The organism is Stenotrophomonas sp. 10N36 (genome assembly GCF_056395005.1).
The window spans coordinates 1-57187 of sequence record NZ_JBFTIS010000012.1 but is presented as its reverse complement, the minus strand read 5'-3'; the positions used below and the strand labels follow the sequence as shown (position 1 = coordinate 57187).

Annotated in this window: 46 protein-coding genes and 1 riboswitch; of the genes, 21 read left to right on the top strand and 25 right to left on the bottom strand. The window is 67.8% G+C overall.

Translation table 11 applies throughout. The features are described from left to right. Window positions 1-100: 100 nt before the first annotated feature. From AC1DCJ_RS13200 to AC1DCJ_RS13190, 3 genes are all read right to left on the bottom strand, one after another. Entirely contained in the window at window positions 101-697 is a 597-nt protein-coding gene (locus AC1DCJ_RS13200; RefSeq protein WP_137190255.1) for an LON peptidase substrate-binding domain-containing protein, read from the bottom strand. A 19-nt stretch (window positions 698-716) separates the two neighbouring features. Then, entirely contained in the window at window positions 717-2081 is a 1365-nt protein-coding gene (gene mpl / locus AC1DCJ_RS13195) for a UDP-N-acetylmuramate:L-alanyl-gamma-D-glutamyl-meso-diaminopimelate ligase (RefSeq protein WP_478071155.1), read from the bottom strand. 313 nt (window positions 2082-2394) lie between these two features. Beyond that, complete coding sequence (locus AC1DCJ_RS13190; RefSeq protein ID WP_038686440.1) at window positions 2395-2958, bottom strand: adenylate kinase; 564 nt, start codon at window positions 2956-2958, stop codon at window positions 2395-2397. 141 nt (window positions 2959-3099) lie between these two features. Here AC1DCJ_RS13190 and AC1DCJ_RS13185 point away from each other — a divergent pair, with 141 nt between their 5' ends. The 3 genes from AC1DCJ_RS13185 to AC1DCJ_RS13175 all read left to right on the top strand — a co-directional run bounded on the left by AC1DCJ_RS13185 (window position 3100) and on the right by AC1DCJ_RS13175 (window position 6517). Then, window positions 3100-4359, top strand: coding sequence for a 6-phosphofructokinase (locus AC1DCJ_RS13185; RefSeq protein ID WP_478071154.1), 1260 nt, complete (start codon window positions 3100-3102; stop codon window positions 4357-4359). A 159-nt stretch (window positions 4360-4518) separates the two neighbouring features. Next, window positions 4519-5316, top strand: coding sequence for a hypothetical protein (locus tag AC1DCJ_RS13180; protein ID WP_137190258.1), 798 nt, complete (start codon window positions 4519-4521; stop codon window positions 5314-5316). Between the two features lie 208 nt (window positions 5317-5524). Next, the gene (locus tag AC1DCJ_RS13175; RefSeq protein WP_478071153.1) at window positions 5525-6517 is read left to right on the top strand and encodes a hypothetical protein; all 993 of its coding nucleotides are present in this window, start codon (window positions 5525-5527) and stop codon (window positions 6515-6517) included. A 54-nt stretch (window positions 6518-6571) separates the two neighbouring features. On the opposite strand, the gene AC1DCJ_RS13170 is transcribed toward AC1DCJ_RS13175, so the two are convergent. Then, entirely contained in the window at window positions 6572-7075 is a 504-nt protein-coding gene (locus AC1DCJ_RS13170; protein WP_137190260.1) for a hypothetical protein, read from the bottom strand. 344 nt (window positions 7076-7419) lie between these two features. Between AC1DCJ_RS13170 and AC1DCJ_RS13165 the strand changes: the two genes are divergently transcribed. After that, the gene (locus tag AC1DCJ_RS13165) at window positions 7420-9447 is read left to right on the top strand and encodes a sodium-translocating pyrophosphatase (protein ID WP_038686434.1); all 2028 of its coding nucleotides are present in this window, start codon (window positions 7420-7422) and stop codon (window positions 9445-9447) included. A gap of 39 nt (window positions 9448-9486) precedes the next feature. Here the strand turns inward: AC1DCJ_RS13165 and AC1DCJ_RS13160 are convergent, their stop codons facing one another. From AC1DCJ_RS13160 to AC1DCJ_RS13140, 5 genes are read right to left on the bottom strand one after another with little or no spacing between them, the layout of a single operon-like run. Then, window positions 9487-10224 carry an energy transducer TonB gene (locus tag AC1DCJ_RS13160; protein ID WP_478071152.1) on the bottom strand — a complete coding sequence of 246 codons (738 nt, stop codon included), beginning with the start codon at window positions 10222-10224 and terminating at the stop codon, window positions 9487-9489. Then, complete coding sequence (exbD, locus tag AC1DCJ_RS13155; RefSeq protein WP_478071151.1) at window positions 10221-10646, bottom strand: TonB system transport protein ExbD; 426 nt, start codon at window positions 10644-10646, stop codon at window positions 10221-10223. Before exbD ends, AC1DCJ_RS13160 begins: the two co-directional genes overlap by 4 nt. Before the next feature lie 9 nt (window positions 10647-10655). Next, window positions 10656-11402: a tonB-system energizer ExbB gene (gene exbB / locus AC1DCJ_RS13150; RefSeq protein WP_478071150.1), complete on the bottom strand. Its 747-nt coding sequence runs from the start codon at window positions 11400-11402 to the stop codon at window positions 10656-10658. A 52-nt stretch (window positions 11403-11454) separates the two neighbouring features. Continuing rightward, window positions 11455-11832 carry a YbaN family protein gene (locus tag AC1DCJ_RS13145; RefSeq protein ID WP_478071149.1) on the bottom strand — a complete coding sequence of 126 codons (378 nt, stop codon included), beginning with the start codon at window positions 11830-11832 and terminating at the stop codon, window positions 11455-11457. Next, window positions 11832-12425: a biliverdin-producing heme oxygenase gene (locus tag AC1DCJ_RS13140; protein WP_137190265.1), complete on the bottom strand. Its 594-nt coding sequence runs from the start codon at window positions 12423-12425 to the stop codon at window positions 11832-11834. The genes AC1DCJ_RS13145 and AC1DCJ_RS13140 overlap by 1 nt, the downstream gene beginning before the upstream one ends. Window positions 12426-12627: 202 nt before the next feature. On the opposite strand from AC1DCJ_RS13140, the gene AC1DCJ_RS13135 reads away from it, so the two are divergent. Further along, the gene (locus AC1DCJ_RS13135; protein ID WP_478071174.1) at window positions 12628-12885 is read left to right on the top strand and encodes a DUF2789 domain-containing protein; all 258 of its coding nucleotides are present in this window, start codon (window positions 12628-12630) and stop codon (window positions 12883-12885) included. A 54-nt stretch (window positions 12886-12939) separates the two neighbouring features. Here AC1DCJ_RS13135 and AC1DCJ_RS13130 read toward each other — a convergent pair whose 3' ends face one another. From AC1DCJ_RS13130 to AC1DCJ_RS13105, 6 genes are all read right to left on the bottom strand, one after another. Beyond that, complete coding sequence (locus AC1DCJ_RS13130; RefSeq protein ID WP_478071148.1) at window positions 12940-15864, bottom strand: TonB-dependent receptor; 2925 nt, start codon at window positions 15862-15864, stop codon at window positions 12940-12942. A 157-nt stretch (window positions 15865-16021) separates the two neighbouring features. Beyond that, window positions 16022-16984, bottom strand: coding sequence for a FecR family protein (locus tag AC1DCJ_RS13125; RefSeq protein WP_478071147.1), 963 nt, complete (start codon window positions 16982-16984; stop codon window positions 16022-16024). 132 nt (window positions 16985-17116) lie between these two features. Beyond that, window positions 17117-17617, bottom strand: a complete 501-nt coding sequence (locus tag AC1DCJ_RS13120; RefSeq protein WP_038686421.1) for an RNA polymerase sigma factor — start codon at window positions 17615-17617, stop codon at window positions 17117-17119. 60 nt (window positions 17618-17677) lie between these two features. Then, window positions 17678-18352 (bottom strand): Vgb family protein, encoded by a 675-nt coding sequence (locus AC1DCJ_RS13115; protein ID WP_428711088.1) that lies wholly within the window; start codon window positions 18350-18352, stop codon window positions 17678-17680. A gap of 45 nt (window positions 18353-18397) precedes the next feature. Next, window positions 18398-19618, bottom strand: a complete 1221-nt coding sequence (locus tag AC1DCJ_RS13110) for a helix-turn-helix domain-containing protein (protein WP_478071146.1) — start codon at window positions 19616-19618, stop codon at window positions 18398-18400. Between the two features lie 50 nt (window positions 19619-19668). Then, complete coding sequence (locus AC1DCJ_RS13105; protein WP_478071145.1) at window positions 19669-20586, bottom strand: hypothetical protein; 918 nt, start codon at window positions 20584-20586, stop codon at window positions 19669-19671. A 184-nt stretch (window positions 20587-20770) separates the two neighbouring features. Here AC1DCJ_RS13105 and ppa point away from each other — a divergent pair, with 184 nt between their 5' ends. Continuing rightward, entirely contained in the window at window positions 20771-21307 is a 537-nt protein-coding gene (gene ppa / locus AC1DCJ_RS13100) for an inorganic diphosphatase (protein WP_137190271.1), read from the top strand. 150 nt (window positions 21308-21457) lie between these two features. Beyond that, window positions 21458-22579 carry an HDOD domain-containing protein gene (locus AC1DCJ_RS13095; protein WP_137190272.1) on the top strand — a complete coding sequence of 374 codons (1122 nt, stop codon included), beginning with the start codon at window positions 21458-21460 and terminating at the stop codon, window positions 22577-22579. Between the two features lie 124 nt (window positions 22580-22703). On the opposite strand, the gene AC1DCJ_RS13090 is transcribed toward AC1DCJ_RS13095, so the two are convergent. From AC1DCJ_RS13090 to thiC, 6 genes are all read right to left on the bottom strand, one after another. Then, window positions 22704-23177, bottom strand: a complete 474-nt coding sequence (locus tag AC1DCJ_RS13090) for a RidA family protein (RefSeq protein ID WP_478071144.1) — start codon at window positions 23175-23177, stop codon at window positions 22704-22706. Window positions 23178-23451: 274 nt separating this feature from the next. Further along, on the bottom strand, window positions 23452-26313 hold the full coding sequence (locus AC1DCJ_RS13085) for a TonB-dependent receptor (protein WP_478071143.1): 2862 nt from the start codon (window positions 26311-26313) through the stop codon (window positions 23452-23454). Window positions 26314-26381: 68 nt separating this feature from the next. Further along, complete coding sequence (locus AC1DCJ_RS13080; protein ID WP_128098012.1) at window positions 26382-27263, bottom strand: helix-turn-helix transcriptional regulator; 882 nt, start codon at window positions 27261-27263, stop codon at window positions 26382-26384. Window positions 27264-27386: 123 nt separating this feature from the next. After that, a complete protein-coding gene (locus AC1DCJ_RS13075) occupies window positions 27387-29708 on the bottom strand; it encodes a winged helix-turn-helix domain-containing protein (RefSeq protein WP_478071142.1) in 2322 nt (773 codons plus the stop codon). Window positions 29709-29958: 250 nt separating this feature from the next. Then, entirely contained in the window at window positions 29959-30636 is a 678-nt protein-coding gene (locus AC1DCJ_RS13070; protein ID WP_137190276.1) for an ion channel, read from the bottom strand. Window positions 30637-30738: 102 nt separating this feature from the next. After that, window positions 30739-32616: a phosphomethylpyrimidine synthase ThiC gene (gene thiC / locus AC1DCJ_RS13065; RefSeq protein WP_478071141.1), complete on the bottom strand. Its 1878-nt coding sequence runs from the start codon at window positions 32614-32616 to the stop codon at window positions 30739-30741. Window positions 32617-32728: 112 nt separating this feature from the next. After that, window positions 32729-32830: riboswitch (TPP riboswitch) on the bottom strand. A 245-nt stretch (window positions 32831-33075) separates the two neighbouring features. Between thiC and AC1DCJ_RS13060 the strand changes: the two genes are divergently transcribed. Further along, on the top strand, window positions 33076-34644 hold the full coding sequence (locus AC1DCJ_RS13060) for a BCCT family transporter (protein WP_478071140.1): 1569 nt from the start codon (window positions 33076-33078) through the stop codon (window positions 34642-34644). 368 nt (window positions 34645-35012) lie between these two features. On the opposite strand, the gene ggt is transcribed toward AC1DCJ_RS13060, so the two are convergent. Further along, window positions 35013-36707: a gamma-glutamyltransferase gene (gene ggt / locus AC1DCJ_RS13055; protein WP_392732978.1), complete on the bottom strand. Its 1695-nt coding sequence runs from the start codon at window positions 36705-36707 to the stop codon at window positions 35013-35015. 676 nt (window positions 36708-37383) lie between these two features. On the opposite strand from ggt, the gene ilvC reads away from it, so the two are divergent. The 10 genes from ilvC to gdhA all read left to right on the top strand — a co-directional run bounded on the left by ilvC (window position 37384) and on the right by gdhA (window position 48465). Then, entirely contained in the window at window positions 37384-38358 is a 975-nt protein-coding gene (gene ilvC / locus AC1DCJ_RS13050) for a ketol-acid reductoisomerase (RefSeq protein ID WP_038686400.1), read from the top strand. A gap of 39 nt (window positions 38359-38397) precedes the next feature. Then, window positions 38398-40131: an acetolactate synthase 2 catalytic subunit gene (ilvG, locus tag AC1DCJ_RS13045; RefSeq protein WP_137190280.1), complete on the top strand. Its 1734-nt coding sequence runs from the start codon at window positions 38398-38400 to the stop codon at window positions 40129-40131. After that, window positions 40115-40369 (top strand): ACT domain-containing protein, encoded by a 255-nt coding sequence (locus AC1DCJ_RS13040; protein WP_038686396.1) that lies wholly within the window; start codon window positions 40115-40117, stop codon window positions 40367-40369. The genes ilvG and AC1DCJ_RS13040 overlap by 17 nt, the downstream gene beginning before the upstream one ends. Before the next feature lie 114 nt (window positions 40370-40483). Next, window positions 40484-41581, top strand: coding sequence for a threonine dehydratase (locus AC1DCJ_RS13035; protein WP_038691847.1), 1098 nt, complete (start codon window positions 40484-40486; stop codon window positions 41579-41581). Then, window positions 41578-43131, top strand: a complete 1554-nt coding sequence (locus tag AC1DCJ_RS13030) for a 2-isopropylmalate synthase (RefSeq protein ID WP_394343867.1) — start codon at window positions 41578-41580, stop codon at window positions 43129-43131. Before AC1DCJ_RS13035 ends, AC1DCJ_RS13030 begins: the two co-directional genes overlap by 4 nt. A gap of 9 nt (window positions 43132-43140) precedes the next feature. Next, window positions 43141-43926 (top strand): class I SAM-dependent methyltransferase, encoded by a 786-nt coding sequence (locus tag AC1DCJ_RS13025; RefSeq protein ID WP_478071139.1) that lies wholly within the window; start codon window positions 43141-43143, stop codon window positions 43924-43926. 34 nt (window positions 43927-43960) lie between these two features. Continuing rightward, complete coding sequence (leuC, locus tag AC1DCJ_RS13020) at window positions 43961-45382, top strand: 3-isopropylmalate dehydratase large subunit (RefSeq protein WP_478071138.1); 1422 nt, start codon at window positions 43961-43963, stop codon at window positions 45380-45382. Then, window positions 45382-45960, top strand: a complete 579-nt coding sequence (gene leuD / locus AC1DCJ_RS13015) for a 3-isopropylmalate dehydratase small subunit (protein ID WP_038686391.1) — start codon at window positions 45382-45384, stop codon at window positions 45958-45960. Before leuC ends, leuD begins: the two co-directional genes overlap by 1 nt. Then, window positions 45950-47011, top strand: a complete 1062-nt coding sequence (leuB, locus tag AC1DCJ_RS13010; RefSeq protein WP_313209155.1) for a 3-isopropylmalate dehydrogenase — start codon at window positions 45950-45952, stop codon at window positions 47009-47011. Before leuD ends, leuB begins: the two co-directional genes overlap by 11 nt. A 110-nt stretch (window positions 47012-47121) precedes the next feature. Then, entirely contained in the window at window positions 47122-48465 is a 1344-nt protein-coding gene (gdhA, locus tag AC1DCJ_RS13005) for an NADP-specific glutamate dehydrogenase (RefSeq protein ID WP_478071137.1), read from the top strand. A 68-nt stretch (window positions 48466-48533) separates the two neighbouring features. Here the strand turns inward: gdhA and AC1DCJ_RS13000 are convergent, their stop codons facing one another. The 3 genes from AC1DCJ_RS13000 to AC1DCJ_RS12990 are packed head-to-tail and all read right to left on the bottom strand — an operon-like array spanning window position 48534 to window position 53996. After that, entirely contained in the window at window positions 48534-49685 is a 1152-nt protein-coding gene (locus AC1DCJ_RS13000; RefSeq protein ID WP_478071136.1) for a hypothetical protein, read from the bottom strand. A 6-nt stretch (window positions 49686-49691) separates the two neighbouring features. Beyond that, window positions 49692-52862 carry an efflux RND transporter permease subunit gene (locus AC1DCJ_RS12995; RefSeq protein ID WP_448136453.1) on the bottom strand — a complete coding sequence of 1057 codons (3171 nt, stop codon included), beginning with the start codon at window positions 52860-52862 and terminating at the stop codon, window positions 49692-49694. A 3-nt stretch (window positions 52863-52865) separates the two neighbouring features. Next, the gene (locus AC1DCJ_RS12990; protein ID WP_478071135.1) at window positions 52866-53996 is read right to left on the bottom strand and encodes an efflux RND transporter periplasmic adaptor subunit; all 1131 of its coding nucleotides are present in this window, start codon (window positions 53994-53996) and stop codon (window positions 52866-52868) included. A gap of 124 nt (window positions 53997-54120) precedes the next feature. Here AC1DCJ_RS12990 and AC1DCJ_RS12985 point away from each other — a divergent pair, with 124 nt between their 5' ends. From AC1DCJ_RS12985 to AC1DCJ_RS12975, 3 genes are all read left to right on the top strand, one after another. Further along, entirely contained in the window at window positions 54121-54792 is a 672-nt protein-coding gene (locus AC1DCJ_RS12985) for a TetR/AcrR family transcriptional regulator (protein ID WP_137190289.1), read from the top strand. A gap of 138 nt (window positions 54793-54930) precedes the next feature. Further along, entirely contained in the window at window positions 54931-55578 is a 648-nt protein-coding gene (locus AC1DCJ_RS12980; protein WP_137190290.1) for a protein-L-isoaspartate O-methyltransferase family protein, read from the top strand. Window positions 55579-55594: 16 nt separating this feature from the next. Continuing rightward, entirely contained in the window at window positions 55595-56956 is a 1362-nt protein-coding gene (locus AC1DCJ_RS12975; protein WP_128097808.1) for a TolC family outer membrane protein, read from the top strand. The last annotated feature ends 231 nt before the right edge of the window (window positions 56957-57187 follow it).

The window sequence follows — 57187 nt, the reverse complement described above, 5'->3', positions numbered from 1 at the left end:
CGGACGCCGGCCCACGCATGACGTGGTGCCGGGTTCTACCCGGCAGGTGCGGGTACGTGCGATGGCGTTATTGCGTCGAGCAGCGGGGCAGAGCCCCGCTCTACGCGGGGGGTGTCAGGTCGGGGATCCAGGCCAGCAGGTGCTGCAGGCGCTGGTGGGGGTCGTCCTGCTGTAGCAGCTGCAGGCGCTGCGGCTCGTCCAGCGGCAGCAGTTCGGCCAGGCGCCAGCCTACCCAGGCAGCCTGCTCCAGCTGGGCCGGATGGGTCGGGGCGAAGGCCGCGCCGGCCTGTTCGATGATGTGCTCCAGCACGGTGGCCAGCAGCGCGTGTTCCGGGCGCAGTTCGTCGTCGTGGTCGGGGGTGGCCCATTCCACGTCGGCCAGCACCAGCCCGTTGTCGCGGATGCGCGTGCGCAGCACATGGAAGCGACGCTGGCCGCGCAGGCGCAATACCAGCACGCCGTCGGCGCCCACGTCGAAATCCTCGACGCGCGCTTCCACGCCGTAGGCGGCCGGCACCGCCGGCGACCCCACTTCATCGCCGTCCAGAATCAGGCAGACGCCGAACGGGGTGTTCTGGCGGCTGCACTCGCGCAGCATGTCCAGGTAGCGACGTTCGAACACGCGCAGGCCCAGCGCGGCGCCAGGCAGCAGCACCACATGCAGCGGGAACAACGGCAGCGACGCGGTATCGGTCATGGCCTGTGGCGCGCCCGCCTCATCCCTGCTGCAGCTGCGCCAGGAAGCGCCGCGGCGCGCCGTCGAAACCGCCGTTGGACATGAACACGACATGGTCGCCGGGGGCTGCGATCTCGTCCAACCGCGCGAGCAACGCATCGGTGTCGGGCACGGCATGGGCCTGCCCACGCACGGCGGCGATCACACCGGCCGCATCCCAGGCCAGCTCCGGGCGGTGCAGGAACACCACCGCATCGGCCAGGTCCAGCGACGGCGCCAGCGCTTCGGCATGCGCGCCCAGCCGCATCGAATTGCTGCGCGGTTCCATCGCCACCACGATGCGCGCGGCACCGACCTTGGCGCGCAGCCCTTCCAGCGTGGTGTGGATGGCGGTGGGGTGATGGGCGAAATCGTCGTAGACAGTGATGTCCTGCGCCTGCCCGATCACTTCCAGGCGGCGCTTGACGCTGCGGAAACGGGCCAGCGCCGGGATCACCGCGCGCAGCTCCACCCCGACCGCATGCGCGGCGGCCAGCGCCGCCAGGCCGTTGAGCACGTTATGGCGGCCCAGCAGGGGCCAGCGCACTTCGCCTACGCGCGTGCCACGGTGATGGACCACGAACGCGCTGCCGTCGGCGTTGACCAGTTCGGCATGCCATTCCAGCGACGGATCAAACCCGAAGCGCTCCACCGGGGTCCAGCAACCCATCGCCAGCACCTGCGCCAGGTAGGCGTCCTCGCCATTGACGATCAGGCGGCCGCGCGCGGGCACGGTGCGTACCAGGTGGTGGAACTGGCGCTGGATCGCGGCCACGTCCGGGAAGATGTCGGCGTGGTCGTATTCCAGGTTGTTGAGGATGGCCACCAGCGGCCGGTAGTGCACGAACTTGCTGCGCTTGTCGAAGAAGGCCGTGTCGTACTCGTCGGCCTCCACCACGAACTCACGCCCGCCGCCCAGACGCGCCGACACGCCGAAGTCTTCGGCGACGCCGCCGATCAGGAAACCCGGCTCGCGCCCGGCCGCCTGCAGCAGCCAGGTCAGGATGGTGGTGGTGGTGGTCTTGCCATGGGTACCGGCCACGGCCAGCGTGTCACGCCCCGGCAGGACCTGCTCGGACAGCCACTGCGCACCGGAAATGTAGCGCTGGCCGGCGTCGAGCACCGCTTCCACCGCCGGATTGCCGCGCGACAGCGCATTGCCGACGATCACCTCATCGCAGTCGGCGGCAACGCTGGTGGCGCGATAGCCCGGATCCAGTGCGATGCCCAGTTGTTCCAGCTGGGTCGACATCGGCGGATAGATCGCCTGGTCGCTGCCATGCACCTCATGGCCCAGTTCCCGCGCCAGCGCGGCCACGCCGCCCATGAAGGTGCCGGCGATACCAAGGATATGAATCTTGCTCATGCGGTGGATTGTGACCGATCACCTGCGACTGTGGATATTGTCGTCAGACAATTTCCCAGATGCGTGTAGGAAAAATACTCTTGGTGTCGGGGAATCCCCGATAGCGATGCAGTGTGAAGACGGACACAATTCAGGTGGCCAGCCGCAGCACCCCATTGGTCCTACTCCCCAAGAGGCCATCCCCAGGGGAGCTCATGCTGCGGGGCTCTGAGCAAGCCCGTCCGCTGGCACCTTAAACCGCACGCCTGGCCCCCTGGGGCCAGGCGTGTGTGTTTACAGGCCAAGCAGGCGCTGCCGGCGCAGCGCCACCGGCTCAGCCGTGGATCGCCGCGCGGATGCGCGCTTCCACGTCGTCCAGCTCACCCACGCCATCAACGCGCGCCAGGGTGCCGCGGCCGGCGTAGAAATCGACCACCGGGGCGGTCTGGTCGTTGTAGACCTGCAGGCGCTGGCGCACCGATTCGGGATTGTCGTCGGCGCGGCCCTGTTCGGCGGCGCGGCCGGCAATGCGCTCGACCAGCAGTTCGGTCGGCACGTCCAGCTGCACCACCGCATCCAGCGGCTGGCCGATCTTCACCAGCAGGGTGTCCAGCGCGTTGGCCTGGGCCACGTTGCGCGGGTAACCATCGAGGATGAAGCCGTTGGCCACGTCGGCCTGGCCCAGGCGCGATTCGAGCATGCCCAGCAGGATGTCGTCGGACACCAGGTTGCCGGCGTCCATGACAGCCTTGGCCTGCTTGCCCAGCTCGGTGCCTGCGGCCACTTCGGCACGCAGCAGGTCGCCGGTGGAAATGTGCGCAATCGACAGGTGTTCCTTCAGGCGCGTCGCCTGTGTCCCCTTGCCCGAACCGGGCGGTCCCAACAGAACCAATCGCATCAACCTGACTCCAACTTGGTAAAAAAATGGAAGGGCGCGCGCCCCGGGATTGTCCACAATCACGCTGCACCGCAATACGCGCACTTTACCCCATACCGGTAATGTCTCTGCAATGTCCTTCCCCCACCCCCAGGTGAAATGATGTCCAAAGGTACCCTGCTCTACGCCCAGTCAGGCGGCGTCACCGCCGTGATCAACGCCACCGCCTCGGCGGTGATCAGCACCGCTCGAGCCAAGGGAATCAAGGTCTTGGCCGCGCGCAACGGCATTCTTGGCGCGCTCCGCGAAGACCTGATCGACACCACGAAGGAGTCGGCGGCGGCCATCGCCGCGCTGGCCCACACCCCGGGCGGGGCCTTCGGCTCGTGCCGCTACAAGCTCAAGTCGCTCGAGGCCGACCGGGGCAAGTACGAACGCCTGCTGGAGGTCCTGCGCGCCCACGACGTGCGCTGGTTCCTCTACAACGGCGGCAACGACTCGGCCGACACCGCCTGGAAGGTCTCCCAGCTGGCCAAGGCCTTCGATTACGACCTCACCTGCATCGGCGTGCCCAAGACCATCGACAACGACCTGGCGGTCACCGACACCTGCCCGGGCTTCGGCTCGGCCGCCAAGTACACCGCGGTATCGGTGCGCGAGGCGGCGCTGGACGTGGCGGCCATGGCGGAAACCTCGACCAAGGTGTTCGTCTACGAGGCCATGGGCCGGCATGCCGGCTGGCTGGCGGCGGCGGCCGGCCTGGCCGGGCAAGGCCCCGACGATGCCCCGCACATCATCCTGCTGCCCGAGCGCGCCTACGACGAGGCCGCCTTCCTGGCCAAGGTCAAGCAGGTGGTCGAGCGCGTGGGCCATTGCGTGGTGGTGGCCTCCGAAGGCATCCAGACCGCGGACGGCACCTTCGTGGCCGATGCCGGCGGCGGCAAGGACTCGTTCGGGCATACCCAGCTGGGGGGCGTGGCTTCGCAGCTGGCCGCCCGGGTCAAGGACACGCTGGGCTACAAGGTGCACTGGACCCTGCCCGATTACCTGCAGCGCTCGGCGCGCCATATCGCGTCCAAGACCGACTGGGAGCAGGCGCAGGCGGTGGGCAAGGCGGCGGTGCAGTTCGCGCTGAAGGGCCACAACGCGGTGATGCCGGTGATCGTGCGCAGCAGCGACGCGCCCTACCGCTGGAAGATCGAGGCTGCGCCCCTGCACAAGGTGGCCAACCACGAGAAGAAGATGCCGGCCGGCTTCATCCGCAAGGACGGCTTCGGCATCACCGCCAAGGCCCGCGCCTACCTGTCACCGCTGATCAAGGGCGAGGCGCCCCTGCCCTACGGTGCCGATGGGCTGCCGAAGTACGTGACGCTCAAGAACGTGGGCGTGAAGAAGAAGCTGCCGGCCTGGCAGGAAGGCTGAGCCCCTCCGGCGGGCGGCGCGTCCCTTGGGCGTGCCACCCGCCGGCAATTGCGGCGCGCCGGGACGCCCCATACAATCGCGCCGAGCCGGCAGGACATGCGGGCTTTCGCACCCGCGACCCACCCTCCGCACTTGCGTGCGATGACAAGGACTGTACCGATGAAGCGCCACACCCTGGTTCCCCTGCTGCTGCTCGCCGTAGCGGCGCCCGCCTTTGCCGATACCTGCGAAAGCAGCTTCCAGAAGAAGGGCAACCCCCTGTCCGGCACCACCTATACCGCCTCGGTGACCGTGCCTGAGCTGACCGTCAAGAGCGCGATCGGCCAGATGAACGTGATCGCCAAGGGCAACAACATGGACGTGTTGAGCTCGGACGTGGAAAACGGCGCGATGCTGATCGAAGATCCGCAGACGGCGATGCACAAGACCATTCCGATCATCATCAGCGCCACCAGCGAGGGCCGCACCGGCACCGTGGCGATGACGGTCAAGCTCAATGCCGGCGCCTTTGCCAAGGCCGATTCGATCCGCGCCGAGATGTGCAAGATGCTCACCCAGGTGAAGCCGGGCAAGGCCGGCGAGCAGCTCGCCGCGTCCACGCCGAAGGCCTCCACGGTGAACATTTCGGCCAGCGATTTCGGCTTCCAGCTGCGCACGCAGAACAAGGACAACCCCGCTGCGATCGAACCGCGCTACAAGGGCAAGATCTATTCGATCACCGGCCGGGTCAACGGCGTGCTCAAGAGCGGCGGCACCTACAACACCGGCTTCGAGCTGCCCAACGGCTCCGGTGGCATCGACTTCGAAAGCGTGGCCATCACCTGCGCCTTCGCGCCGAGCCAGGCCGCCTTCGCGCTGGCGTTGCGCCCGAAGGAAAAGGTCACCCTGGTCGGCGTGGTCGACCATTACGACCAGATCGGCCGCGTGCTGTGGCTGAAGGACTGCAAGGGCAACTGAGCCCGGCCAGCCTCGCGTCGTACCCAAGCCCGGACCGGCCCTGCCGTCCGGGCTTTTTCGTGGGCGCGCAGGACACTGGACGGCCTGCGGGGGCTGGCCTCATGCTCCGCACACGATCCGGGTGGGGGCGGTGCCATCGGCACTGCACCGGGTCGCCAACCGGCGGGCGCCCGGGTGCGTCCGCTTCATGCAACCAGGGGAAGGAACCATGCACAGATTGGTGTGGGTAGGCGCACTGCTGCTCGTTGTCGGGCAGGCGGCGGGCAAGGAAAAGATGATCCCGTTGTCGGCACAGGATGCCGAAGCGCTGCGTGGAAAGACCGTGGCGCTGACACGCCACGAGCCGCCGTCGTTCATGGCGATGACGGCCGGCAAGGCGTCGTTTGCGCTGTTCGGCGCGGCGGCGATGGCCAGCGCGGGCAACGAGCTGGTGCGGCAGAACGCGGTACCTGATCCGGCCGGACTGGTCCGCGACCAGTTGGGGGGTGCGCTGGGGCAGGCATTTGGCGCGCAGTTGCTGCCGCTGGATGCCACCGCGACCAAGGCGGTGAAGCCGGCCGAGCTGGCCAGGCTGCATGCCGACGCCGACTACGTGTTGGACGTGCGCTCAGGCGGCTGGAACTACGCCTACTTCGCCACGCAGTGGGGCCGTTACTGGGTGGGCTACAGCGTGCAGGTGACGCTGGTGGAGACCGCCAGCAACCGGGTGGTGTCCAATCTGGCCTGCGCGGCCAACACCATCAACGACGGTGAACCGCCTACCCGTGAAGCGTTGCATGCCGACCAGGCGCGCCTGCTCAAACACGTGACCGCCGCACTGGGCGCACGCTGCGTGCAGCTGCTGGGGCGCGAACAGTTCCGGCTGACCGCCGCCCACATGCCGGTGCTGCCGCCTGCACTGGCCAATACCCTGCGCCCCGGCACCGCGCCGGCAACGCTGACCGCCGCAACCGACACCCCTGCTCCCGCTGCCGAACCGCTCACCGACAGCGGCCACGCTGAGGTGGCGACGCCCGCCGTGGCCGCCGATGGCGACACTTCCCAAGCGGTGCAGACCGTCGCGGTGGTGGAACAGGCCCCCGTGCCGGCCGTGGCACAACCCGTTGCCCCGGCACCGGCCGCGCCTGCAGAACCTGCGCCTGCGGCGACGGGGTCGGGCGGCACCAACTGGCGGCAATGGTCGACGCGCGGCGGCCTGTAATCGCACCCGCCTACCGGTTCCGGGCGCGCAATCGCCCGGAACCGGCACCTCCCATTACCGGCAGGCAGTGCCTTCCACGTTCAGCTGTGCGGCGAACATCGGAATCTGCGCGATCTTGCCGGCGGCCGCCTGCTTCTTGGCGTCTTCCAGATAGATGCGCGACTGGCCCTGGCCGTCCAGTTCGGCCTTCTGTGCCACCGGCATGCGCCACACGCGCACCACCGCCTGCTGCGCCGGGCACGCGGCGTTCGGCACGCGGATCACGTCGTTGAGCTTCCAGCCTTTGGCCTCGGTGGGCTGGGCCTTGTCGAAGTCGACGAAGCGGGCGCGCGGCTGGCACTGCTCGCTGGTGCGCACCACGGCGAATTTGTAGGGCTGTGCGGCATCGGCGGTGAACATGCCCTCCAACCGTGCACAGGCTTCGGGGATCTGGCGCAGCGTATGGGCCGCGCCCACCGCCTGCGGCGCACCGACGGCGCGTTTCAGCTCGGGGGTTTCAGCGGCGCTGGCAGCCACGGCAGGCAACAGGGCCAGCCAGAGCAGGTGACGGATGGACATGGCGGAACTCCGGATGCTGGGGATGGGCCGAGGCTGCCAGCGGGTGGCTGAACGGCGTGGCAAGGCGTCCCATCAACGCCTAGGAGCGGTGTGCGTGGTTGCCGGCCAGCGGCCGGCGGTGTGTCGCTTCGGATGGGTGTGCGTGGTTGCCGGCCAGCGGCCGGCACTACCCGTATGCGAGTTGTGCCCGCATACTCGGGTCACCAGGGATTGCTGAACACCGCCACACGCTTGAAGACCGGGCACGGTCTGAACGGGTTGGTCCAAGGTTGCAGCCCGTTGTGCCCCCGCGTGGAGAGGTTCATCCGTTCGTCTGGATGCCATTCCATCACCCGGGAGGGGACATGCTGGAACGTTATGGGCTTTCTCTGGCGCTGTTCTGCGCCATTCTCGCGATTCTCTACGGCATCGTGTCGGCACGCTGGATCCTCCGGCAACCGGCTGGCAATGCCCGCATGCAGGAAATCGCCGCTGCCATCCAGGAAGGCGCGCGCGCCTATCTCAACCGTCAATACCTCACCATCGGCATCGCCGGCGTCGTGCTGTTCGTGCTGGTCGGATTCTTCCTCAGCTGGTACACCGCGATCGGCTTTGCAATCGGCGCCGTGCTGTCCGGCGCGGCCGGCTACATCGGCATGAACGTGTCGGTGCGCGCCAACGTGCGCACCGCCGAAGCGGCCCGCAACGGCCTCAGTGCCGCCATGGACGTGGCGTTCCGCGGCGGTGCGATCACCGGCATGCTGGTGGTCGGGCTGGGCCTGCTCGGCGTGGCCGGGTACTACGCGCTGCTGCTGCGGCTGGGGCTGGATACCGCGCAGGCACTGCATGCGCTGGTCGGGCTCGCGTTTGGCTCTTCGCTGATTTCGATCTTCGCGCGGCTGGGCGGCGGCATCTTCACCAAGGGCGCCGACGTGGGCGCGGATCTGGTCGGCAAGGTGGAAGCCGGTATCCCTGAGGATGACCCGCGCAACCCGGCGGTGATCGCCGACAACGTGGGCGACAACGTCGGCGACTGCGCCGGCATGGCCGCCGACCTGTTCGAGACCTACGCGGTGACGGTGATCGCCACCATGCTGCTGGGCAGCCTGATGATCGCCGAAGCCGGACGCAACGCGATCCTGTATCCGCTGGTGCTGGGCGGTGTGTCGATCATCGCCTCGATCATCGGCGCGTTGTTCGTCAAGGTGAAGCCCGGTGGCTCGATCATGGGCGCGCTGTACAAGGGCGTGATCGTGTCGGCGGTTCTGGCGGCGATCGCGTTCTATCCCATCACCCTGCAACTGATGCCCGACAACAGCCACGGGGCGCTGAACCTGTACTTCTGCGCGTTGATCGGACTGGTGCTGACCGGGCTGATCGTGTGGATCACCGAGTACTACACCGGCACCCAGTACAAGCCGGTGCAACACGTGGCGCAGGCGTCCACCACCGGGCATGGCACCAACATCATCGCCGGGCTTGGGGTGTCGATGAAGTCGACCGCGTTGCCGGTGATCGCGGTGTGCGTGGCGATCTGGCTGGCGCACTATTTCGGCGGCCTGTACGGCATCGCCATCGCCGCCACCGCCATGCTGTCGATGGCCGGCATGATCGTGGCGCTGGATGCCTACGGCCCGATCACCGACAACGCCGGCGGCATTGCCGAGATGGCGGAACTGCCCTCCAGCATCCGCGACATCACCGACCCACTGGATGCGGTGGGCAACACCACCAAGGCGGTCACCAAGGGCTATGCGATCGGCTCGGCGGCGCTGGCCGCGCTGGTGCTGTTCGCCGATTACACGCACAACCTGCAGGCGGCCAATCCGGGCGAAACGTTCGCCTTCGACCTGTCCGACCACACGGTGATCATCGGCCTGCTGATCGGCGGGCTGATTCCCTACCTGTTCGGTGCGATGGCGATGGAAGCGGTGGGCCGCGCGGCCGGTGCGGTGGTGGAGGAAGTGCGCCGCCAGTTCCGCGAGATCCCCGGCATCATGGAAGGCACCGGCAAGCCGCAGTACGACCGCGCGGTGGACATGCTGACCCGCTCGGCGATCCGCGAAATGATCGTGCCCTCGCTGTTGCCGGTGGCCGTGCCGGTGGTGGTGGGCCTGCTGCTGGGGCCGCGCGCGCTGGGCGGGTTGCTGATCGGCACCATCGTCACCGGCCTGTTCGTGGCGATCTCGATGACCACCGGCGGTGGTGCGTGGGACAACGCCAAGAAGTACATCGAGGATGGCCACTTCGGCGGCAAGGGCAGCGAGGCGCACAAGGCGGCCGTCACCGGCGACACCGTGGGTGATCCGTACAAGGACACGGCGGGCCCGGCGATCAACCCGTTGATCAAGATCATCAACATCGTCGCGCTGTTGCTGGTGCCGCTGCTGTAGGCACACCGTCGCCCGGCCCATGGCCGGGCGTTACCGGGGTCAGCGGCGGCGGATGAAGAACGCCACCGGCACCATCACCTCCACCGGGTCGCCGCCGATCTCCGGCGGCGGCGCCGGCACCGGGCTGCCACGGCGCACGGTGTCCAGCGTTTCGGCATCCAGCAACGGATGCCCACTGCTCTGGCCGATGCGGATGTTGCGCGCATTGCCCTGCCGGTCCACCGCAAAGCGCACATAGGCCACGCCTTGTTGGCGCAGGCGCTCGGCCCCGCGTGGATAGCGCCGGTGCTGCTCCAGGTGGCCCAGCAGCAGCCCCTGCCAGGTGACCTGCGCGTCACTGCGCTGGCCGGCCATCGTCTGCGGCGCCGCGTAGCGTTGCGCGGTGGTGGCCTGTACGTCCGGCGGAGCCAGGGTCTGGTCCACGTTGTGGGCGTCCGAAGGCGTCTGCTCGGTGGGCGGTGGCGTGCGCTGCGCCACCGGCTCGCCGTCCGGGTGCGGCTGCGGGGGCAGCGCCAGCGTGCGCACCGGCTGCGGTTCCGGCGCGGGGCGGTGCTGTTCCTGCTGCGAGGGCCCCTGCGCGATGTCGGTGGGCGGCACCGGCGGCGCTTCGGCGACCGGAGCCAGCTCCACCATCAGCGCTGCCGGCGGCGCGCTGGCCGGTGCGGGCGGCGCGCGCCCGATCCACCACAGCGTGGCCGCGATGCTCATCGCGTAGATGGCCAGCACGATGCCGAGACTACCGGCCCAGCGTGCATGCCCTGCACGGCCTGCGCTCATGGCGCGGGCTGTTCCAGCCCGACCAGCGCCACCTTGAGGTAGCCGGCCGCGCGCAGCGCGTTCATGGTCTGCATCAGGTCGCCATAGGCCACCTGGCGGTCGGCGCGCAGGTAGATGCGCTGCTCACGGTCGCCGCCGGTCAGCCGCTGCAATGCGGCCGGCAGTGCGTCGGTGGTAACGGCGGCATCGTTCACCCGCAGCGACAGGTCGGCCTGCACGGTCAGGAGCACCGGCTCGTTCTCGCGTGGTTGCGGGCGCGCGCTGCTGGCCGGCAGGTCCACGGCGGTGTCCACGGTGGCCAGCGGTGCGGCGACCATGAAGATGATCAGCAGCACCAGCATCACGTCGATGAAAGGGGTGACGTTGATCGCGTGGGTTTCTTCCAGCGCGTCGTCGTCGTGGCGTGCGGTACGGAGTGCCATGCGGGAGCCTCAGTGCGCAGCGCGCGCCAGCACCGGGCCGGCGTGCACCGCCGCGCGGTCCAGGTCACGTGACACCAGTTGCTGCACGGCCGCCGACAGGTCGCCCAGCAGCGCGCGCAGGCCGGCCAGCACCCGGGTGAAGTGGTTGTAGATCACCACCGCGGGAATGGCCGCCACCAGCCCCAGCGCGGTGGCCAGCAACGCTTCGGCGATGCCGGGCGCCACCACGGCCAGGTTGGTGGTGTTGGACTGGGCGATACCGACGAAGCTGTTCATGATCCCCCACACGGTGCCGAACAGACCCACGAACGGCGCGATCGCGCCGATGCTGGCGAGTACGCCGATGCCGCGCCGCGCCTGCCGCGCACAGGCCAGTTCAATGCGCTCCAGGCGCGAGCCGACGCGTTCCTTCACCCCCGCCGGATCGCCGCCGTGCGGCGACAACCGCAGCTCGGTACGTGCGGCCTCCAGCAACAGGCGCACGGGTTCTTCCTGCAGGCGCGGGTCGAGCTGTGGGTCCGGCAGCTGCACGCTGTCCAGCAGCAGCGCGCGCGCCTGCAGCAGGCGGCGGCGTTCGCGCGCCAGTTCCCAGCCCTTGGCCAGCAGCACCGTCCAGGTGGCCACCGACGCGACGGCCAGGCCGATCATCACCGCTTTGACCACCACGTCAGCGGCCAGGTACATGCCCCACGGTGTGAGTGCGGGTGCTGGGGCGGCAATGGCGAAGGGAAGCAACACGGTCATGGTCAGGCTCATCAGGAAAGGAGACGCGGCGTTGCGGCAACGCGCGCCGGAACAAGGGACGGGCTCACTCGGGTTGCGGCGGCAGGCGCGGCGACGGCCGCGTCAGCACGTAGCCCGCGCTGGCAATGAAGAACGCACCCACGCCCAGCAGCAGCCGCCACGACGGATGCGCGCCCCAGCAGAACAGCACAAAGCCGAACGCCATGCCGCCGGCCGCAAAGGCCTTGCCCTTGCGGCTCACCGCGCCCTGCTCGCGCCACAGGCGCAAGGCCGGGCCGTAACGAGGGTGCTCGAGCAGCTTGCGTTCGAAGCGTGGCGAGCTGCGTGCGAAGCAGCCCACCGCCAGGATCAGGAAGATGGTGGTGGGCATCACCGGCAGCAGCGCGCCGATCACGCCCAGCGCCACCATCACCCAGCCCAGGCAGAACCACAGCCAGCGCATCAGCGCGCGTCGAACTCGAGTTCAACGTGGCCGTGCACGCTGCGGAACGCCGCATCGGCGGCATCGATGACCTGCCGTTCCTGCGCGTCGTCCAGCACCACTCCATCGAGCGCGGCGGTGAACGCGCGCCAATGGCGCGCGGCACCGTCGGGGTGCGCAGCCAGGTGGCGTGCACCGAAACCGGCGTCCAGCCCCAGCTTGGCGGCCATCTTGTACAGGATGGTGCCGCCCAGGTTGGAGCCTTCGGCCACGTACAGCCAGCCCAGCGCGACTGGCAGCGCCAGGTCCGGGTCCAGCCGCATCGGCACCGGGGCCGGCAGGATCTGTTCGAGGTCGGCCAGGTCGCGGGCGATCAGCGGCAGCCGACGGCGTGCTTCCAGATCGGGCAGCAGGGCGTCGAGCGCGGCATGGGCGTAGAGCGCGTCGATATCGCGATGGAAGCGGTACTGCACGCGCAGGAAACGCGCGAACTGGCCGCGGCTGGCGAAGATGTCGCCGGCCATGATGCGCTTGTCCAGCGCGCCGTGGCTGTCGCGGGTGGCGGCCTTCAGGCGCTGGCTGCGGGTGGCTTCAAGGGTATCGATGACGGTCATGGTGCTCGTGCTGGGCAATGGGGAATGCAGCCCGCGCAGGCCCCGGGAACAGGCCGTGTGCAGGTTTCCCGATTGAGACGTCTGCCGCGGCGGCAACCCCAAGCCTGGTTGTACGACCGGTCGCCCCTACCCGATCCGGCGATGCCGGCCTCACGCGTCTGCACCGATAATGGCGGCACATTCTTGAGGAGGACCCGCCATGATGATCACCACCGAACCGCGCATGACCAACCTGTTCCTGCAACTGGGCCTGGACGCGAGCGATGCGGCGATCGCGCGCTTCATCGTTGACCATCAGCTGCCCGCCGAGGTGGCCCTGGTGGAGGCGCCTTACTGGAATGATGGCCAGCGCCAGTTCCTGGCCGAGCAGCTCAAGTCCGATGCGGACTGGGCGATCATCGTCGATGAACTGGGCGAGGCCCTGCACGCCGACGCGGTCGCGCAGCAGACCGGCGGCTGAAACGAACACGGGGGCCGGCAGTTGCCGGCCCCCGTGGGGTACATCACCTCGACCTCAGTAGCGCCAGGTCAGCGCCAGCCGCACGATCCGGCCCGGTGCCGGCATCACGCCCAGCGCCAGGGGATCCAGGTAGTAGCGGTCGGTGAGGTTGTCGACGTTGACGTCCACCGCGAACTGCTCGCTGGCCTGCCAGCTGGCGAACAGGTCCACCACGGTGGCCGGGCGGTACAGCTGCTGGATCGCCGACAGGCCGACGTTCCATTCCTTGTCCAGCTTGCTGATCGGACCGGCGTTGTGGATCACCCGGGTGCCGAAGCTGAGCCGCTCGTCGAACAGGCGTGAACCCAGGGTCAGATTGACGGTGTAGCGCGGCGGATTCTGCGTGTTGCTGTAGGAGCCCTCAAAGCCGCCATCGACGCAGTCTGGGGTATTGGCCAGCTCCTCGATCCTGCGCTGCACGCCGTAGGCACGGCGCTCGGCGGCAATGTCCGGCGCGCAGGTCTTGGCTTGGAAGTAATAGTGCGCCGACAGGTCGGCGAACACCGTGCCGGCATCGTAGCTGGACTGGAATTCCATGCCCGATACCTTGAAGCGGTCGATGTTGCGGATGTAGCCGGCCGACAACGTGCGGTAGTCGCGGGTAATCAGGTCATCGATGCGGGTGTTGAAGTAGGCCAGCTTGAACGCGGCCGTATCGCCGTCGGTGAACAGCCCCTGCCGGACCGTGCTGGCGCCGATTTCCCAGGTGCCGGCGCGTTCGGGCTTGAGTTCGCCCCCGATCGGCTTGGCGGCGGTGAACAGACCCAGCGTGCTTTCGAACAGGCTCGGCAGCTTCACGCCTTCAGCGTACTTCACGTAGACCATGCTGTCGTCGTTGAAGTGGTAGGTGACGCTGGCAGTCGGCATGAAGGCATGGTCGGTACGGCGGATCGGCTGCGACCAGGTCCAGCTGGTCGGCACGATCAGGTCCTCGGCCTCGGTCATGTCGTGGAAGTTCCAGCCGGTGATGTCGGCCACGGTGCCCTTCTTGTACGGCGATGCCAGCAGCGACGCTTCGGTGAACTGGCCGTTCGCATCGGGATACCAGTTGAGCATGGCGATGCGCTTGGCACGCCAGGCCGGCAGCGCCGGATTGCCGTCCAGCAGCTGGGTGTAGCGGTACTGGCCGATCACGTCCTCACCGTCCGGCGTGGCCAGGCGGTTGCGGTCGTGCACGCTGACGCGGTTGAAGCGCCCGCCCAGCAGTACTTCCCAATGGTCGTCGGGCTGCCACTTCATCGAGGCCACCGCGCTGTATTCCTTGCGGTCGGCGTTGCGCAGGAAGCGGTTGTTGATCAGGTCGTCGTGCATGATCGGCGCGTTCTTGCCGGGCCCGACGTCCTCGTCGCTGAAGGACAGGCCGTAGTCGAAGGTGAACACCCCGGCCGCGTCGGTCACCAGGTGGGTCGTGTTGGATACATCGAACCCGAGCCGCTGCTGCTGCATGCTGTTGCGGTAAGCGTCCTTGTAGCCCGGGTCGGTATTGAAGCTCGGGCCGTCATACCACTCGGTGCGGCGATCGAAGTACCACGGGGTGATGCCGGTCAGGCCGTTGTACATCAGGCTGTCGGCGTCGGTGTACCAGAGGTTGGCCTTGAGGTCGACGCGGTCGTTGCCCGGGTTGAAGCGGTAGCGCAGGTTGTAGGCATCCATGTCGACACTGCCCGGCTCCCACTGCGGCACGCGGTCACGGTCCACGCGGATGATCTGCGAGGCCATGATCTCGCCCTGGCGACCGCTGTAATGGCGGTAGCCCGCTTCCAGGGTCTGGGTGTCGTCGATGCGCCAGGTGCCCTTCAACAGCACCGAGTTGGACTTGGACGAGGTGTTGAACACTTCGGTGTTGGGCGGGTTCAACGGGGCCAGCGTGCGCCGGGTCTGCGGGAAGTCGTCGTAGCCGTGCTTGCCGCCGTAGTAGTTGCCGGTGTCACGCCAGGCGTAGGCGGCCACCAGGTCGAACGCATCCCAGTGCTTGCCACCGGCGATGTTGAAGAACTGCCCGCCCAGGCTGTTGCGGTTGCTGCGCGGCGCGGCGCCGTACGCTGGCACATCGCGTGCGCTGCCGTTGGACACGCCGCTGCGTACGCGCAGGCCGACGTCCTGGCCCTCGCGCAGCACATCGCCGATCTTCAACGTTTCCATCTCGACCACGCCGCCGATGCCGCCGGACGCGTTGGCGCCCAGGCTGGGGCCCTTGGTCACGGTGAGGCTGGAGATCAGGTCCGGGTCCAGGTAGGTGCGCTGCGACTGGCCGGCGTAGCCCCGGTAGGTGTCCATGCTGGACTGGCCACCGTCGATGATCACCGGAATGCGGCTCTGGCCCTGGATGCCGCGGATGTTGAGGTCCAGCGCGTTGGCGGTACGCGGGTCGCCGGCGGTGACGCCGACCACGCCCTTGACGATGTCGGCCGCAGAGGTGCCGCGGAAGCGTTCGATCGTGGCGCGCGGCACGTACACGCTGGAGCCGGCGGTGCGGTACACATCCAGTGCACGTGCGGCATCACTGCCGCCGTCGCCGGACTGCTCACCGGCCACCCGCAGCGCGTCGGTAACGATCACCCCATCCTCGCGGCTGGCGGTGGCGGCCGGTTCCAGGGTCACCGCATCGGACCCGACGCTGCGCATCACCAGGCCACTGCCACGCAGCAGCTGCTGCAGGGCCTGCTGCGCGTCGAGGTCGCCGTTGACCGCGCTGGAGCGCACGCCCTCGGTGAGCGCAGCCGGCCAGGCCACCTGCACGCCGGACTGGCGCATGTAGGTGCGCAGTGCGTCGGCCAGCGGCTGGGCGGGAATATCGAAGCGATGCACGGCGGCAGCGCGCGGCGTGTTGGCCTGGGCCATCGCCGGGAATGCAGGCGCAGCGACCAGGCCGGCGGCCAGCAAGGCGATGCAGAGGCGGGACGGACGCGGAGAACGGCCCGGGGAGGAGGTGATGCGCATGATGGAACCTGTCGAGAAGGCGATATCGCAGAAGCGACGTCCCCGCATACGGTGTGCGGGCGCTGCGAAGTACGTGGCGGCGGCGGGTACGTTCGGGGGGTGAGACGACTGGGGCGGCGACAACCCCAAGACCCATTTCGTTCGGCAGCGCGCGCCGCTACTTGCGGGCGTCGACCTGCACGATCGCCACGCCCATCGGCAGGCGGGTGACGCGCAGGCCGGCACTGCCGGCGAGTGCGTCCAGCGCCTGCTCGGGCCGGTCGATGCGGAACGCCGCGTTGATCGCCGGCAGCTGCGACAGGTCGCCGCGGACGAAGGTAGGACCTCGCCGATAGCGCCCGATGCGCTGGACCGCATCGGCAACGCCCACTTCATCCAGCAGCAGTTCGCCCTGCCGCCATGCCGCGATCCGGTCGGGTGCCTGGTCGGCCAACCGCTGCACGCGGCCACCGGGCGCGAATGCGGCACGCTGCCCGGCCTGCAGCCAGGTCCAGCCGCCGCCCTCGCTGGCCGCCACCCGCACCTGGCCCTGTTCCACATCGGCCTGCACGCCGGTGGCGTCGCTGGATACTGCAAACGCGGTGGAAATATCCTCGACCACCCCGCCCTGCGCGCGCACTTCAAACCGCTGCGGCTGGCCGGGTGCCACCTGGAACCAGGCACGACCGCGCAACAGCGCGATGCGGCGCACCTGGCCGTCGAATTGCACGGCAATGGCTGAATCGGCATCCAGCACGGCGCGGCTGCCGTCGGGCAGCGCCACCTCGGCGATGCCGGTGCCGGTGCGGTGGTCCGATTGCAGCCGCAGCCACGCATCCGGTGCCACCCAGGCCAGCGCCAGCACCGCCGCCGCGGCCAGCGACCAGCGGCGCACCCGCGCGCGCCGGCGCGTCGGCGCGAGGGTCGCCTGCGGCCGTGGCCCCAGGCTGCGCCAGAGCTGGCGTTCGCGTTCGAACACGCGCCGGTGGCCCGGCGCGGCCAGCCACCGCTCGAAGGCCTGCATGCCGATGTCATCCACCGTGCCGGAGGCCAGCCACGCGATCCACGCCTGCGCCTGGACGGCGACAGAATCGGTGGATGCGGGCGGTGGCGAAAGCGGGTCGATGTGCGGCGGGCTCATGGCTGGCGGATTGGCGCGGTCGGGGGCGATGCCACCGGCAAGGAACGGACGCGGGGCACGCGACACCGCCCCAGTATGATCAAGACGAATGGCGGGTGCGGTTCCCCAATGCCATCACGCGCGCGGGCGCCCTCAGCGCCCGTTGCGGGCCCAGGCCAGGCGCTGCAGGGCGGCGCGCACGTGGTTCTCCACGGTTGTCACCGATACCTTGAGGCGCTTGGCCACGTCGGCCTGGGTCATTCCCTGCAGGCGGTTGAGCCGGAAGATGGTGCGGGTTGGCTCGGGCAGGTGCTCGGCGGCGGCGAGCACGCGCTGCAGTTCGTCCTGGGCCATCGCCTGTTCTTCGGTCGACAGCACTTCGTCCGGGCCCCACAGGTAATGCTCGGCCAGCAGGCGCGCGCGACGGGTGCGCTCACGCCCGTGGTCGGTGGCCAGATTGGTGGCCAGCCGGTACAGATAGGCCCGCGGGTTGTCGATGGCCTGGCCGCTGTCCACCCCGCGCGCCTTGAACCAGATCGCCTGGATCACGTCCTCGGCGCCGCCGTCGTTGCCCAGGATGCGCTGCACCAGCCGCAGCAACGCCGGGCGTTCGCGGATCAGCATCTCGGTGAGGGCGGAGGCGTTGGTGGTCATGCGACAGACGCAGGGGCCGGGGCGGAAGGCGCGTCATGCTACCCCGCAAATGCGAATGAGTCACGTTTGTGCAGGCGCCGGGCGCTTCACCGCGCATACCCGGCCGTGGCCGGCCCCGCAATAGAACAGCCCGGCGCCGTCGGACTCGAGCCCACTGACACCGCGTCCGTCGGGCATCTGCAGGCGGTGCTGCACCGCGCCGCTGGTCGGGTCGATGCGGCGGATGTCGCTGTGCCCCGCCTCGTCGGTGCCGTGCCAGAGCTCGCCGTCCACCCAGGTCACGCCGGTCACGAAGCGGTCCGACGCAATCGTGCGCAGGATGCTGCCGGTGGCCGGGTCGACCTGGTGGATGCGACGTTGCCGGTACTGCCCGACCCACAGGCTGCCTTCGGCCCACGCCATGCCGGAGTTGGTGCCGCCGCCCGGCGCGGGAATCGACGCCAGCACCTCGCCGCTGCGCGGATCGATGCGGTCGATGCGCGCGTCGGCAATCTGGTAGAGGTGGGTGCCGTCGAAGGCGGTGCCGGCATCGCAGGGCAGCGCCAGGGTGCGTACCGCGTCGCCGCTGTCCGGGTCGAACGCCACCAGCGCAGCACCGGTGGCCGCCCAGACGTGCTGCCCATCGAAGCTGACGCCGTTGACGCAGTCCGAGCCGGCGAACGGGCCGTATTCGCGCACCAGCTCGGCCGCTTCAACGGGTGCAGCCGATCGGGTATCCAAGGTGTCCGTGTTCATCGTTGCAGTCTCCTGGCCCGTGGAAGGCGGTGCCTGCCAGCGACACTAGCCAATCGGCAGCGCGGCAGGGAGTAACAAGATCGTCGTGAATCCGGCCAGCGGCACCGACTGCCAGCGCTGGGCCCGGCCACGCCCGCGGGTGTGCACCTGCCCTGCGGCCTGCAGCTCGGCCAGCGCACGCTGCACGCTGCGCTGGCTGGCGCCCATGGCCAGCGCCAGCGACGAGGTGGACCAGGCGGCACCGTCGGCCAGCAGCGCGACCAACGCCGCCTGCTCGCCATCGATCGGGGGCAGCAGCAGGGTGACTGTCTGCGCGTGGCAGGGCTGGATCCGGAACCCTTGCGGGGTGGCGTCAATCCGCGCCTGCGCGGCGATCAGCGCACGCAGCCGGCCCAGCTCCACCCGCAGCCGCACGCGCAGCGAGTCGTCGGGGTGGGCAATACCGAAGACCCGTTCAATCAGCACATCGCGTTCGACTCCACCCGGCCACGCCTCGGCCAGTGCGCGCAGCAAGGCGAACAACACCGGACGCCGTGCCAGACAGTGCCACTGCGTGCCGGTGCGTAGGCCGCGCCGACATGCATCCACCACCAGCGCGCCGGACGCGAGCAGCGCCGGAACATCGTCGATGCACAGGCTGCGCGCCACGCCGGCCTGGAGGCTGCGGGCGGCCGGCCGGTCCAGCGCCGCAATCGCCTCGTCCACCTCGCGTCGCAGCGGGGCGATGCCGGCGCGGTCGGCCGCCGCCTGGGCGCGCGCCAGGGCGGCACGCGCCGGTGCAACCTGCAGCGCACGCAAGGCCAACGCGGCGGCGGTCAACTGAGCCATGGCTTCCAGCGCTGGCGGCATCGGCCGGTCGGCAAGCTGGGCCAGGCTGTGTTCGGCATCGCGCAGGCGACCCAGCAACAGCCAGCGCCGGGCCAGGATCAGCCAAGCCTGCAGCGCATTGGCCCCGTCTCCCCGCGCATCCAGCAGCGCCGCCACCTCCTGCAGGGGCTGCGATGGCCCCGCCAGCTCGCGCATGGCCAGTGCCACCTCGGCCTCGGCGACCGTGCAGCGCGCCCTCGCCACCGTCTCGTGCGGGCCGAACGCGCGGCGCGCGCGCCGCAGCAGCTCCCGTGCGGTATCCAGCTGGCCAAGCTGGGCCATGGCAATGCCGCGCAGCGCCAGCGCCGGTGGATCCACGCGCAGCGCAACGCAACCAAGCGCGGCCAGTACATCGCCGGTGGCAAGGGCGCGAGCGGCAGCCGTGATGAGGGCATCCATCTGCACAGGCTACCTGCCCGGCGTGGCGCCGACCGTGTTCTCGCCGCAGCTCAGAGGCAGGTGGTCAACCCTTCGTACACCGTGGTGCTGGTCCCCGGCAGCGCGGTGTAGATGGCCTCCGGCCCCTGAAGCGTATCCAGCAGCAGCGGCAGGGGGGTGTGAGACGCCAACGGCAGGCGGCAGGCCCAATCGCGGGCATCCACTGCGACCGCGCCGGTGGCGGCGTCGACGTCCATGTTGCTGCCGGCGAATGTCCACCGGCACTCCCCCACCCGGCCGCTGGCGGCGTGCACCGAACAGCGCAGGCGCATGGCCTGCAGGTTGTAGTACTCGCCTTCGCAGAAGGTGTCGCCGCATATGTCATCGAAGCCGCGCACCAGCGCCTGTTCCAGCGCACGGAAACGCGCCCGGCCCTGGCCCGGGCCGGGATAGTCCCGCGCGTCCACGTAGCGGGCCGCCGACGCCGCGCGGTCCGGCTGCCGGATCTGCTGGAGGCAGTCGCCCACCGCCTCGCCGATGGACATCGCCGCACCGGGCAGCACGACATCCAGCGCGTCGGCGCGTTCCAGCGACGCATGGAAGGCCTCCACCCCCACCCCCGTGCCCAGCGGCAAGGGACAGTCCCAGCGTCGGTTGTCCGCCAGGACCATGCCGGTGTCTGCCGCTACCTGCAGTTCGCTGGCAATGAACAGCCAGTGGCAGGCGTGCACCTGCCCGCTGGTCGCGTTGACCGAGCAGCGCAACTGCAGTGCGCGCAGGTTGCTGTAATCACCTTCGCAGAGGGTATCGGCACAGACCGCGTCGAAGCGGCTCGCCAGGTGGGATTCCAAAGTGTAGAAGCGGTCCCAGTTGGCCTCGTTGCGGGGGAAATCCACCAGGTCGACGAACGGCTGGGCAAGCAGCGGAGCGCTGGGCAGCCAGGCCAGCAGGGCGAACAGGCGCAGCAACGGCCGGAAACGTGGGTACATGGCCAGACTCCAACGGAAGGAGAACCAGCGTGGCCTGGCCCGGAGCACGGGCCCATCCGGCAAGGCCGCGCCGGGCCGTGGGGAAACCCTCCACGGGACCGTGGTCCCGCCCCCGCTGCACACGGCCCGGCAAAGGCATAAAATGGGGGGCTATCCGCCTTCATCCCCCTCTCGGAGTACACCCATGGGTCTGGAACTCGTCTCGCCCGGCAAGAACCCGCCGGAAGAAATCAACGTCATCATCGAGATCCCGAAGGATTCCGAGCCGGTGAAGTACGAAGTGGACAAGGAAACCGGCGCGATCTTCGTCGACCGCATCCTGTCCACCCCGATGCGCTACCCGTGCAACTACGGCTACGTGCCGAGCACCCTCTGCGGCGACGGCGACCCGGCCGACGTGCTGGTGGTGCTGCCGCTGCCGCTGATCCCCGGTTCGGTGGTGCGTTGCCGTCCGGTCGGCGTGCTCAAGATGAGCGATGAAGCCGGCAGCGACGAGAAGATCCTGGCCGTGCCGATCTCCAAGGTGTTCAGCGGCTACGCCCACGTGGAAGACATCGAGCAGGTGTCCAGCCACTGGCTGGAGCGCATCGGCCACTTCTTCGAGCATTACAAGGACCTGGAAAAGGGCAAGTGGGTCAAGCTTGACGGCTGGGCCGGCGCTGCCGAAGCCAAGCAGATCCTGATCGAAGCGCACCAGCGCTACCTCAGCAACAACGGCTGAGGCTGAACCGCATCGCTTCGGCGCTGGCCGCCGAAGCGATGGACATCACGTTTTTTGACTGCGGCACATCACTATTTGTGCCGGATTGGGTACATTGCGTCTTCACACCGTCCACGGTGCGTTTCACCGTGGTCAGCCAGGGGACTTGTCGTGCGCATTCTGCTTGTTGGGGACCAGGCCAGCCTGTCGGCTGAACTGATGGATTTCATTGCCGATCTTGGGGAAGAGTGGCAGCCGCTGACGGCCTCCGATGGCCAGTCGGCCATGAGCATCGTCGCCGCCGGTCCGGTGGACGCGGTCATTGCCTGCCCTACCCTGCCCGATCTCACGGCCACCACGCTGCTGGGGCAGATCCGTACCCTGCGCCCGGAAACGATCCGGATCGCGCTGGTGGATGCCGACCACAACAACCGTCCGCCGCCGGCGCGCCTGATCGGGGTGGCCCACCGCTTCCTGCCGATGCCGCTGGCCCCGGAAGTGCTGCTGGAAGCACTGACCAGCCTGGAAGAGCTGCGCGAACTGCTCGACAGCGCGCACCTGCGCAGCGCGATCGGCCGCATCGAAAAGCTGCCTTCGCCGCCGCACCTGTACCTGAGCCTGACCCAGGCGCTGGAACACGACGACGACACCAACACCGCCGACGTCTCCAAGCTGGTGTCGGCCGACCCGGCCATTGCGGCCAAAGTGCTGCAGTTGTCCAACTCGGCGTTCTTCAACAGCGGCCGCACCATTTCCGACCTGCGCACCGCGGTTACGCGGCTGGGCCTGTCGACCCTGCGCGACCTGGTGCTGGCCAGCGAGGTGTTCTCCGCCTCGGCGTTGTCCGGTGCCGAACGCAATTCGCTGCAGCAGCGCGCGTTGCTGGCCTCGCGGCTGGCGGCCAAGCTGCTGCCCGATTCCAGCGCCGAGCTGGGCGCGACCGCGGCCCTGCTGGCCGACATCGGGCTGCTGCTGCCGGGCGTGCGCAACGAGCGCGTTGCCCCGGCCGACGCAGCCGATGAACGTCCCGGCCATGCCGAGGCCGGCGCCTACCTGCTGGGCCTGTGGGGCCTGCCGATGCCGATCATCGAGGCGGTGGCGTTCCACCTGCAGCCGCAGAAGTCCAACACGCGCAGCTTCTGGGTAACCGGTGCGGTGCACGTGGCATTGGCCCTGATCAACGGGGACCCGGTGGATGAGGAGTACCTGCAACGTGCCGGCGTGCTGCACAAGCTGCCGCAGTGGCGGGACCACGCCAATGGCCTGATGGGTCTGGTGGCTGCCGAAGTCTGACGCCGGCCTCCTTGACGGAACCACCCCGCACTGGCGCGTCATGATGATGCGCCAGTGTTGTTTCAGGGCCGCAGAGCGGCAACAACTCCTATCGCCGATAGCGCGACGCCCCTGCCGTTGCGCCTCACGGGCGCACAGCGGTGGCCTCGATTTCGACCCGCTGCCCCGGATGCGCCAGCGCAGCCACCTGGAACGTGGACCGCGCCGGCAGGTTGGGCTGCCCGGCGGAAGAACCAAAGAACTGCGCATATCCTGCGGCGAATCCGTCCAGATCCATGTTCCCGTTGTTCTCTTTCCCGCCCACCAGGAACACCTGCAGTTTGACCACGTCCTGCATGCCCATTCCCAGCCGTTGCAGCTGATCGCGGATCTGTTCAAGGACACTGATGGTCTGCATCCGGGTGTCGCCATACGGCAGCCGCGACGCACTGCGCCCATCGCCGGCAACCCGCGCAGGCAGCTTCCCGCTGAGATAGACGGTGGTGCGCCCCGGCGGCACTTCGACTGCATAGGCAACCGGAACGCCTGTCGCCTCATGGCGGATGATCTCGGTGGCCGAGGCCGTGTGCGCCCCTGAGAAGAACAGGGCCGTCGCCATGGCCGCACCTTGGAAGGATCCTGCCTGCATACCAAATACTCCGCATCGTCGAATGAAGTGGATCGGGCGCGGCGGTAACCGGCGCCGGTTGAACGCCTCACCTTAGTGCGTGCTGCAGCGGTATGTCAGAGCCGGATGCGTCAGCCACCGGTCTGTCGGCCGGCCTGGCGGCGAACGCCCCGCCCTCCACGCGCCGTGTGCTCGGGCGCGCATAGAAAAAGGGCGGACCTTGCGGTCCGCCCTCCTTTTTTTACTGCAACAGAGCTTCGATGGATCAGAAGCGCTGGGTGTACTTCATGTACAGGAAGCGACCGATATCGAAGCCGCCGTAGTAGGCGAAGCTCGAGTTCTGCTGCGAGTACATCAGCGGACCCTTGTGATCGAACACGTTGTTCGCGCCGACAGCAATGGTGGCATCCCACGGTGCCTTCCAGCTGACCTGCAGGTCGTGGAAGGTGTTGGCGCCGGTCTTGCGCAGCGGAGCGGTTTCGCCGTAGGCGATACGGTCCGGATCGGTGCAGCCGATCGCGATGCACGGCTCGTTCAGGCCCGAGTAGTAGCGCGCGGTGTAGTTGACACCGAAGTCGCCCATCGCCCAGTTGACGCCCAGGTTGGAACGCACGCGGAACAGCGCATCCTGACCGACCTTGCCGATCATGATGTCCTGGCCAGCGGAGTTCTGCGCGGCTTCGTCGTACTTGGACAGGTAGCTGGTCTGCCAGTCGATGCTGAACTGACCGATCGCCAGCTCCGGCAGACGGTACTTGATGCCCAGGTCGTAACCTTCGGTTTCCATCTTGCCGAGGTTGGCGGTGCCGTAGGTGATGGCGCTGATGTGGCCATCAGCCGCACGGGTCACGCTGCCGCAACGGCCAGCATTGCCCAGCACGTAGCAGTCACGCAGGATACGGTCGACGCTGTCTTCGATGATCATGTCGCTGATCTCGTAGCGGTACCAATCCAGCGAGATGTCCAGACCCTGCACCCAACGCGGGCTCCAGACCAGACCGACGGTCTTGCTCTTGGAGGTTTCCGGCGACAGGTTCGGGTTGGCACCGGAGACGAACTGGTCACCCGACTGGCACGGCGTGGTCGAGCACGGGACATTGCCCTGGCCCAGCTGCACGTAGTCGGCCGGTGCACCACCGGCAAGGCAGGAGGCGTTGCCAGCCACGCTGCCCGACACGCCCACGGCGCACGGATCGGTGTAACGCTCGAAGCTCGAGCTCAGGCCACCGTACAGATCGGCGATGGTCGGAGCGCGGAAGCCCTCGGCGTAGGTGCCGCGGACCAGCAGCTCGTCCATCGGACGCCAGGTCAGGCCGAACTTGCTGTTGGTGGTGCCACCGAAGTTGCTGTAGTCCGAGTAACGGCTGGCAACATTCAGGGTCAGTTCCTTGGCGAACGCCATGTCGGCCAGGATCGGCACGTTCAGTTCGAGGTAGACCTCGTTCAGATCGTACTCACCCTGGGTCGGCTTCTGGCCCAGACCGGTGGACTTGCCCGACTGTGCGAAGGCGTCCGGCACGTAGCTGCCTTCTTCCTTGCGGTGCTCCACGCCCACGGCAAAGCCGAGGTCGCCGGCCGGCAGGGTCACGATGGAACCGGCCAGGTTGGCGGTGAAGCTGGTGGTCTTGGTGACGCCACGGGTGGTGTAGGTCGGGAACAGGAAGTCCTGCAGATCCGGGTCAGCCAGCGAACCCTGGCCTGCAACGCCGTACGGCAGCAGCGGGTTCCACGGACGGCAGTCACCCAGTGCGATCGGGTTGGCGGCGGTGCCGCACTGTGCCACACCGGCAGCGTTAATGAACGACGCGCCCAGGGCCTGCTCCGAACCGATCAGGCTCATGTCGCCGCGCTGGGTCTTGATCGACTCATTGCGGTTCCACAGTGCGCCCACGTCCCAGTCGAAGGTCTTGTCGGCCACTTCGAAGTAGCCGCTGACGGTCGGCGCGAAGCGCAGGGTCTTCAGCTGGCTGTCGGTGGTACGCGGCACTTCCCACAGGCGACGACGGAAGTCGACGTCCTGGCCGCCCACGCCGTTGACGCTGGTCGGGTTGAACACGCTGTCAGCCGACAGCGGGGTGCCGAAGGCGGTCGACTGGTACGGGTAGCCGGCGATCTGCTGGAACGTGTTGCGCTCGTTGTAGAGCACATCGGTGTTCAGGCTGATGCGGTCGGTGAAGTCGTAGGTGCCGTTGATGTACAGCGACTTGCGCTCCACACCGGTCAGCAGGCTCATCTGCTCGTTGGAGTTGGCGTACTCGTCAGCCGTCAGGACGTGGTAGTCGTTCGGGTTATTCGGGTTGCCACCCTTGTTCAGGGTCTTCCAGACGGCGGTCTTGGAGTCGCTGCAGTCAACCTGCAGCGGGTTGCACCAGCTGCCGTTCTGGCTGATCGGACTGCCATCGGCAGCAACCGAATTCGGACCACGGCCGCCATCACGGCTGTACCAGCGGTCCTTGGCCCACACCGGATCCTGCTTGGAGTATTCGGCCGCCAGGGTCAGGCTGCCGCGCTCGCTGGACGCGCCCAGCAGCATCGAGTACTGCTGCTCGTCGCCGTCGCCGTTGCCGTACTGGCCAACACGGACGCTGGCTTCACCACCGTCGAAGTTCTTGCGGGTGATCACGTTGACCACGCCGGCAATGGCGTCCGAACCGTAGATGGAGGATGCGCCGTCCTTCAGGATTTCAATACGCTCCACGGCAGCCATCGGGATCTGGCTCAGATCCTGGTAACCGGCCGTGGTGGCGCCCAGGCGCTTGCCGTTCATCAGCACCAGGGTGCGCTGGGCGCCCAGGTTGCGGATGTCGACGTAGTAACCGCCCACGTTCTCGCCCGAGGACAGCGAATCCGAACGCGAGATGGCCGGGGAGCCGGCCGAGGTGAGGTTGTTCAGCACGTCAGCGACGTTCGAGAAGCCCTGCTTTTCCAGGGACTCACGCGTCATCGTCAGGATCGGCTGCTGGGTCTCCATGTTGGCGCCGCGGATGCGCGAGCCGGTGACCGAGATGCGATCGAGGTCAGTGGTGCCGGCTGCAGCTTCCTGCGCCGAGGCAAAGGTCGGCGACAGCGCGAGCGCAATGCCGGCGGGCAGAAGGCCCAGCCGCACTGCAGGAGTACGAAAATTCATTTATCTCTCCGAGGTACGTTAGTAGCGTGTTAAACCGCCTCGGAAAGTTACGATTGCGTTGCGGTTAATTATTTGCGGGAAGCAACCGATGGCTTTGCCGACTTTGGCGGGAGCATTCCGCCGGCCTCGCGAAAGCCTGATGCAGACTGCCCGTAACGTGCCCGAAATGCCCGTGCAAAGCTGCAGCAGTTGTCAAATCCACTCGCAGCGGCTACTTCGCCGATCATCATGTCGGTATCACGCAGGAGGTCGGCCGCGCGCTCCAGCCGCAGACGTGCCGACAGCGACTGCGGGCTTTCTTCATACAGGCTCTGGAAGGTCTTGGACAAGTACCAGCTGGAGAAGTTGGTCAGCTCGGCCAGTTCGCCGATGCGCACCACGCGGTGGCTGTTGCCTTCCAGGTACAGGCGCGCACGCTGCATGCGACCGAACACCTGGCGCTTGCGCACGCGCGAACGGCCCGGGCAGCGCTGCACGCCGGTGGCCAGCACGCGCTGCAGCGACGCCAGGTGCAGCAGCACCGGGCGCAATGCCTGCGCCGGCTGGCCACTGGCCAGTGCATCGCGCCACAGGCGCAAGGCCACGCGGACTTCGGCGCGGCTCATGCTGCCGCGGCCGGCATACAGGCTGCAGTCTTCCAGCTCGCCCAGGGCGCGCAATGCATCGGGGGTGAGGCTCAGGCCAATGCACAGGCCATCGCGGCCGGCCTGGATCATCGGCTTGGATTCCTTCTCGAAGGCGATCCACTCGCGCTGGCGCAGGCGGAAGCGGCCTTCCTTGGATTCCACCCACGCACTGCCACGCAGCTGCATCCACACGGTGAAGGTGGCGCCGGCGGTCTGCAGGCTGCCGAGCCGGGCCACGCCCAGGCAGGTGGGCAGCGGACCGTCGTCGACGATCTTGTCCAGGGAAAGCGATTGGCCGCGATCGGCCAAGGAAAGCTGACGCATGACTGCACACCGTGTTTGCCGTTGCGGGGCAAACGTTTTGCCAAATCAGGCGACCCGGGTCAGGAAAGTCCTACGAGATTCATCCGAATTCGACACGAGGCCGACACGAAGGAAGTACGAAGGCTATTTTCCCTTCAAAAACAGGGCGTTGGAGACCGCCGAGAACACAGCCACCGGCGCCTCGGGCAGCGGCATCACGCCGATGTCGGCACCGTCGGCCACCGCCAGCGCCACATACAGGGCGCTGCCATCGGGTTGCGCACTGAAGCCGTTGCCGGCACTGAGCCGATCCGCGTCCAGGCAGTGTTCGGTGCGGGTGGCGCCGGCGTTGATGCGCGAAAACAGCGTGGCGCAACTGGCGCCGTTGGACAGATAGTCCACACTGCCATCGCGTGCCACCGTCCAGGTCCGGTAGCGCCAGCGCGACGGCCGGTCTTCGCTGACCTGCTGGATGCTGCCGGTGCTGAGCTGGGCATCCACCGACCATAGCCCGCCTGCCGACAAGCGGGTGAACAACACGCGCTGCGCACTGCGGTCGAAGCGGGCCTGCGACACCCCGTCGATACTGGCCAGCAGCCGCCACGGCGACTGCCGACGATCAAACAGCGACAACCGCAGCCGCTCGCGCGCGTCACGGTCCACGATCAGCACGTGGTCACTGTCGCCGCCATACAGCGCCTGCAACGGCTGGGCCACCGGCACCGGCAGAGCCACCACCTGCTCATCGCGCGGTGACACTTCATAGATCACCGGGTTGGCCTGCGCATCGCGCCCGGACACCAGCAGGTGGGTACTGTCCGGCGACCAGTCGGCCGCCTGCCGCGTTTCCGGCCGCAGCCCTTCCACCGGGCGTAGCGAGTCGGGACGGGTCAGGTCGGCCCACCACAAGCCGTAGTTGCCGGACCGGTCGGAGGTGAACACCAGTTGCCGGCCGTCAGGCGCGAGCATCGGCTGGCCATCGCGTCCGTTGGACGGGAACAGGCGTTGCGGCTGACCCGGCTGGCCATCCTTGAGCGGTACCCGGAACAGCCCGAACTGCGCCTTGCGGTGCACGAAGGCCAGCATCTCGTTGTGGCGCGACACCGCCGGTGACTGCGCATCGTCGATGCCGACATCGCGCAGGGTGCGGTTCTGCGTATCCAGCTCATACAGACGCGATTCGCTGTCCACGCGGCGGCCAAACACGATGTGGCGGCTGTCACTGCGCCAGGCCCAGCCACGGATCTCGGCCGAATCGGCGGTGAGCTGTTCGGGCACCCCGCCGCTGGCCGGGAGGCGCCACAGATCACCGATCTGCGGGTTGCGCACGAACACGATCCAGCGCCCATCGGGCGAGTAGCGCGGCGCGTAATCGAAGCTGTCCTCGGCCACCTGGTAGGCCAACGGGGTCCAGCGGCCACTGGCGATGTCCAGGACGCGGATACCCCGGTAGGCATGCGCGCCGGCCAGGGAGCCGAATACCAGGCCGCGCCCGTCCGGGGTCCAGTCGAAGCTGAGCAGTTCGGTGCCGTCACAGCGGGTGACATGGCGCACCGCGCCGCCGGTGGCACTGGCGATCAGCACCTCGCAGCTGGCGCCCGGCCCGAATCGCGCAAACGCGATGTCGCGCCCGTTGGGCGACCAGTTGGGGAAGCGGTCGGAGTAGCCGTCCGGGGTTTCGGCGAGCAGCCGTGCCGGCGCGTTGCCGGAGGTCTGCACCTTCACCGTGCTGCCGTTGCGGGCACTGCTGTCGGCCTCGTAGGCAACCTGCGAGCCGTCCGGTGACAGCGTGGGATAGGTCTCGAACCCGGCCGTGGCGGTGATCAGCCGGTACGGCCGCTGCGGGCTGCCGATCACCCGGCTGCCATCCTCCAGCACGCCGCTGGACCCGGGCTCCGCCGACGGGCGCTGCAGCAGCAATGCGGCCATCACCAGCAACGCCACCAGCATGGCCAGCCCAACGGCCAGCAGCACGTAGCGACGGTTGCGCCGCCAGCGGGTGCGCACCGACGCCGGTGCCGCACCCGTTGCGGTGGGCGCTGGCACAGGGGTTACTGCGTTGGCGGCGGGCGCCACGTCCGGTTCGGCGGGGGCCGGCACAACCGATTCGTCGGCCAGCATGCGTACCGGCACCAGCAGGCGGTAACCGGTCTTGGCGATGGTTTCGATGTACGCGGTGCCGTCGCCGTCGTCGCTGGCAAACGCCTTGCGCAGCTGGGTGACCGCCTGGGTGAGCACATCGTTGGTGGGCAGCGTGTCGGGCCACACCTCGGCGAACAGTTCGTCGCGGGTGACCACTGCACCGGGGGAACGCAGCAACGCTTTCAGTACACCCAGCGCCTTCGGGGTAAGCCGGCGCACGCGACGCGCACCGGGCACCGTGACCTCGCGCGAGGACAACGTGACGGTGCAGCTGCCGATACGCACGACATCGGCCGAAGGAGGCTCACTAATGTTGCTGATCATTCCAGTGGTACGAAGGACTGCAGAACAACAGGAACGCAGCATTCATCGCAACCGACACCGATCGAACGAACCGCCAGATTCCGCACATGCCATCAGCGCAAACCGTAAAACAACTGAAGCGCGCGAATACTAGCCTATGCCGGTTAACCGCGCCTGTGCGTGCGGCCAACATCAGGCTCTCTCTCGCCGACGAATTCACATAAATCGCGTCAACATTCGCGCCTTCGGGCGCGAATTTTTTATCTGCGATTCAGCTTTGTCCACGCTTGAGGATGGTCAGTCCGACCAGTCGCGAGACCACCAAAGCCACGTACATCACGCCTGCAAACTGCTCCAGCATGACCAGTGCGCGGGCCTGCGGATGCACCGGCACCACATCGCTCAACCCCACCCCGGACAGCAAGCTGAAGCTGAGATAAAGAAGCTCCATCCAGGTGCGCAATTCGCTCTCGCTGGTCGCCAGGAAACTGCCCGGGTACCACTGCTGGCAGACCGAGAAAGCAAACGCGAATGCCCAGGCCAACAGGGTGAACGTTGCCCCGGCCGCGAACAGCTCGTCGCGGGTGACCTTGTGGTCCTGGAGCATGTAGGCCGTCAGGCTGCCGGCGGTATAGAAATACAGCAGGCATTCCAGCAACTGGGCGGTAGTAGTGAGCCCGGGCCGGTCGAGCAGTGCCCCGGCGATGGAGAACACCACCGCCGGGATGGCCAGCAGCAGCGCCACCCACATGCCCAACGGGCTGCGCCGCACCACCCACAGGGCCAGGCCGAGCACGGCAATGCCGAACGCACCGAACACCGCCCGGCTCGCCCCGGCCTCGTCCATCGCCGGGTACAGCAGCACGCCCAGCAACTGCACGGCCAGCAACCACGCCGACGGATGCCGCCGTGCGATGGCCAGCCACTTGGTGGTACGTGCGATTGCCATGCCTGATCCCTTCCCTGCCCCGTTCGCCGCCGAGCTTAGCGCGCCGGCCGCCCTTGCCGCATGAGCACGCCGGGGCGACGGCCCGCCGCCCCGGCGCCGCCCTCATTCCTGCCGGTAGACCTGCGCGCCGAGGTCGCGGAACTGCGCCGACTTGTCGGCCATGCCCTCCTCGATCGCGTCCTGCTCGGACAGACCGTGTTCGGCCGCGTAGTCGCGCACGTCCTGGGTGATCTTCATCGAGCAGAAGTGCGGGCCGCACATCGAACAGAAGTGGGCCAGCTTGTGCGCGTCCTTGGGCAGGGTTTCATCGTGGAATTCCTTGGCCTTCTCCGGATCCAGCCCGAGGTGGAACTGGTCTTCCCAGCGGAACTCGAAGCGCGCCTTGCTCAGTGCGTTGTCGCGCACCTGCGCGCCGGGATGGCCCTTGGCCAGGTCCGAGGCATGCGCGGCGATGCGGTAGGCCATGATGCCGTCGCGCACGTCCTGGCGGTTGGGCAGGCCCAGGTGTTCCTTCGGCGTGACATAGCAGAGCATCGCGGTGCCGTACCAGCCGATCATGGCCGCACCGATCGCGCTGGTGATGTGGTCGTAGCCCGGCGCGATGTCGGTGGTGAGCGGCCCCAGCGTGTAGAACGGCGCCTGGCCGCATTCGCGCAGCTGTTTGTCCATGTTCTCCTTGATCAGCTGCATGGGCACGTGGCCCGGGCCTTCAATCATGGTCTGCACGTCGTGCTTCCAGGCGATTTTGGTCAACTCGCCGAGGGTTTCCAGTTCACCGAACTGCGCGGCATCGTTGGCATCGGCGATGCAGCCGGGGCGCAGGCCGTCGCCGAGCGAGAAGGTCACGTCGTAGGCCTTCATGATCTCGCAGATGTCTTCGAAGTGCGTGTAGAGGAAGTTCTCCTTGTGGTGGGCCAGGCACCACTTGGCCAGGATGCTGCCACCGCGCGAGACGATGCCGGTCACGCGCCTGGCGGTCAGCGGCACGTAGCGCAGCAGCACGCCGGCGTGGATGGTGAAGTAGTCCACGCCCTGCTCGGCCTGTTCGATCAGGGTGTCGCGGAAGATCTCCCAGGTGAGTTCCTCGGCGCGGCCATCCACCTTCTCCAGCGCCTGGTAGATCGGCACGGTGCCGATCGCCACCGGCGAGTTGCGCAGGATCCACTCGCGGGTTTCGTGGATGTGCTTGCCGGTGGAGAGGTCCATTACCGTGTCGCCGCCCCAGCGGATCGCCCACACCAGTTTTTCCACTTCCTCGGCGATGCCCGACGACACCGCGCTGTTGCCGATGTTGGCGTTGATCTTGGTCAGGAAGTTGCGGCCGATGATCATCGGCTCGCTTTCCGGGTGGTTGATGTTGTTGGGCAGTACCGCGCGGCCGCGGGCGATTTCCTCGCGCACGAATTCAGGCGTGATGCGCGTTGGGATGGACGCGCCGAACGACTCCCCGGGATGCTGCCTGAGCAGCGCGGCGTCGCGGATGGCCTCGATGCGCTGGTTCTCGCGGATGGCCACGAATTCCATTTCCGGGGTGATGATGCCGCGCCGTGCGTAGTGCATCTGGGTGACGTTGGCGCCGGCCACCGCACGGCGTGGCTGCAGCCGCGACGGAAAACGCACCGCGTCCAGGCGCGCGTCGGTTTCGCGCGCCCGCCCGAAGCTGGAGCTCAGGCCGTGAAGCAGTTCGGTATCGCCCCGCTCGGCCACCCAGCCGGCCCGCAACGGCGGCAGGCCGCAGGAGAGGTCGATGCGCGCATTCGGGTCGGTATACGGGCCGGAGGTGTCGTACACGGTGACCGGCGCGTTCTCTTCCCCACCAAACAGGGTCGGCGTGCGGGTCAGCACGATCTCGCGCATGGGCACCTGCAGGTCGCTGCGTGAGCCGGGCACATGGATCTTGCGCGAACCGGGAATCGGTCGGGTAACCGATTCGGACAATTGCTGGGCCTGCTGCTGCAGGGAGGAAAGCGCTGCGTTCATGACTTCGTCCTGGATCGGGTTCCGCCCAGGAATAGGCGGAACGGACGAAGCGGCGGCGCACGACGGACGCAACACGGGCGGTCTTCGGGCGGGGCAGCCCTACGGCGCAGTGCGTCAGCATTGCGAAGCATCCCTACGCCGGTATCAACCGGATCAGGTTCGAAGGGACTGTCTCAACCGTGGCCACTGGGCCGCGGTACCCCCGCTTCGGGGCGAATTAGACCACAACCCTGACGCAATTGCCGTGCCCGGCGCGGTGCCACGCTTACGGGGCAAGAACGTGAAAAAGGCGCTGATCTGCCATCGGCTAGAATGCTGCGGCGCGGAACGGCCGTCTGGCTGGTCCGCCCTGGAGTTCCGCAACCGGCATCGACCGGCTTGAATCGCCCCAGTCGCCGCCTCGGCAGCGCTGGAGACGGCAGGCATTCGCTCGCCCCCTTTGTACGGAGAAACTCCTCCATGGTGTTTCGCATTTCCATCGCACTGATCATTGCATTGGTGCTGATCGCCGGCCTCGCGCCCGGCCCCTTCAACGACGTGATCCAGAGTGGCCTGGGCCACATCATCCGCAGCACCGGCTGGCTGTACCTGCTGGTGGTGTTCATCACGCTGTCGTTCCTGATGTACCTGGCGTTCGGGCGGCTGGGCTCGCTGCGCATCGGCGGCGAAGATGCCGAGCCGGATTTTTCCAACGCCAGCTGGATGTCGATGCTGTTTGCCGCCGGCATGGGGATCGGCCTGGTGTTCTGGGGCGCGGCCGAGCCGATCTCGCACTTCGTCAAACCGCCGGAAGGGCTGGCACCGCAGAGCATGGAAGCGGCCCGTGCCTCGATGCGCTACGCGTTCTTCCACTGGGGCCTGCATCCGTGGGCGATCTATGCGCTGATCGGGCTGGCCATGGCGTGGTTCCAGTTCAACCGCAACGGTCGCGGCCTGATCAGTGATCTGTTGCAGCCGATCATCGGCGCGCATCACCGCGGCTGGATGGGCACGGTGGTGAACGTGGCGGCGGTGGTGGCCACCGCGATCGGCGTGGCCACCACGCTGGGCTTCGGTACGATCCAGATCGCGGCCGGCCTGCACCGCGTGTTCGGCATCCAGGATTCGATTCCGGTGCAGCTGACCATCATCGCGGTGGCGTTCGTGCTGTACATGGCCTCCACCACCAGCGGGGTGAACCGCGGCATCAAGTGGCTATCCAACTTCAACCTGGGACTGGCGGCGGTATTGCTGGCGCTGGTGATGGTGCTGGGGCCCACCGGATTCATCTTCGATACGTTCACCACCACCATCGGGTCATATCTGAATTCGCTGGTGACGATGAGCCTGCGCATGTCGCCGTTCTCGGGCAGCACGTGGGTGGCCGACTGGACGATCTTCTACTGGGCATGGTGGATCGCGTGGGCGCCGTTCGTGGGCTCGTTCATTGCGCGGGTGTCGCGCGGGCGCAGCATCCGCGAGTTCGTGCTGGGCGTGGTGATCGCACCGAGCGTGCTGGGCTTCCTGTGGTTCTCGGTGTTTGGCGGCACGGCGCTGTGGTCGCAGATCTTCGGCCACGTGGACCTGGCGCAGGCGCTGGGCAATGGCTATGAGACGGTGCTGTTCACGATGTTCGACAGCCTGCCGATGCCGATGGTGCTGTCGGTTGTCGCATTGGTGTTGTTGATCATCTTCTTCGTGACCTCGGCCGACTCGGCGGTGCTGGTGCTGGCCACGATGTCCACCGAGGAGGCGGGCGATCCGCCGTTGGCGCGGCGGATGGTGTGGGGGGTGGCGATCGCGCTGATTGCCGGCGTGTTGCTGCTGGCCGGTGGGCTGACCGCGCTGCAGGGCATGATCACGATTGCAGCCTTGCCGTTCGCGCTGTTGATGCTGCTGGTGATGTGGTCGCTGTACCGGGTGCTGGACATGGAATACGCGTTGCAGCGCCGGCGTGCGCAGCGGGCGCGGCGGATGATGGACGCATGGATCGAGCGGGAGATCGCCGCGCAGGAAGAGACGCGGGATGAGGCGGCGCGGGCGCCGTAGTTTGCCTCGGCCATGATGCCCCGGTTGGGTCGGGGTGGATGGGAGTGCGGGACACGCCGTAAACCCCGCTTCGCGGTCCGGCCCAGCCGCTGGCGGCTGTGCGTTCGACCGCATGCGAGGCAGTGCCTCGCAAGCAATGCGCTCTCACCCCTGGGGGCTCGTGGGCGCCATCCATGGCGCCCAACGGTCCCGCACTCCCATCCACCCCGCCCCTGGACACATGGCGGGCGGTGTGGGGAGAGCAGCCGACCAACGGTCGGCTCTACCGTTGCTCCGCCAATTGCATAGCGGGGCGGCGTTGTCGCCGATCATTGCCGCGCGTTGCGCGGCCAGCCGACCAACGGTCGGCTCTACCCCGCCGCGTTGGTTTAGTAGCCTGCGGCCTGGCCGTCTTTGCGGCTTTCTGAGGCGCCGTAGTACACGCCGGTGTCCGGGTCGCGCAGGATGGCCTGGTAGCCGCCGTAGGGACCGTCGGCGAAGGTGACGCGGTGGCCCTTGCGCATCAGCGCGCGTACCGTTTCGTACGGGAAGCCGGTTTCCAGGTTGACCTCGCCGCCGTCGCTCATCGCCGTGGCCTGCCCGGTCGGTTCGGTCGAGCCTTCGTGCTGGATGCGCGGCGCATCGCCGGCTTCCTGCAGGTTCATGCCGAAGTCGACCATGTTCATCACGATCTGCGCGTGCCCCTGCGGCTGCATTGCCCCGCCCATCACCCCGAAGCTCATCCAGGGCTTGCCGTCCTTGGTCACGAAGCCGGGAATGATGGTCTGGAACGGGCGCTTGCCCGGCGCGTAGCCGTTCGGGTGGTCCTTCTGCAGGACAAACATCTCACCGCGGTCCTGCAGGATGAAGCCCAGCCCCGGGGGTGCCATGCCACTGCCCATGCCGCGGTAGTTGGACTGGATCAGCGACACCATCATCCCGTCCGCGTCGGCGACGGTCATGTAGATCGTGTCGCCTTCCTGCAGCTGCTTCGGCGTGCCCGGCTGCACTTCGCGCAGGGCCTTGTCCATCGAGATCAACGCACGCCGCTGCGCCGCGTAGCCCTTCGAGACCAGCCGTTCCACCGGTGCCGGGTGGAATGCCGGGTCGGTGTAGAAGCGCGCGCGGTCGGCGAAGGCCAGCTTCTTGGCTTCCACGAACAGGTGCACGTGTTCGGGCGAGCCGAAGGGGATTTTCGAGAAGTCGTAGCCCTCCAGCACGTTCAGGATCTGCAGCGCCGCGATGCCCTGGCTGTTGGGCGGCAGCTCCCAGACGTCGTAGCCGCGGTAGTTGCTGCTCACCGGTTCCACCCACTCACCGTGGTGGCTGGCCATGTCCTCGTAGCTCAGGTAGCCGCCGTTGGCCTTGAAGTAGCTGCCGATGGTGCGGGCGATGTCGCCCTTGTAGAAGGCATCGCGGCCACCGCGGCCGATCTGTTCCAGGGTGTTGGCCAGGTTTGGGTTCTTCCACATCTCGCCCTTGCGCGGTGCATGCCCGTTGACGGTGAACTGCTCCTTGAAGCCCGGGTACTGCGACAGCTTGGGCACCGAGCGGTCCCAGTAGTAGGCGATCACCTCGGCCACCGGATGGCCCTCGCGGGCGTAGCGGATGGCCGGGGCCAGGTTGTCGGCCATCGGCTTGCGGCCGAAGCGCTCGTGCAGCGCGAACCAGCCGTCCACCGCGCCCGGCACCGAGACCGGCAGCGGGCCGGTGGCCGGGATCTCCTTCAGGCCGCGGCGCTGGAACTCGGCCAGGGTGAGCGACTTGGGCGACCGGCCCGAGCCGTTGTAGCCGTAAAGCTTCTGGGTCTTCGGGTCCCACACGATGGCGAACAGGTCGCCGCCGACACCGTTGCCGGTCGGCTCCATCAGGCCCAGCGCGGCGTTGGCGGCGATCGCCGCGTCCACGGCCGAGCCGCCGCCCTTCATCACATCCAGCGCGATCTGGGTCGCCAGCGGCTGCGAGGTGGCGGCCATCGCGTGCGGGGCGATCACTTCCGAGCGTGTGGCGAAGGGATGGCCGGTGACGCGGTCGGCGGCACTGGCGGCGATGGGAAGGGCACACAGCACGGCGGCGGCAAGCAGGCCGCGGGCAAGACGTCGGGACACGGGGGGGTTCCTGATGGGTGGTAGCCACACCGATAGTGGCGGCAGAGCGGCCGCGATGGCATCCCACAATGGTCATGCCACGCACGGAATCGGCGACGAAATCCGCGCAGAACGTGCCTGCAAAATAGTGAATTCGGGTTCACCGCAACGCTTTCAACCGCAACCATCCTTGCGTAGCGGGGCTTTGCGCTGGATGCAGGCGAAACTGTTGGAAATATGCCCGCCAGGGTTGACAGCCTTAAAACGGCTGTGGTTTTCTCGATCTCATGTTGCAGCGCACAGCCATCCGCGAATCCATCGAGCACGCCGACACCGGCGGGGCGTCGATCCGTTCGCTTCTTGTCCTCGTACTTATTACCCAACCAACAGGTGCGGGACGGACCGGCGTGTAAGCAAGACTGCCAGGTATCCATCAAAACCCGCACCCACCCAGGTGCGGGTTTTTTCGTTTCAGAGCCCCCTCATTTTCCTCCCCCTTCCCGAGTTGCCCTTCCCGCCATGACCCGCCCGTCCGCCACCACCGTCTTCACGCCCACCGCCCCCACGGCGGATGCGTGCGGTTGTGGCGCTGCGCGTGCCACCCCTTCCCCTGACTGGCCGACGCGTCGCTGACCGTCGGCCATCTTTTTATTTCCGCCAAAGGACCTCCCCCATGAGCACCAACGACCTGCCCCAGATCAAGATCGCTGTTGTCGGCTACGGCAGCCAGGGCCGCGCCCACGCACTGAACCTGCGTGAATCCGGCTTCGACGTTGTCATCGGGCTGCGCCCGGGTGGCCCCACCGAGGTCAAGGCGCAGGCCGATGGCTTCACCGTCAAGGCCCCGGCCGAGGCGGTCAAGGATGCGGATCTGGTGGCCGTGCTGACCCCGGACATGGTCCAGAAGAAGCTGTACGAGGACGTGCTCGCCCCGAACATGAAACAGGGCGCGGTGCTGCTGTTCGCGCATGGTCTGAACGTGCATTTCGACATGATCAAGCCGCGCGACGACCTGGACGTGGTGCTGGTCGCGCCGAAGGGCCCGGGTGCGCTGGTGCGCCGTGAGTACGAAATCGGCCGGGGCGTGCCGTGCATCTGGGCGGTCTACCAGGACAGGAGCGGCAAGGCCGCCGAGTACGCGCTGGCCTATGCGGCCGGCCTGGGCGGCGCACGCGCCAACCTGATCCAGACCACGTTCAAGGAAGAGACCGAAACCGATCTGTTCGGCGAGCAGGCAGTGCTGTGCGGCGGTGCCTCGGCGCTGGTCCAGGCGGGCTTTGAAACGCTGGTGGAAGCCGGCTACCAGCCGGAAATCGCCTACTACGAAGTCCTGCACGAACTGAAGCTGATCGTGGACCTGTTCTACGAAGGCGGCATCACCCGCATGCTGGAATTCATCTCCGAGACCGCGCAGTACGGCGACTACGTCAGCGGCCCGCGCGTCATCGATGCCGGCACCAAGGCGCGCATGAAGGACGTGCTGACCGACATCCAGAACGGCACCTTCACCAAGAACTGGGTGGCCGAATACGAAGCGGGCCTGCCCAACTACAACAAGTTTAAGCAGGCCGACCTGGAGCACCCGATCGAGAAGGTAGGCAAGGAACTGCGCGCCAAGATGGTCTGGTTGCAAAGTCAAGCCGCGTAACCGCGCGGCTCCCCCACCCGCTTTCGTAAAGGTCACCGCATGAACACCTCCGCACACAGCACCGCGCCCCGCAACGGCGCACGCTGGTTGACGCAGGCCCTGGAAGCCGAGGGCGTGCACACGCTGTTCGGCTACCCCGGCGGCACCATCATGCCGTTCTACGACGCCCTGGTGGATTCAGGGCTGAAGCACATCCTGGTCCGCCACGAACAGGGCGCGGCCCTGGCCGCCAACGGCTATGCCCGCGCCAGCGGTCAGGTCGGCGTGTGTGTCGCAACGTCCGGCCCCGGCGCGTCGAACCTGGTCACCGGCATCGCCGATGCGATGCTGGATTCGGTGCCGATGGTCTGCATCACCGGCCAGGTCGCCACCCCGCTGCTGGGCACCGACGCGTTCCAGGAACTGGACGTGTTCGGTCTGACCATGCCGATCGTCAAGCACAGCTGGCTGGTGCGCTCGGTGGACGACCTGCCGCGCGTGGTCAGCGAAGCCTTCCGCATTGCCCGCGAGGGTCGCCCCGGGCCGGTGCTGATCGACCTGCCCAAGGACGTGCAGATCGCCGATGCCTCGCACCTGCCGGCGCACGCGCCGGCCACGGTGAGCCCGCCGCCGGCACCGCAGCAGGAGGCGGTGGCCCAGGCCATTGCCGCCATTGCCGCCGCCGAAAAGCCGGTGATCTACGCCGGTGGCGGTGTGGCGCTGGGCGATGCGGTGGAGGACTTCCGTGCCTTCGTCGACGCCAGCGCGATCCCCACCGTGCTGACCCTGCGCGGGCTGGGCGCGCTGCCGCCGCAGCATCCGCACTACCTGGGCATGCTGGGCATGCACGGCACCCGCGCCGCCAACATGGCCGTGCAGGAAAGCGACCTGCTGATCGTGGTCGGCGCGCGTTTCGACGACCGCGCCACCGGCAAGTTGAACGAGTTCGCTCCGTTCGCGCGGGTCATCCACATCGACGCCGATGCGTATGAGATCTCCAAGCTGCGCAGTGCCGACATCGCCGTGCCGGGCAACGTGGGCAATGCGCTGCGTGCATTGACCGCCGCAGCCACCACGCCGGCGTCGCAGGAGGCCTGGCGCAAGCGCTGCGGCACCCACCGCGAGCGCTTCGCCGCCCGCTACGACGCACCCGGCAAGCACATCTACGCCCCGGCGCTGCTGAAGCGACTGAGCGAGCTGGCGCCCAGCGACGCGATCATTGCCTGCGATGTGGGCCAGCACCAGATGTGGGTGGCCCAGCACTGCCGCTTCAACCACCCGCGCAACCACCTGACCAGTGGCGCACTGGGCACCATGGGCTTCGGCCTGCCGGCGGCGATGGGCGCGCAGTTCGCCTGCCCCGACCGCACTGTGGTGCTGGTGTCCGGCGATGGCAGTTTCATGATGAACGTGCAGGAGCTGGCCACCATCGCGCGGTGCCGCCTGCCGGTGAAGATCGTGCTGCTGGACAACAGTTCGCTGGGCATGGTGCGCCAGTGGCAGGAGCTGTTCTTCGCCGAGCGATACAGCGAGATCGATCTGTCCGACAACCCGGACTTCGCCGCCCTGGCCCAGGTGTTCGGCATTCCCGCCACCCGCATCGAGGCCCGCGACGACGTCGAGGGCGGCCTGGCCGCGCTGCTGGCCCAGCCGGGCCCGGCGTTGCTGCACGTGGCCATCGATGCCCGCGCCAACGTGTGGCCGCTGGTGCCGCCCAACAACGCCAACAGCACCATGCTGGAAAGCAACCCTGCCCATCAGTCCCAGGAGTTCCCCAATGCAATACCGGCTTGACCTGGTGCTGGTTCCCGCCGAGGGCGCGCTGCTGCGCGTGATCGGCATGGCCGAACGCCGCGGCTTCGCGCCGCGTGCGATCGCCGGTGCGCCCAACGCGGCCGACAACGGCCGCTGGCACCTGCAGATGGTGGTGGACAGCAGCCGTCCGCCGGAAACCCTGTGCCGCCAGATCGAGAAGATCTACGACTGTGTCTCGGTGCGCATCAGCGCGCTGGAACCCGGAGTATCCGCATGAACGCCCGCACCGTTGCATCGGTGCCGGTACGGAGGTCTCTTCTTGGTCGTGCGTCGCACCGTGCGCCGTCGCAGCGCGTACCGCGCCGCGACGATCACCATGGCCGGGTGCGTGATGCCGGCTAGCCGTACCCCGCAGGAACCGGACGTAGGCGACGTAAGCGTCGCCGATGTGTTGGCCGCGCAGGCGCGGCTGCGCCGCTATCTGCCGCCCACGCCGCTGCACTACGCCGAGCGCTTCGGGGTGTGGCTGAAGCTGGAAAACCTGCAGCGCACCGGCTCCTACAAGGTGCGCGGCGCATTGAACGCGCTGCTGGCCGGGCGCGAACGCGGTGACGACCGCCCGGTGATCTGCGCCTCGGCCGGCAACCACGCCCAGGGCGTGGCCTGGGCCGCCTACCGCCTGAACATTCCGGCGATCACGGTGATGCCGCACGGCGCACCGGCGACCAAGATCGCCGGCGTGGCCCACTGGGGCGCCACCGTGCGCCAGCACGGCACCAGCTACGACGAGGCCTATGCCTTCGCACGTGCGCTGGCCGACCAGCACGGCTACCGCTTCCTGTCCGCGTTCGACGACCCGGACGTGATCGCCGGCCAGGGCACCTTGGGCATCGAGCTGGCGCCGCATGCACCTGATGTGGTGATCGTGCCGATCGGCGGCGGTGGCCTGGCCTCCGGCGTGGCGCTGGCGCTGAAATCGCAGGGCGTGCGCATCGTCGGTGCACAGGTCGAAGGCGTCGATTCGATGGCCCGCGCCATCCGCGGCGACATCCGGGAGATCACCCCGGTGGCCACCCTGGCCGACGGCGTCAAGGTGAAGATTCCCGGCTTCCTGACCCGCAAGCTGTGCAGCGCGCTGCTGGACGATGTGGTGATCGTGCGCGAGGCCGAGCTGCGCGAAACCCTGGTGCGGCTGGCCCTGGAAGAACACGTCATCGCCGAAGGCGCAGGTGCCCTGGCGCTGGCGGCCGGCCGCCGCGTGGCCGGCAAGCGCAAGTGCGCGGTGGTCAGCGGCGGCAACATCGACGCGATGGTGCTGGCCCAGCTGCTGGCCGACATCCGCCCGCGCCCCCCGCGCAAACCCCGCCGCCGTGCCAGCGAGCGAACGCGACTACCGCTGCCCACCGCGCTCGCCCCACCCAAGATTCCCGCTGCTTCCCCTTCCTTTGTGACCCCATCCGACATCGCTGTCGAGGAGACCTCCTGGTGACCACGCCCAACTCCCCCCGCATTAGAATTTTCGACACCACCCTGCGCGACGGCGAGCAATCCCCCGGCTGCAGCATGACCCCGCCGCAGAAGCTGGTGATGGCCCGCGCCCTGGCCGAGCTGGGCGTGGACATCATCGAGACCGGCTTCCCGGCCAGCTCGCAGTCCGACCGCGAAGCCATGACGCTGATCGGCCGCGAACTGCGCCAGACCACCTTGGCGGTGCTGTCGCGCTGCCTGGCCACCGACATCGAAACCTCGGCCAAGGCGCTGGAGGCGGCCGCCCATCCGCGGCTGCACCTGTTCCTGTCGACCAGCCCGCTGCACCGCGAGCACAAGCTGCGCATGAGCCGTGAGCAGGTGCTGGAATCGGTGCACAAGCACGTCAGCCTGGCCCGCGGTTACGTGGACGACGTGGAATTCTCCGCCGAGGACGCCACCCGCACCGAAGAAGACTTCCTGATCGAAGTGGCCCGCGTGGCCGTGGCCGCCGGTGCCACCACCATCAACCTGCCCGACACCGTGGGCTTCACCACCCCCGAAGAGATCCGCGGCATGTTCCAGCGGGTGATCGCCGGGGTGCCCGACAGCGACCGCATCATCTTCAGTGCGCACTGCCACAACGACCTGGGTCTGGCCGTGGCCAACTCGCTGGCCGCCATCGAAGGCGGCGCGCGGCAGGTGGAGTGCACCATCAACGGCATTGGCGAGCGCGCCGGCAACTGCTCGCTGGAAGAGATCGCCATGGTGCTGAAGGTGCGCAACGCCTTCTACGAGGAAGACACCCGCATCAACACCCCGCGCATCGTGTCCACCTCGCAGCTGCTGCAGCGCCTGGTCGGCATGCCGGTGCAGCGCAACAAGGCGATCGTGGGCGCCAACGCATTCGCGCACGAGTCGGGCATCCACCAGCACGGCATGCTGCGCCACCGCGGCACTTACGAAATCATGCGCCCGGAAGACGTGGGCTGGGAATCCTCGCAGATGGTGCTGGGCCGCCACAGTGGCCGCGCCGCGGTCGAACAGCGCCTGCGTGCGCTGGGCTTCTGTCTGTACGAGGAAGAACTGAAGCATGTCTTCGAGCAGTTCAAGGCGCTGTGCGAACAGCAGCGCGTGGTCACCGACGCCGACCTGCAGGTGTTGATGCAGGGCAGCGCCACCCAGAACGGCTACCGCCTGGCGTCGATGACCATCAGCGACGTGGGCAGCCGCGCCAACGCCCTGGTGGAGCTGTCCGACCCGGACGGCAACCGCGTGGCCGAAACCTCGCAGGGTGATGGTCCGGTGGATGCGCTGTTCGGCGCGCTGTCGGCAGCCACCGGCGTACAGCTGATGCTGGACAGTTACCACGTGCACAGCGTGGGCATCGGCGCCGATGCACGCGGCGAGGCCAACCTGAGCGTGCGCCACGAGGGCGTGGAGTACGAAGGCACCGGCACCAGCCGCGACATCATCGAAGCGTCCGCACTGGCCTGGCTGGACGTCGCCAACCGCCTGCTGCGCCAGCGCAACGCCACCGCCGAACAACCCGCGGCCAGCGCCGCGGCATAAGGAGTTTCCATGAGCGCCTTCGACAGCTTCGACACCCCCGGCATGGATGCCCACCCGTGGAACGCCCACGACTACGCCATCGACGCCGGCTTCGTGCCCGTGCTCGGCGGCGCGGTGGCGCGGCTGCTCGATCCGCAGCGCGGTGAGCGCATCCTCGACCTGGGCTGCGGCGACGGCGTGTTGAGCTTCGACCTGGCCCTCAGCGGCGCGCACATCACCGGCGTGGACGCCTCGCCGGAACTGATCGGCGGTGCGCGTGCACGCGGCATCGAGGCGCACGTCATGGATGCCCATGCCATGACCTTCGACCGCCAGTTCGATGCGGTGTTCAGCAACGCCGCCCTGCACTGGATGCGCGGCGCCGATCAGGTGATCGCCGGCGTCGCCCGCGCCTTGAAGCCGGGCGGCCGCTTCGTCGCCGAGATGGGCGGGCACGGCAACGTGGTGGCCATCACCAGCGCGCTGCAGGCCGCCCTGTGCAGCAACGGCCACGCGGTGCCGGCGTTCCCGTGGTACTTCCCCACCGCCGACGACTATGCCGATCGCCTGCGCGCGCACGGCTTCCAGGTGCGCTACATCGAGTCACAGGTGCGTCCCACCGCACTGCCCACCGGCATGCGCGGCTGGTTGCGGACCTTCGCCTCCCCGTTCCTGGCCGGTCTGGACGCCACGCAGCGCCAGCGCGTCGTCGACGCGGCAGTTGCGCTGCTCGAACCGACCCAGTGCGACGGGCGCGGCCAGTGGACCGCCGATTACGTGCGGCTGCGCTTCGACGCGCGCCTGCGCACTGTTTGATCCATCTTTGACACGCACACAGCAAGGCCATTCCATGACCCCAGCTCCCCGCACCTTGTACGACAAACTGTGGGACGCCCACATCGTCGTGCCCGAATCGGACAGCGCGCCCGCCGTGCTGTACATCGACCTGCACCTGATCCACGAAGTGACCTCGCCGCAGGCCTTCACCGAACTCCGCGAGCGCGGCCTGGCGCCGCGCCGCCCGGACCGGACCAAGGCCACCATGGACCACTCCACCCCCACCCTGCCGGCCGGCCCAGACGGCAAGCTGCCCTACGCCAGCGCCGCCTCCGAAGCGCAGGTGGCGATGCTGGCGCGCAACTGCGCCGCGTATGACATCGAGCTGTTCGACCTGCAGTCGGCCAATCGCGGCATCGTGCATGTGATCGCGCCCGAGCAGGGCTTCACCCAGCCGGGCATGACCATCGTCTGCGGCGACAGCCACACCTCCACCCACGGTGCCTTCGGCGCGCTGGCGTTCGGCATCGGCACCAGTGAGGTCGGCCACGTGCTGGCGACCCAGTGCCTGCTGCAGCGCAAGGCCAAGACCATGGCCATCACCGTCGACGGCGTGCTGCCGGTGGGCGTGGGCGCCAAGGATGTGGTGCTGCACATCATCGGCGTGATCGGCGTCAACGGCGGCACCGGCCACGTGCTGGAGTTCCGCGGCAGCGCCATCGAGGCGATGGACATGGAACAGCGTATGACGTTGTGCAACATGTCCATCGAGGCCGGCGCCCGCGCCGGCATGGTCGCTCCCGACCAGACCACCTTCGACTGGGTCGCCAATACCCCGCGCGGACCCAAGGGCGCCGACTTCGATGCCGCCGTGGCCGCCTGGTCGCAGCTGCGCAGCGATGCCGGCGCGCGCTTCGACGTGGAGGTCCACATCGAGGCCGCCGACATCCGCCCCACCCTGACCTGGGGCACCCACCCCGGCACGGCGATCGCGGTGGACCAGCCGATCCCGGCGGCCAACGATGCCGCCGACCAGAAAGGCCTGGACTACATGCACTTCCACGCCGGGCAGACCCTGGCCGGCACCCCGGTGGATGTGGTCTTCGTCGGTTCGTGCACCAACGGGCGCCTGAGCGACATGCGCGAAGTGGCGCAGGTGCTGCAGGGCCGCCGCGTCGCCGACGGCGTGCGCATGCTGGTGGTGCCCGGTTCGGAAATCGTCAAGCGCCAGGCCGAGGCCGAAGGCATCGATGTGGTGGTGCGCGCCGCCGGTGCCGAATGGCGCGAGCCGGGCTGCTCGATGTGCATCGCCATGAACGGCGATCTGGTCGCCCCGGGCCAGCTGGCGGTGAGCACCAGCAACCGCAACTTCGAGGGCCGCCAGGGCCCCGGCTCGCGCACGCTGCTGGCCTCGCCGATGACCGCGGCCTGGGCCGCGGTGAACGGACGCGTGTCCGACCCACGTGAACTGTATGTCGCCCAGGAGGTGGCCTGATGAGCGGCTTCCGTACCCTGACCTCGACCAGCGTGGTGCTGCGCGAGACCAATATCGACACCGACCAGATCATCCCGGCGCGGTTCCTGTCCACCACCGAGCGCGCCGGCCTGGGCAAGCATGCCTTCAACGACTGGCGCTGGCAGAGCGAGGGCGTGCCGAACCCGGCATTCGCCTTCAACCAGCCACACAACGCCGGGCGCAGCATCCTGCTGGCCGGGCGCAACTTCGGCTGCGGCTCCTCGCGTGAGCATGCGCCGTGGGCACTGACCGACCTGGGCCTGCGCGCCATCGTCAGCAGCGAGATCGCCGATATCTTCCGCGGCAATTCGCTGAAGAACGGCCTGCTGCCGATCGTGCTGGACGAGGCCGATGTGCAGACCCTGATGCAGCGCCCGGATGACGAACTGACCATCGACGTGGCCGCGCGCGAACTGCGCACGCCCGATGGACGCGTGTATGCCTTCCCGCTGGACGGCTTCTCGCAGACCTGCCTGCTGGAAGGCGTGGACCAATTGGGGTATCTGTTGGGTCGTACCCCTGACATTGAACGTTACGAGAGTGAACATGCACGCTGAGATTGTCGTATTGCCGGGTGACGGCATCGGTCCGGAAGTCGCCGCCGCCGCCGTCGCGGTGCTGGAAGCCGTCGCCACCCGTTTCGGTCACACCTTCGGGTTCCAGGAACACGATATCGGGGGCATCGCCATCGATCGCCACGGCGAGCCGCTGCCGGCCACCACGCTGGAGGCCTGCCGCAAGGCAGACGCCATCCTGCTTGGCGCGGTCGGCGGCCCGAAGTGGTCCGACCCGAATGCCAAGGTCCGCCCGGAGCAGGGCCTGCTGGCGATCCGCAAGGCGCTGGGTCTGTACGCCAACCTGCGCCCGGTGCGCACGCACGCGGCCGCGCTTGGCGCCTCGCCGATCAAGGCCGAACTGCTGGAGGGTGTGGACTTCGTGGTCGTGCGTGAGCTGACCGGCGGCATCTACTTCGGTGAGAAGACCCGCACCGCCGACACCGCCAGCGACCTGTGCAGCTACAGCGTGGGCGAGATCGAGCGCGTACTGCGCACCGCGTTCCGCCTGGCCCAGACCCGCCGCGGCAAGGTCACCTCGGTGGACAAGGCCAACGTGCTGGAAACCTCGCGTCTGTGGCGCGATGTCGCCGCGCGGATCGGCCGCGAGGAATTCCCGGACGTTGCACTGGAACACCAACTGGTCGATTCGATGGCCATGCACCTGCTGGCCAAGCCGCGCGAATACGACGTGATCGTGACCGAGAACATGTTCGGTGACATCCTTACCGATGAAGCCTCGATGTTGGCCGGCTCGCTCGGTCTGCTGCCCTCGGCGTCGCTGGGCGAGCCCGGCGCAGTGGGCATCTACGAGCCGATCCACGGCTCGGCGCCGGACATCGCCGGCAAGGGCATTGCCAATCCGTACGCGACGATCTTCAGCGCCGCGATGCTGCTGCGGCATTCACTGGGGCTGGACGACGAGGCTGCTACGGTCGAGGCCGCGGTGTATGCCGTGCTGGATGACGGCGTGTTCACCGCCGATCTCGCCGCCAAGGGTTTTGCGGTGAGTACCGCCGCAGCAACCGACGCGGTCCTTGCCAAGCTGCAATGATCGTCACGAACGCGGCCTGAGGGCCGCGTTCGTGTGTCTACATCCCGCACGGCCTCCCTGTCCCGTCGGCCACGTCGCAGCCAGCGGCCGGCCCCCAACAAGGAAAGCCTTTGAACCCTCGTTCCTCTGCCGACTTTCTCGCCCACGTGGCCCAGCGCGATCCGCATCAGCCGGAGTTCCTGCAGGCCGTCAAAGAAGTGATCCAAAGCCTGTGGCCGTTCCTGGAGCGCAATCCCCGCTACCTGGAACATGGCCTGCTGGAGCGGCTGGTGGAGCCCGAGCGGGTGATCCAGTTTCGCGTGGCCTGGGCCGATGATGCCGGCAAGATCCATGTGAATCGCGGCTGGCGGGTGCAGCACAGTTCGGCGATCGGCCCGTTCAAGGGCGGCATGCGCTTTCATCCGTCGGTCAACCCGTCGATCCTGAAGTTCCTCGCGTTCGAGCAGACCCTGAAGAACGCGCTCACCACTCTGCCGATGGGCGGTGGCAAGGGCGGCTCGGACTTCAATCCCAAGGGCCGCAGCGACACCGAGGTGATGCGCTTCTGCCAGGCCTTGATGCTGGAGCTCCATCGCCACCTCGGTGCCGACACCGACGTGCCCGCGGGCGATATCGGCGTGGGCGCGCGCGAGGTCGGCTACATGGCCGGCATGATGAAGAAGCTCACCAACAATGCCGCCTGCGTGTTCACCGGCAAAGGGCTCTCCTACGGTGGCAGCCTGATGCGCCCGGAGGCGACCGGCTTCGGCACGGTCTACTTCGTCGAGCAGATGCTGCACCATGCCCGCCGCGATACCGATGGCGCGAAAGTGCTGATTTCCGGCGCTGGCAACGTGGCCCAGCATGCGGCGATCAAGGCCATTGAACTGGGCGCAAAAGTACTCACGCTCTCCGATTCCGGCGGCACGCTGTACGCCCGTGACGGCTTCGACGAAGCGGGCCTGCAGGAGGTGATGGAACTACGCAACGAACGTCGCGGCTGCCTGTCCGAACTGGCTGATGACACGCGCTTCGAGTACCTGGACGGCAAGCGTCCCTGGCACATCCCGGCCGAGATCGCCCTGCCCTGCGCCACCCAGAACGAGCTGGACGAAGACGATGCCCGCGCTTTGGTCGACAACGGCGTGCTGTGCGTGGCCGAAGGCGCCAACATGCCCGCCACGCTGGAGGCGGTGGAGGTCTTCCTCAAGGCCGGCATCCTGTACGCCCCGGGCAAGGCCAGCAACGCCGGTGGCGTGGCCACTTCAGGGTTGGAGATGAGCCAGAACGCGCAGCGCCTGTCGTGGCATCACGCCGATGTCGATGAGCGTCTGCACGGGATCATGAAGGATATCCACGCCAACTGCGTGCGCCACGGCAAGCGTGCCGATGGCAGTGTGAACTACGTCGATGGCGCCAATATCGCCGGCTTCGTCAAAGTGGCCGATGCGATGCTGGCGCAGGGCGTTTACTGAAGGCGGACCGTTGAAGAGGCGCGGCGGTGTTCATCCGCTGCGCCCTGCGGCGTGTCGTGCCGCAGCGGTCAGTGCACCGAGAGAATGTCGCTGGTCATGCAGCCGGCCAGCACCGCGCCGCTGTCGGTGGGTATGACGCTGAACGCCCGCACGCGCGTGTATCCGGAGGACGCCTCCCGCGTTGCTTCGCGCATCCAATACCCCTCTGCATGCCGATCCGCCGGGCCCAGGCCGGCGGCATCGAGCACCGCCCTCAGCGGCGCATCGCCCATGTCCGCCGCGAAGTAACCTCCATAGGCGAGGACGAGCGACTGCGCAGGCAGACCCTTCAACGCCACCGGCTGCTCCAGCGTGACGACCACGACGGGAATCTCCTGGCCATCGGCATGGTACTCACGCTCGGCGACCGCGCTTACATTGTCCGGCCATGCCAGCGGCGACAGTTCCGAGACACGCTCCCACAGGTTGGCGATGCGCCGCATGGCAGCGTCGTCCGCCCGACATTCGAGCGCGGCGCCCATATCATCCGCCGTGGCCGTCTCGCGCAATCGGGGCGGAATGCGCGCCTCGCGCATCGGACCCGGGTAGTCACAGCCCACCCGATAGCCCTCACCATCGCTGCTCACCACGATCGCACCGGGCGATGACGTGTTGACGGCTGTAGGGGGCGCTGACCACACCTGAAACGGCTCACGCAACGTACTCGACCGACGCCGCAGTCCGTTGCCGCTGACAATGCGCGCACGCTGCCCGGCATCGATGGGAATCGAAAAGCCCCTGTCATCCGCCAGCAGGCGGCGTGTTGTGATGCCGTGCACCGTCAACGCGGCCGGCATGTCGATGAAGGTCGTCATGTCCTCCTCGTCACTGCTGCGTGTGAAGCCCCAGCCCTGCAGATAGGCCGGACGCTCCTGCGGCGAGCCGTATCGTGCGCCCCGCAGCGCCGTCGTCACCGCCTCCACCGTCGCCGGTGAGGCACGGCATTCCAGGAGCTCGACGAGATCGCGCTGGAAGCTGGCGGCAGTGTTCGCCTCCGCTGGCGGCGCGACGGCCATCAACAAGGCAACGGCCGCAACAGAAGCGAACAGAGAGGAAAAACGAAGCGACATCATGCGCGACCGAAGAGAATCCGGTGTGCATTGTGCGCTCGCCAGTACCGCGAAGACGACAGGCATTCGCGTCAGGCTGAAAGAATGAAGCCGGCCATCGGCCGGCTTCATCGTCCATCAACCTTCGCTGGTCCTGGCCTCGTCCGGCTTCACCCGGAACCATGCCGCATACAGCGCCGGCAGGAACACCAACGTCAGCACGGTGCCGACGATCAAGCCGCCCATGATCGAGATCGCCATCGAGCCATAGAACGCACTGCGCGACAGCGGGATCATCGCCAGCACCGCGGCCAGCGCGGTCAGCACGATCGGGCGGAAGCGGCGCACGGTGGCGTCGATGATGGCGTGCCATCGATCGTGCCCGGCATCGATGTCCTGCTGGATCTGGTCGATCAGGATCACCGAGTTGCGCATGATCATGCCGGCCAGCGCGATGGTGCCCAGCAGCGCCACGAAGCCGAACGGCGCGCGGAACAGCAGCAGGAACAGGGTCGCGCCGATGATGCCCAGCGGCGCGGTGACCAGCACCATGGCCGCACGCGAGAAGCTGCGCAGCTGCAGCATCAGCAGCGTGGCCACCACGATCAGGAACAGCGGCATGCCGGCCTTGATCGAGTTCTGACCGCGCGCCGAGTCTTCCACGGTGCCGCCAGTCTCCAGCAGGTAGCCCGACGGCAGCTGTGCACGGATGCCGTCCAGGGTGGGCAGGATCTGCTGCACCACGTCCAGCGGCTGCATGCCATCGCCGATATCGGCGCGCACGGTCACCGTGGGGAGTCGGTTGCGGTGCCAGATGATGCCGTCCTCGAAGGCATACTCCAGGCGCGCCACCTGCGACAGCGTCACCGGGGTGCCGCTGGCGGTGGGAATGGCCAGGCTGCCGAGCAGGCCCAGCTGGGCGCGCTCGTTGTCCGGCCCGCGCAGCAGCATCTCGATCTGGCGGTTGCCTTCGCGGTAGGTGCTCACGCTCATGCCCGAGAGCGAACTGCTCAGGAACTGGCTCACCTGCGCGCTGCTCACGCCCAAGGCGCGGGCACGGTCCTGGTCGATCACCAGCCGCACCACCTTGCTCGGCTCGCTCCAGTCCAGGTTGACGTTGATCACGTGCGGGTTCTCGCGCACCTTGGCCTCGACCTGGCGGGCAATGGCCTGCACCTGCGCGATGTGCTCGCCGGAGATGCGCATCTGCACCGGGTAGCCCACCGGCGGACCGTTCTCCAGGCGGGTCACGCGCATCTGCACGTCAGGGAACTGCTTGATCACGTCCTTCATCAGCCAGTCGCGGGTGGACTCACGGGCCTTGGCGTCGGCGGTGAGCACCACGAACTGGGCGAAGTTGGTGGCCGGCAGCTGCTGGTCCAGCGGCAGGTAGAAGCGCGGCGAACCGGTCCCCACGTAGGCCACGTAGTTGCTGATGCCCTCGCGGCCCTTCAACAGCTTTTCCAGCTTGCTGGCCTGGGCCTGGGTGGAGGCCAGCGATGCACCTTCGGCCAGCTCGATGTCGACCATCAGCTCGGGCCGGGTCGAATCGGGGAAGAACTGCTGCGGCACGAAGCGGAAGATCGCCAGCGAGAAGATGAACAGCGCAATCGTCGCGCCGATCACCCACCAGCGGTGACGCAGGCACGTATCCAGGAAGCTGCGGAAGCGGGTGTAAAACGGCCGCTGGTACGGATCATGGTCGTGCGCATGCTCGGTCGGCTTGATCCAGCGCGCGAACGCCGGGTGGCGGTCGGCCCACTGCAGGCGGCGGGCGTGCCAGCGCCCGGCCAGGCTGGTCGGCTTGGGCGGCTGCCGGTTGAACAGGTCCGGCAGCATCTTGTCGCCCAGGTACGGAATGAACAGCACCGCGGCAATCCACGACACCACCAGCGCGATGGTCACCACCTGGAACAGCGAACGGGTGTACTCACCGGTACTCGATGCCGCGGTGGCGATCGGCAGGAAGCCGGCGGCGGTGATCAGCGTGCCGGTGAGCATCGGGAAGGCGGTGGATTCCCAGGCGAAACTGGCCGCGCGCAGGCGGTCGTAGCCCTGCTCCATCTTGGTGGCCATCATCTCCACCGCGATGATCGCATCGTCCACCAGCAGGCCCAGCGCCAGCACCAGCGCGCCGAGGGAAATCTTGTGCAGGCCGATGCCGAAGTAATGCATGACGAAGAACGTCATCGCCAGCACCAGCGGAATGGTCACGCCCACCACCAGGCCGGTGCGCAGGCCCAGCGAGAAGAAGCTGACCAGCAGCACGATCACCACCGCTTCGGTGAGCACCTGCACGAACTCGCCCACCGACTCTTCCACCGCGTGCGGCTGGTCGGACACCTTGCGCAGCTGCATGCCGGCAGGCAGGGTCTTCTGCAGGCGCTCGAACTCGGCGTCCAGGGTGGCGCCGAGCTTCAGGATGTCGCCGCCGTCCTTCATCGCCACGGCCAGGCCGATGGCGTCCTCGCCCATGAAGCGCATCTTCGGCGAGGCAGGATCGGCGAAGCCGCGCTTGACCTGCGCGATATCGCCCAGATGGATCGTGCGCTCGCCGGCCTGGATCGGGAACCGGCGGATGTCCTCGATGGAATCGAACTGGCCGGTCACGCGCAGCTGTACGCGGTCGCTGGGGGTCTCAAAGAAGCTGGTGGCACTGACCGCGTTCTGGTCGGCCAGCGCCTGCTGCACCTGCTGCAGCGACACGCCCAGCGTGGCCAGCTTGGTGTTGGACAGCTCGATCCAGACCTTCTCGTCCTGCAGGCCCACCAAGTCGATCTTGCCGACGTCCGGCACGCGCTGCAGTTCCAGCTGGATGCGGTCGGCGTAGTCGCGCATCACCGCGTAATCGAAGCCCTTGCCGGTCAACGCGTAGATGTTGCCGAAGGTGTCGCCGAACTCATCGTTGTAGAACGGCCCGACGATCTCGCGCGGCAGCGTGGCGCGGATGTCGCCCACGCGTTTGCGCACCTGGTACCACAGGTCCGGAATCTGCTTGGAGCGCAGGCTGTCGCGCGCCATGAAGATCACCTGCGACTCGCCCGGACGCGAGTAGGACCGGATGAACTCGTATTCACCGGTGTTCATCAGCGCTTTTTCAATCGGCTCGGTCACCTGCCGCGAGACCTGCTCGGCGGTGGCGCCGGGCCACATCGTGCGCACCACCATCGCCTTGAAGGTGAACGGCGGATCCTCGGACTGGCCCAGGTGCTTGTACGACCAGGCGCCGATGACCGCGAACGCGAGCATCGCAAACAGCACCAGCGGGCGGTTGCTCAACGCCCATTCGGAAAGATTGAAGCGGCGCACGGCTCAGTGCCCCTTGCCGGCGGCAGCAGGCGCGGCCGCCGGTGCCAGCACCGGGCGGTTCTGGCGGTCCACCGGGGTCACCACTTGGCCCTCGCGCAACAGGTGACCGCCGGCGGCGACCACCCAGTCGGTGCCGGTGACACCGGTCAGCACCGGCACCGCGTCGGCACCGTAGGCACCCGCCGTTACCGGGGTGGCCTTGAGCGCGCCGTTGGCCGGGTTCACCACCCACACGCTGGCCGTGCCGTCGGCGCCACGCAGCACCGCCGCCAGCGGCAGCTGCAGGGTGCCGCTGCGGCCGGCGCGGGCGAACACGCGCGCGCTCTGGCCCAGTTCCACTTCGCTCAGCGCTTCGGGCGCCAGGCTGACCCGGGTGGCGTAGGTGCGGGCCTGCGCATCGGCGGCCGGGGCGATCTCGCGGATCGTGCCGGGCAGCAGCTGGCCCGGGCGGTTCCACAGTTCCACCTGCACCGCCTGGCCCACCTGGTAGTCGCGGATGCTGCTTTCCGGCAAGGCGATCAGCACCTCGCGCCCGCCATCGGCGGCCAGGGTGAACACGGTCTGCCCCGCGCTCACCACCTGCCCGGCTTCGGCCTGGCGGCTGGCGATCACGCCGTCGGCGGGGGCGCGCAGCTGCGCGTAATCGGCCTGGTTGCGGGCCACGGCCAGGTTGGCGCGGGCGGCATTGGCCTGGCCCTGCGCGGCCTTGAAGGCGGCGGTCTGCTGGTCCAGCGCCGAGCGGCTCACCAGCTGGTCTTCGGCCAGCTTGGCGTAGCGCTTCTGGTCGTCGCGGGCGCGCACCAGGTCGGCATCGGCGGCGGCCAGCTGGGCCTGCGAGGCGGCGGCCTGGGCGCTGTAGTCGGCCGCGTCCAGTTCGGCCAGCAGCTCGCCCTTGCGCACGCGCTGGCCGGCATCGACCAGGCGCTTGACCATGTTGCCTCCCACCCGGAAGGACAGCTGGCTCTCCTGGCGGGCATGCACCTCACCCGGATAGGCAGCCGCTTCCTGCCCGGCCACGGTGCCCGGATGCACCACCAGGACCGGAATGGCAGCCGACGGCTCGGCATCCTGCTTGCCGCACGCCGCCAGCAGCACCACCAGCAAACCACCACCCAACCAACGCATGCTTTTCATGAGGTACAGGACCTGAGAAGAAATCCGGGAAAATTCGCGCCGGCAACATACTGTTGCAGCACGGCTAATAGTGAACCAGCCGGTATAGTATAAATATCGAACCGATTGGTCTAGTATTGTTTGGATGACTGATCCGACCGCCCCCGTTGCCCCTGCCAAGCCCGCCGCCAAGGCCTCCGGGCCGGGGCGACCGAAGGACCTGGGCAAACGCGCGGCGATCCTGGAGGCGGCCAAGGCCCTGTTCGTGGACCAGGGCTACAACGGGGTGAGCATGGACAGTATTGCCGCCCAGGCGGGCGTGTCGAAGCTGACCGTTTACAGCCATTTCGGCGACAAAGAGACGCTTTTCACCGAAGCTGTGAAGTCGACCTGTGTGGCCATGCTGCCCGACGCGCTGTTTGTCACCGACGCCGAAGGGCCGTTGCACGACCAGCTGCTGGGCATCGGCCACGCCTTCTTCAGCATGATCACCTCGGCCGAGGCGGTGGCCGTGCAGCGGGTGATGATGGCCCCGGAAACCGACGACCGCCTGCGCGAGATGTTCTGGGTGGCCGGCCCGCAACGCACCACCGACGCCCTGGCCGAGTTCCTGCGCGCCCGCGTGGCCCGTGGCGAGCTGGAGATCGAGGACTGTGAAACCGCCGCGCTGCAGTTGATGACCCTCATCAAAGGCGAGCTGCATACGCATATGATGTGCGGGCTGCGACCGACCCCGGCCGACTGCGACGCCGATGCCCACGTGAGCGCCAGCGTCGACTTCTTCCTGAGGGCGTACGCGCCGCGCCCCACGGCGTGAGAACAACATGAATGGACCGGAGGTCGCGGTGACTTCCGGCACTGCGACCCCGGCGCGACGGCAGCGATGCTCTCAGCGCGCCGCCGGCTCCCGGCACCGGTAAAATGGCCGGCCCACTGCGCTGGAACTAGAAACCTCATGACGATCGATTACTCCCACGCCCGCGAACTGATGGTCGAACAGCAGATCCGTCCCTGGGACGTGCTGGAGATCCGCGTGCTCGATGTACTGGCACGCCTGCCGCGCGAAGCGTTCGTCGCTGAATCGCACAAGGCCCTGGCGTATGCCGACATCGAACTGCCGCTGGGCTTCGGGCAGAAGATGATGAAGCCGGTCATCGAAGGCCGCACCCTGCAGGCGCTGGATCTGCAGCCGGGCGACGAAGTGCTGGAAATCGGCACCGGCAGCGGCTACCTGAGCGCCTGCATGGGCGAACTGGCCCGCGAAGTGCTGAGCCTTGAAATCCAGCCGGAACTGGCTACCGGTGCGCGTGCGCGCCTGGATGCCGCCGGCCTGGGCAACAACGTGCGGATTGAAACCGCCGATGCCCTGACCTGGGACACCGAGCGCCGCTTCGACGCGATCTGCGTGACCGCCGCGGTGGACACCATCCCGTCACGTTTCACCCAGTGGCTGCGTCCCGGTGGCCGTCTGTTCGTCATCCGCGGCCAGTCGCCGGTGATGGAAGCGGTGCTGGTCAAGGCCGACGGCAGCACCGAGTCGCTGTTTGAAACCGATATCGATTACCTGCGCGGTGCCGCTCCGGCGCCCCAGTTCCAACTCTGAGTCCAAGGAAGCCGCAATGATCCGCCGATCCCTCGCTATTGCGCTGGCCGCCGCCCTGCTGCCGATGACCGCCTCTGCCGCCGACCTGCTGCAGGTCTACGAAATGGCGCGCAATGGCGACCCGCAGCTGTCCGCGGCTGAATCGACCCGTCTGTACGACAAGGAAGGCGCCGTGCAGGCACGCGCCGCGCTGCTGCCGCAGCTCAATGGTGAGGCCGCGCTCAACCGCAGCCGCAGCGACGACCGGGGCTTCAATACCGGCACGTCCACCACCAAGCGTCGTACCTACACGATCAACGGCACCCAGACGTTGTTCAACTTCAGCCAGTTCGCCAACCTGCGCTCGCAGCGCGAACTGAGCCAGGCCGCCGACTTCACCCTGGACTCGGCCAACGACAGCCTGATCGTGCGCACCTCGGCGGCGTACTTCAACGTGCTGGTCGCAATCGAATCGCTCACCGCTGCGCAGACCAACGAAGCAGCGGCCAAGAAGCAGTTCGACTTCGCTGACAAGCGCCTGGAAGTGGGCCTGGCCCCGATCACCGACGTGCATGAAGCGCGCGCCCAGTACGACCAGGCCCGCGCCAACACCATCGTCGCCCAGAACACCCTGGCCGACAGCTACCAGGCCCTGACCGAGTTGACCGGCCAGCCGGTGGCCGACCTGCGCGCCCTGCCGGCCGACTTCCGCCCGGAACTGCCGGCCAAGTACGCCCAGATCGACCAGCTGGTCGGTGAAGCGGTGGCCCAGAACCCGGCGCTGAAGGCGCAGGAACTGAAGGTCAGCGCGGCCGAGTCCGGCGTGTCGGCCGCTCGCGGCGGCCACTACCCGACCCTGTCGCTGGGCGGCAGCTGGGGCAAGAGCGCAACCTGGGGCGATTCCAACGTCGGCAGCGGCGGTGCATTCAACCCCGACCTGCGCACCAACAGCGTCGGCCTGACCCTGAGCGTGCCGATCTTCTCCGGCGGTGCCACCCAGTCGGGCGTGCGCCAGGCACTGGCCCAGCGCGACATCGCGCAGGACGGTTACGAGCAGCAGAAGCGCGCCCTCGACCGCAACACCCGCAATGCCTACCAGACCCTGGTGGCCGGCATCAGCGAAGTGGAAGCGCGCCGCCTGGCCGTGGTCTCGGCACAGAGCGCCTACGACGCCTCGCAGGTGGGCCTGGAAGTGGGTACCCGCACCGTGCTGGACGTGATCCAGAACCAGCGCATCCTGTTCTCGGCGCAGCTGGACTACGCCAACGCGCGCTACACCTTCCTGCAGAACCGTCTGCAGCTGGGCCAGGCCGTGGGCACGCTGGACATCGCCGAACTGCAGGACATCAACCGCCTGCTGACCCAGGCAGCCGCTACGCCGAGCACCCAGGTCAACTGATCTGCCGCAACAGCGTTGGATGAAAAACCACCCGCATGCGGGTGGTTTTTTTTTGGTTCTTCGCCCATACGCGGGGTAAGCAGGATGGTGCCTTGGCGCTTTCCAAGCGCAGCCGTCGGCGGGTCGGGCGCTGGGCCCCCATGCCCTTTCCGGCGAATGTCCTCCGGCGTCGGCCTGCGGCCGCCCCCTCCCCCTTTATTTCGCCTCCAAGGGCATGGGGACCCAGCGCCC

What these genes read in the sequence shown, in the direction of transcription:
- AC1DCJ_RS13200 (WP_137190255.1), bottom strand. Translation starts at nt 697, where the DNA reads ATGACCGATACCGCGTCGCTGCCGTTGTTCCCGCTGCATGTGGTGCTG.
- mpl (WP_478071155.1), bottom strand. Translation starts at nt 2,081, where the DNA reads ATGAGCAAGATTCATATCCTTGGTATCGCCGGCACCTTCATGGGCGGC.
- AC1DCJ_RS13190 (WP_038686440.1), bottom strand. Translation starts at nt 2,958, where the DNA reads ATGCGATTGGTTCTGTTGGGACCGCCCGGTTCGGGCAAGGGGACACAG.
- AC1DCJ_RS13185 (WP_478071154.1), top strand. Translation starts at nt 3,100, where the DNA reads ATGTCCAAAGGTACCCTGCTCTACGCCCAGTCAGGCGGCGTCACCGCC.
- AC1DCJ_RS13180 (WP_137190258.1), top strand. Translation starts at nt 4,519, where the DNA reads ATGAAGCGCCACACCCTGGTTCCCCTGCTGCTGCTCGCCGTAGCGGCG.
- AC1DCJ_RS13175 (WP_478071153.1), top strand. Translation starts at nt 5,525, where the DNA reads ATGCACAGATTGGTGTGGGTAGGCGCACTGCTGCTCGTTGTCGGGCAG.
- AC1DCJ_RS13170 (WP_137190260.1), bottom strand. Translation starts at nt 7,075, where the DNA reads ATGTCCATCCGTCACCTGCTCTGGCTGGCCCTGTTGCCTGCCGTGGCT.
- AC1DCJ_RS13165 (WP_038686434.1), top strand. Translation starts at nt 7,420, where the DNA reads ATGCTGGAACGTTATGGGCTTTCTCTGGCGCTGTTCTGCGCCATTCTC.
- AC1DCJ_RS13160 (WP_478071152.1), bottom strand. Translation starts at nt 10,224, where the DNA reads ATGAGCGCAGGCCGTGCAGGGCATGCACGCTGGGCCGGTAGTCTCGGC.
- exbD (WP_478071151.1), bottom strand. Translation starts at nt 10,646, where the DNA reads ATGGCACTCCGTACCGCACGCCACGACGACGACGCGCTGGAAGAAACC.
- exbB (WP_478071150.1), bottom strand. Translation starts at nt 11,402, where the DNA reads ATGAGCCTGACCATGACCGTGTTGCTTCCCTTCGCCATTGCCGCCCCA.
- AC1DCJ_RS13145 (WP_478071149.1), bottom strand. Translation starts at nt 11,832, where the DNA reads ATGCGCTGGCTGTGGTTCTGCCTGGGCTGGGTGATGGTGGCGCTGGGC.
- AC1DCJ_RS13140 (WP_137190265.1), bottom strand. Translation starts at nt 12,425, where the DNA reads ATGACCGTCATCGATACCCTTGAAGCCACCCGCAGCCAGCGCCTGAAG.
- AC1DCJ_RS13135 (WP_478071174.1), top strand. Translation starts at nt 12,628, where the DNA reads ATGATCACCACCGAACCGCGCATGACCAACCTGTTCCTGCAACTGGGC.
- AC1DCJ_RS13130 (WP_478071148.1), bottom strand. Translation starts at nt 15,864, where the DNA reads ATGCGCATCACCTCCTCCCCGGGCCGTTCTCCGCGTCCGTCCCGCCTC.
- AC1DCJ_RS13125 (WP_478071147.1), bottom strand. Translation starts at nt 16,984, where the DNA reads ATGAGCCCGCCGCACATCGACCCGCTTTCGCCACCGCCCGCATCCACC.
- AC1DCJ_RS13120 (WP_038686421.1), bottom strand. Translation starts at nt 17,617, where the DNA reads ATGACCACCAACGCCTCCGCCCTCACCGAGATGCTGATCCGCGAACGC.
- AC1DCJ_RS13115 (WP_428711088.1), bottom strand. Translation starts at nt 18,352, where the DNA reads ATGAACACGGACACCTTGGATACCCGATCGGCTGCACCCGTTGAAGCG.
- AC1DCJ_RS13110 (WP_478071146.1), bottom strand. Translation starts at nt 19,618, where the DNA reads ATGGATGCCCTCATCACGGCTGCCGCTCGCGCCCTTGCCACCGGCGAT.
- AC1DCJ_RS13105 (WP_478071145.1), bottom strand. Translation starts at nt 20,586, where the DNA reads ATGTACCCACGTTTCCGGCCGTTGCTGCGCCTGTTCGCCCTGCTGGCC.
- ppa (WP_137190271.1), top strand. Translation starts at nt 20,771, where the DNA reads ATGGGTCTGGAACTCGTCTCGCCCGGCAAGAACCCGCCGGAAGAAATC.
- AC1DCJ_RS13090 (WP_478071144.1), bottom strand. Translation starts at nt 23,177, where the DNA reads ATGGCGACGGCCCTGTTCTTCTCAGGGGCGCACACGGCCTCGGCCACC.
- AC1DCJ_RS13085 (WP_478071143.1), bottom strand. Translation starts at nt 26,313, where the DNA reads ATGAATTTTCGTACTCCTGCAGTGCGGCTGGGCCTTCTGCCCGCCGGC.
- AC1DCJ_RS13080 (WP_128098012.1), bottom strand. Translation starts at nt 27,263, where the DNA reads ATGCGTCAGCTTTCCTTGGCCGATCGCGGCCAATCGCTTTCCCTGGAC.
- AC1DCJ_RS13075 (WP_478071142.1), bottom strand. Translation starts at nt 29,708, where the DNA reads ATGATCAGCAACATTAGTGAGCCTCCTTCGGCCGATGTCGTGCGTATC.
- AC1DCJ_RS13070 (WP_137190276.1), bottom strand. Translation starts at nt 30,636, where the DNA reads ATGGCAATCGCACGTACCACCAAGTGGCTGGCCATCGCACGGCGGCAT.
- thiC (WP_478071141.1), bottom strand. Translation starts at nt 32,616, where the DNA reads ATGAACGCAGCGCTTTCCTCCCTGCAGCAGCAGGCCCAGCAATTGTCC.
- AC1DCJ_RS13060 (WP_478071140.1), top strand. Translation starts at nt 33,076, where the DNA reads ATGGTGTTTCGCATTTCCATCGCACTGATCATTGCATTGGTGCTGATC.
- ilvC (WP_038686400.1), top strand. Translation starts at nt 37,384, where the DNA reads ATGAGCACCAACGACCTGCCCCAGATCAAGATCGCTGTTGTCGGCTAC.
- ilvG (WP_137190280.1), top strand. Translation starts at nt 38,398, where the DNA reads ATGAACACCTCCGCACACAGCACCGCGCCCCGCAACGGCGCACGCTGG.
- AC1DCJ_RS13040 (WP_038686396.1), top strand. Translation starts at nt 40,115, where the DNA reads ATGCAATACCGGCTTGACCTGGTGCTGGTTCCCGCCGAGGGCGCGCTG.
- AC1DCJ_RS13035 (WP_038691847.1), top strand. Translation starts at nt 40,484, where the DNA reads ATGCCGGCTAGCCGTACCCCGCAGGAACCGGACGTAGGCGACGTAAGC.
- AC1DCJ_RS13025 (WP_478071139.1), top strand. Translation starts at nt 43,141, where the DNA reads ATGAGCGCCTTCGACAGCTTCGACACCCCCGGCATGGATGCCCACCCG.
- leuC (WP_478071138.1), top strand. Translation starts at nt 43,961, where the DNA reads ATGACCCCAGCTCCCCGCACCTTGTACGACAAACTGTGGGACGCCCAC.
- leuD (WP_038686391.1), top strand. Translation starts at nt 45,382, where the DNA reads ATGAGCGGCTTCCGTACCCTGACCTCGACCAGCGTGGTGCTGCGCGAG.
- leuB (WP_313209155.1), top strand. Translation starts at nt 45,950, where the DNA reads ATGCACGCTGAGATTGTCGTATTGCCGGGTGACGGCATCGGTCCGGAA.
- AC1DCJ_RS13000 (WP_478071136.1), bottom strand. Translation starts at nt 49,685, where the DNA reads ATGAAGCCGGCCGATGGCCGGCTTCATTCTTTCAGCCTGACGCGAATG.
- AC1DCJ_RS12990 (WP_478071135.1), bottom strand. Translation starts at nt 53,996, where the DNA reads ATGAAAAGCATGCGTTGGTTGGGTGGTGGTTTGCTGGTGGTGCTGCTG.
- AC1DCJ_RS12985 (WP_137190289.1), top strand. Translation starts at nt 54,121, where the DNA reads ATGACTGATCCGACCGCCCCCGTTGCCCCTGCCAAGCCCGCCGCCAAG.
- AC1DCJ_RS12980 (WP_137190290.1), top strand. Translation starts at nt 54,931, where the DNA reads ATGACGATCGATTACTCCCACGCCCGCGAACTGATGGTCGAACAGCAG.
- AC1DCJ_RS12975 (WP_128097808.1), top strand. Translation starts at nt 55,595, where the DNA reads ATGATCCGCCGATCCCTCGCTATTGCGCTGGCCGCCGCCCTGCTGCCG.